Consider the following 57,397-nt stretch of genomic DNA (forward strand, 5'->3'; position numbering starts at 1 on the left):
GGCTGTAAGTAAAGAGAACCGTCTCTTGTATAACGAATATTGCCGCCGACATTGACCTGCATATACTGAGACGGCGCTCCAAATGCAACATCAAGATCACGACCTGTTTCTTTAATCGAGCCTTGCAGCGAGTTAATGGACGCATTCACCATCGTACCTGTACCAAGCCTTAGCCCATCAGGTGTCAGACGACTGTTTGCCACCTGCGCATTTTTTTCATCCACCTGGTTGAACTGTTGTCTGATCAGCTCTGAGAAACGGGTATTTTTCGCACGGTACCCTGTTGTTTCACTGTTCGCGATGTTATTACTGATAATATCAAGCTGCTTTTGTACTTCGTTCATTGATACAGCTGCATTGATCATCGTTCTAAGCATGAGAATCCTCCTTTCTTTTTCATGTCTTGATTAGTACACTCTGCCGATTTCATTCACTGCTTTTTCTAAGCTTTTATCATACGCCTGAACCACTTTTTGGTTTGTTTCAAATGCTCGATAGGCGGTTGTCATTTCTGTATATGATTTCGTCACATCCACGTTCGACAGCTCCGATACACCTTGACTTAACGTATAGGACATTTGACCGTTATTGACTGCGCTTGGCAGGGGCTGGTTATCAGCTGTACGGTATAAATCATTTCCTTCTCTCGCTAAGTTCCTTGTATCCATCGCAACACGCACATCAATTTGCCCGAGATTTTGTCCATTTTCACTCACAGTTCCATCTGCATTCACTTTGAAATTCTCACTCTGAACCGTAATTGGCTGACCTGTTACAGAAAGAAGGGCACGTCCATTGATAGTCAACTGATTTTGTGCGTTCATTGTAATTGAGCTGCTTTTCGTATAACGAACGCCTTCTGGTGTATTGACGGCATAAAAAAGCGCTGATTTCTGATTGGTCTCCGGGTTGATCGGCACATTATTTTCGACTAGTGCGACATCCGTTGTTTGATCTGTTGTTTTTAAAGTTCCTTGTGTAAATTGAGGAATCAGTTCCTGCATATATGTCCCCGTATTAATGCCGCCAATCGGCGTTTGCTGTGGAACACTAAAACCTTTGCCTGAGGAAGTTTGGAAACGTCCTGACTCCATTCGGCTTAGCAGCATTTCTGGAAATGCCCGCATGGTCCCCTCATCCGCTTTATATCCTGGCGTATTCGCATTTGCGATATTATTTGAAAGCATTTCTGTCCGCCGCTCTTGAGCGATCATGGCAGATGTTGCGGTATATAGTCCTTTTAACACGTGCTCACCTCATTAAAATTCTTTCACATGACCTAAACACAATCTTCTATGAAATATATCGGCATATTTGCAGGGTTCTTTAATAAAAATCCCCCATTCTTTCGAAAAAGAATGAGGGACATCATTAGCTGAGTTTACGCTTTGGCAGCTTGTCCATATTATCAAGCATGACGCCAGTACCAACAGCTACACAATCCATCGGATTCTCAGCCACGAAAACTGGTACTTTCAGCTCTTCTGCAAGCAATTGATCAAGCCCGTTTAGAAGAGCTCCGCCACCTGTAATGATGACGCCGCGATCAATAATATCAGCTGATAATTCAGGCGGTGTTCTCTCAAGAACTTGCTTCGCAGCCTGAACAATCGCAGATACAGATTCACGCAATGCTTCTTCTACTTCTTTGCTTGTGACGGTAATCGTTCTTGGTAATCCTGTCACCATGTCTCGTCCACGAATTGAAATCTCTTCATGACGTGCGTCTGGGAATACCGTTGCAACTTGGATCTTAATATCCTCAGCCGTGCGTTCACCGATCAACAGCTTGTACTCTTTTTTAATGTAGTTGAGAATTTCCAGATCAAATTTATCTCCAGCCATTTTAATAGAAGAGGCGGTTACAATGTCACCCATTGAGATGACAGCGATATCTGTCGTTCCGCCTCCAATATCTACGACCATGTTTCCACTTGGCTGAAAAATATCCATACCAGCACCAATAGCTGCTACTTTCGGCTCTTCTTCAAGAAATACATGCTTACCGCCGCTTTTTTCAGCAGCTTCTTTGATCGCCTTCTGCTCAACAGATGTAATGTTTGTTGGGCAGCAGATGAGCATACGCGGCTTTGAGAATAGCCCTTTCACATTTAATGAGTTAATAAAATGCTTGAGCATCGCTTCAGTTACTTCAAAATCAGCAATTACGCCATCTTTTAATGGACGAATCGCAACAATATTCCCAGGCGTACGTCCAACCATACGTCTAGCCTCTTCTCCAACAGCCAAAACTTTCCCGCTGTTTTTGTCAAGAGCTACAACAGATGGTTCATTTAACACAATTCCTTTTCCTTTGACATGAATCAGTACATTGGCAGTACCAAGATCAATTCCAATATCCCTAGCAAACATCTATATATATCCTCCTTGAAAATCTGTTTCCATAGCAAATACCACATTCTGCCCTAATTATATATTCTATCATAATTTGCAGAAAAAAAGATATTTCTTTACAAAAGTCTTTACAAAATTTGTGGTTAGAAACTACCGATATGAGGAAGATATATATATCATGTTTAAGAACAAAGAACTAATCTTATTGTTTCACAGGCTCGCCTTCTAAAATTTCTTCTTTTTTATACTTTAATTTAGTGGCTTCTCCCCCTCGCAAGTGGCGGATTGATTTATGATAATCCAGTATCTCCTTCACTTCATTAGCCAGATCTGGATTAATTTCTGGCAGTCTTTCTGTTAGATCCTTGTGTACAGTACTTTTAGAGACTCCAAATTCTTTCGCAATTACACGAACGGTTTTCTTTGTCTCCACGATATACTTTCCTATCTTGATTGTTCGCTCTTTGATGTAATCGTGCACACCACTCGACCTCCCTAAAATGGATGTGAGAAGTGTGAAATGAGATCCGTATCAATATTGTCCATTTTCAGCGGCGCTTGTTCGTCTTAATTCCTCATCCATTAGGTAGTAAATGCCAAACACGATCCCTCACCTCAAACACTCTCTTTGTCAGGTTTGTAACAGTGTATTAGCATTGCATAGGGAATATGCTAAAAATGAAGATGGGACAAGGGATTTATCAGAAAATGCAATCATTTCGAGTGGCGAAAATTTTCACTTTACAAGAATGGGTCGAGCACGTAAAATAGAAAAGGTGATTTTATTTACCTAGCTAAATATTGAATAAAGGTGATCATATGGATACGTTAAATAGAGAGTGTTTACATCAAATACACCAAAGCGCCAGGTTGCTGTCTAAAAAGGCGAACGAAGCGCTTGCTGCTTATGACTTGTACATGTCCCAATGGACTGTACTTTTTTGTTTGGATACATTCGGCCCGAAAACCCAAAAAGACATTTGGACATATTTGAACGTCGAAGCCCCAACCATTACCCGAACCGTAACCCGTCTAGAAGCAAATGGCTGGGTGAAACGTGTACAAGGAAAAGACAAACGTGAAAATCTGATCGTGATGACAGATGATGCTAAGGCCCGATTTGAAGAAATCAAACGTACGATGGAACAATTTGAAGAAGAATGTCTTTCAAATTTCACCCACGAAGAAAAACAACTCCTCCATACACTTTTACACAAATTATCAACTGAATAGGAAGTGACATACATCATGAACGAACGCATTTGGACGAGAGACTTTATCATGATTGTCCTGGTGAATTTATTTACGTTCACCTCTTTTTATGCACTTTTGACATTACTGCCCATTTACACAATGGATGAACTAAATGGAACAGAATCACAGGGCGGTCTCCTTGTGACGGTCTTCTTATTGTCTGCCATTGTGACAAGACCGTTTTCAGGAGCGATTATTGAGAAATTCGGTAAAAAACAGATGGCGATTTTCTCATCAACGGCTTTTGCCTTACTCACTTACTTATACATCCCAATTGATCAATTCCAAACGCTTCTCATGCTGCGTTTCGTGCAGGGCATCTTTTTTAGCATTTTGACGACAGTAACCAGTGCCATTGCGGCAGATATGATTCCAAAACATAAACGCGGGGAAGGACTCGGCTACTTTGTCATGTCCATGAACCTCGCTGTGGTTATCGGTCCATTTATCGCACTGAATCAAGTAGGAAAAGTAGGATTCCATTCCTTATTCCTTCTTTTTTCCATTATTGTTACCATTGGTGCCGCTTTTACGATGCTGATCAGACAGCCAGAGCTTGAAGATGGGGGTAGTGTCGTCTTCCGATTTACTTTTTCTCATCTGTTTGAAAAAGGTGCATTAAAAACAGCGGCAGTCGGCATCATTATTTCCTTCTGTTATTCGCCGATCATTTCATTTATTTCAGTCTATGCCAATTCCCTTCACTTGATGGGGGCAAGCAGTTATTTCTTTATTGTGTTTGCGGCAGCGATGCTTGGATCACGTCCATTTACAGGCAGACTTTTTGACCGAGTAGGACCTCACATTGTGATCTATCCTTCGATTGCTCTTTTTGCGATTGGTTTATGGATGCTGACAGCTACACATTCAGCTACAATGCTTCTTCTATCAGGTGGTGTCATTGGACTTGGCTATGGATCGCTAGTACCATGTTTACAAACACTTGCCATTCAGCACTCACCAGCTCACCGTACAGGCTATGCGACGGCTACTTTCTTCACTTTATATGATACGGGTATTGCTGCTGGCTCATTTGTATTTGGTCTTCTTGTCAGCTTCACAGACTTTTCAAACGTATATCTCATTGCAGGTATTGTTGTCTTGCTCAGTATGTTTGTTTTTTATTGGAGTGAACGAAAGCCCCAAGAAGCAAAAGCACAGAAGGTCTCCCTATCAGAATAGGATTCTATTTTAAACTTCAACGGAAACATGCTAAAATATAGGATGTTTCAAATAGACGATTATTTGAAAAATAGTTGGCATTAAGCGAAGGTATAGGTGATGTTTTGAATTACGAATTGTTTAAAGTGATACACGGGATGGCTCATCATTCTGAGTTTTTAGATCAGGCCATGATTTTCATTACGAAAAAGGCCATTCTTGTGTACGCCCTTGTCTTATTGATTTGCTGGTTTTTAGGTAATCACAAATTTAAGAAGCATGTCTTCTTTTCCGGTGTAACGGGTATCGCGGCACTTATCGTCAATTTTGCGATTACACTGTTTCATTATGAGGAGCGGCCGTTTGTGGCGCATAAAGTCGACACACTCATTCCGCACTCAGCAGATGCTTCCTTCCCAAGTGACCATACAACAGGTGCACTGGCTCTTTCACTTGCCATTCGATCTCGTAATAAAAAGCTTGGCAACATCTTGCTCGTCTTTGGATTACTCACAGGATTCTCCCGCATCTGGGTCGGTCACCATTATCCATTAGATGTTTTAGGCAGCTTGGTCGTATCGATTGTGGTCGTCTTTATCATGAATAAATTATGGAAATTCTTTGACTCTCCAATTGATCGCATCGTTACTTTCTATGAGACAATTGTAGGGAAAATATTTAGAAGGAAGCAAAAGGATCAGGGCTCTGACCTGTCTAACTCTTAAGCGGCTTGCGATAACGTGATGAAGAATCTTCTTCCACTTATCGCGCCGCTTTTTTTATTGACTGTCCTCCTCTGACCTTGTTCGAAAAATAAAGACTGACACCGATGCCGATAAGGGAAATCATGATCAACGTCCAGCCTAACTGCTCAAAATGAGGACCAGCAATTTCATCACCAAACAGCATACCGAGAACAGCAGATGACAGAATGGAACCAAGGTAGCGACATGTTTGAAAAAGCCCAGAGGACGTGCCAATCATATGCTGAGGGCTTGCCTTGAGCATCGCAGCTTGCAGCGCAACATTTCCAATCCCGTAACTAAGTCCAAGCAGCGCTAGAACAAGCCCTTTTCCCCATAATGGTGCCGGAATAAAAAAGAAGGTCATCGCAGACGCCCCAGCCAGCATCAATACCGCACTGGCTAATACCGGATGGCGTTCATCCCCGCGGTCCACCCACTTACCCGTCAGCGGAGAGACAATGATGCTCACCCCAGACATGCAAAGCATAAAAAGACCCGTCATTTCCACACGCCAGCCTAATTCATCTTGGAAATAGCTCGGCAAACCAAAGAAAAGACAATAGAAAAAGATATTTAAAATGATAAATTGCACATACACGAGTGAAAGTCGCTGCTCCTGTCTGAACATCCGAATTTGAATAAACGGTTCATCCACCTGATACTCCCACCAAATAAAAGCGCCTGCACTCAAGAGACAAAGAATCCCCTGTACATATTGAATGCCATGACCTAGTGATAATAAAAACGAAAGCAGAAGGACAATACAAACTGTAAAAAGCAGCATCCCTGGCAGATCGAGCTTCCGTACCGTTTCACCTATACGCAGCTTTCTCTTTTTCTGCTCCTTTGGAAACAAAGATAGTCCAAGAAAGAAGCTGATTAAAATAAAAGGCAGATTCACTAAAAAGATAGCCGGCCAGCCGCCGATTGTCATTAAAAAGCCGCCAAGTGTCGGTCCAAGCGCCGTCATCGCTGAAGCAAAAATGGACAATACCGCTAACGCCGATGCCTGCTTGTCTTGAATATGATCCCGAATGAGTCCGACACCGGAAGGATAAATGGCACTGCTCCCAATTGCCTGCAATAGCCGGATCACAATCAGCACCGCAAACGTCGGGGCAAACGGCGCACAGATGGCTGAGACCGCGACAAGACCCAGTCCGAATAAAAATAATGTTCTCCGGCTCATCACATGATCCCCAACCCGGCCGCTCACCGGCTGCGTCACCGCACTAGCTAAATAAAAAGACGAAATAAGCCAAGATACAGTCGTAAATGACAAACCGAATTCATGCTGGATTTGATGCAAGGCCAAAGAAATCATTGAGGAATTCAACGGATTTAACATGGTCCCAAAGGCAATCGCAGTTAAAAAGACTTTTCGGTTGTCCCTCCACTTCTTCATACACCGACCCCCTCTTTGTGTTCTGACATGTTTCCTTCCGTTATTATGAGATTCATTTCCCTTTTTTACCCTGATCAATTCAAGTTCTCTCTTGGAAAAGCAAGACATACATTTTAAAAAAGGCGAGTGTTGGAAAAACACATATAAAATTGAGAATATGAGGAACAAATGGTAAGATGCTACACATATTTAAAAGCCTACTTTCTCCTTATATGGAGAAAGGCTGAAAAGGAGGAGAAGCTTATTATTAAGAAAAGACGGTTTTGGGTCCCAGCCCTTTTCTCGGTTGCAGTATTACTTCTGTCTTCGTGTGGTGCAAATGAAACAAATGGGAACGGAGATAAACGTAATTCTACAGCGAAAGGGTCGCCAATTTTGGAGGATGGAAAATTTATATTTGCAGCATCAGGTGAATTTCACCCGTTCAGTTACATGGATGGAAATCAGATGTCAGGCTTTGATATCGATGTAGGCAATGCGATTAGTGACAAACTAGGCCTCGAGCCTATACAGAAGAAATATAAATTCGCAGGCATCGTTGAAGGTGTGAAATCAGGAAAATTTGATGCGGCAGTTGCAAGTCATACCATCAATGAGGAACGAAAAAAACACGTCCTTCTTTCTAAGCCATACTACTACTCTGGTCCGCAAATTTTCACAAGACCTGGAGCAGACATTCAACATGCTGATGATTTAAAAGGCAAAGAAATTGCTGTATCTAAAGGCTCGTCCTACGCTGATATTGCAAAGGAACATAGCGGGCAGGAACCAAAATATTACGACAGTGATGTAGTCGCTTTAGAAGCACTAGCCAACGGAAAACACGATGCAGTCGTGACGGATTTCGCGACAGGTGCAGAAGCCATGAAGAAAAAATTAAAGATCGAAACGCAGGAAAGACTCGGACAAAGTGAGCAGGCAATTGCTGTATCTAAAGAAAATGAACAGCTCATAAAAGAGATCAACGATGCGATTGACGCATTAAAAAAGGATGGAACATTAAAACAAATTAGCGAGAAATACTTTGATGAAGACATCACAGTCAAACAAAATTAAAACCACGATTGTGCGCCTTTTTTAGGCGCACTTTCTTCAAATGGAGATGATTGTTTTGCCTACCCTATCACATTTTTTTCAGACGCTGATTGATTCAAGAGGTATTTTTTTAGAAGGAATGCTGCTCACCTTACAGCTCACTGTGATCAGCATCTTCATCGGCATGTTCATCGGGCTTTTCTTTGCTTTATTGAAAATATCACGCGTGGCTGTCTTCGGTTATATCGCCAACGCCTATATCTTCCTTGTACGCGGCACACCACTGATTGTTCAAATTTTCATCCTATATTTTGGACTGACAGAATTAAATATCCCCGACTTCTGGGCCGCTTCCATTGCGCTCGCCTTTCATAATGGAGCGTATATAGCAGAAATATTCAGAGGTGCCATCCAATCAATCGATCAAGGGCAAAAAGAGGCTGGACGCTCTCTTGGCATGGGGCGTTTTCTAACAATGAGACGCATTATTCTCCCGCAAGCGATGCGGCGTGCCCTCCCTCCTCTTGGCAACCAGTTCATTATTGGCTTAAAAGATTCATCACTCGCCGCCTTTATTAGCGTCAATGAACTATTTAACGTCGCCACGACCCAAGGCTCAAACAGCTTTGACAATATGACCTATTTACTTGTTGTAGCCGTCTATTACTTAGTTCTTGTCCTGCTGTTAACATTCGCTGTCCAAACCTTTGAGAAGAAACTATCAGTCAGTGACCATTAGGAGGAGAAACATGACAGAATCAAAGGAACTCATTCGTGTTGAAAAACTCAATAAACACTTCGGAGAACTGCATGTTTTAAAGGATATCGACCTCACTGTTTATGAAAATGATGTGGTCGTCTTAATTGGAGCCAGTGGCTCTGGAAAAAGCACCTTGCTCCGCTGTATGAACTTTTTAGAAATCAAAAATGATGGAGAAATCGTCATTGATGGCAGCCATGTTCACCCAAAACGCGATCAATTAAACGAGATGCGGCAAAAAATAGGCATGGTGTTTCAGCATTTTAACCTCTTTCCGCATAAAACTGTGCTTGAAAACATCATCGAAGCGCCTGTTATGGTGAAAAAAACAAAAAAGGCTCAAGCTGTATCAGAAGCCAATGTCCTGTTAGAAAAGGTCGGACTTGCGGATAAAGCCAACGTATATCCTTCTAAGCTATCAGGCGGTCAAAAGCAGCGTGTGGCTATTGCAAGAGCTCTCGCCATGAAACCAGATGTCATGTTATTTGACGAACCTACGTCTGCCCTCGATCCAGAGCTTGTAGGCGAGGTGCTGCAAACAATGAAAAGTCTCGCAAAAGAAGGCATGACGATGGTCATCGTCACACATGAAATGGGCTTTGCGAAAGAAGTCGCCGATCGTGTCGTCTATATGCACGAAGGCCGTATCGTCGAAGAAGGCACGCCATCAAAATTGTTCGATTCTCCTCAAGAGGAACGAACCAAGCTGTTTCTCAGCTCCATTTTATAGGTCAAACGCCCTTTATTTTTCGTGCTCAATGCACGTTTTTTCTCATATTTCACGAACTTTTCATCCATTTATATTGAATATAACTAAAAACCATGTAAGATTACCTTACATGAATATGTCATATATGACTTTTCTCTCTATAATGAAGAATTAAGAAATCAATTAATTCTGAATGATTCAGGGGGAATGCAGCATGCAAATGGGTGATACAGTATTTATGTTCTTCTGCGCACTACTCGTGTGGTTAATGACACCGGGTTTAGCCTTATTCTACGGAGGACTCGTGAGAAGTAAAAACGTCTTAAGTACAACCATGCACAGCTTAACTTCACTAGCGATCGTCTCTATCGTATGGATCATGTTTGGCTATTCCTTGGCTTTTGCGCCAGGCAATGCATGGATTGGAGGCTTAGACTGGATTGGATTAAAAGGCGTTGGCTTTGAACCTGGTCCCTACAGTGAGACCATCCCACATTCATTGTTCATGATGTTCCAAATGACCTTTGCCGTCTTAACAACAGCCATCATCTCAGGTGCCTTTGCTGAACGAATTCGTTACTCAGCGGTCGTTGTGTTTACACTCCTTTGGGTCACATTTGTATACGCGCCAGTCGCACACTGGGTATGGGGCGGCGGTTGGATTGGCGAAATGGGTGCGCTCGACTTCGCTGGAGGAAACGTGGTTCACATTTCATCAGGTGTTGCAGGTCTAGTCGTAGCGATTGTGCTTGGGAAGCGTAAAGAAGCAGCAAGCTCTTCTCCTCACAATTTGATTTATACTCTTCTTGGCGGAGCTGTCATTTGGTTTGGATGGTTTGGCTTTAACGTTGGAAGTGCTCTTACCTTAGACAGTGTCGCAATGTATGCCTTTATTAACACCAATACAGCTGCTGCTGCGGGAATCATCGGCTGGCTGTTAGTCGAGTGGATGATCAACAAAAAACCGACCATGCTCGGCGCGATTTCTGGAGCCATCGCAGGTCTTGTGGCAATTACACCTGCCGCCGGTTTTGTCACACCTTTTGCTTCTATCATCATCGGAATTATTGGCGGGATTGTATGTTTCTGGGGAGTCTTCTCACTCAAAGCCAAATTTGGCTATGATGATGCACTAGATGCATTCGGGCTTCACGGAATTGGCGGGACTTGGGGAGGAATTGCAACAGGGCTTTTCGCAACAACCTCTGTCAATGACGGCGGAGCCAATGGCTTATTTTACGGAGATCCCAGCTTACTTTGGAAGCAAGTTGTTGCTATTGTAGCCACCTATGCCTTTGTAGCTGTTGTGACATACGTGATCATCAAAGTGGTCAATCTCTTCTTTAAAATTCGCGCAACTGAAGAAGAAGAATCAGTGGGTCTTGATTTAACCATGCATGGGGAAAAAGCTTATCAAGATTAATGAAAAAGGGGTGTCTCTATGAGCAAAATGTATAAAGTGGAAATTGTCACACGTCCAGCCAATTTTGAAACATTAAAGGTGGAGCTTGGAAAGATTGGTGTCACTTCCATTACCTTTTCGAATGTACACGGCTGCGGTTTACAAAAGGGACATACAGAGCTATACCGCGGCGTCAAAAAGGAAAGTAATGTGTACGAACGATTAAAGATTGAAATCGTCCTAAGCGAAGTACCTGTCGAACAGGTCGTTGAAACAGCTCAAAAGGTACTTCGTACAGGCGAACCAGGGGATGGGAAAATTTTTATATATGAGATAGAAAATACAATCAACATTCGGACAGGTGAAGAAGGACCTGCCGCACTCTAAACCATCCTCCGCCGAGTGCGGGGGATTTTTTAAAGACAGAAAAAAACCTCTGCATGATTCATATACAGAGGTTTCAAGACTTAAGATTGTTTTGTTTCTTCAGATTGACTGCTGTCTTTAGAGGAATCAGAAGACTTTTCTTGATCAGAGGATTTCCCCTTCTCATCAGACTTTTCTTCAGATTTTTCTCCAGCAGGCTCTTTGGCCTTATCTTCAGCAGCAGGTTCCTTCGTTTTTTCATCAGCTTTTGGCTGAGCAGGTTCTTTTGCTTCTTCCGTCACTTCTTGCGCGGCCTTTTCAATAGTCGAAACAGGCTTGTCAATGAAGCTAAGTGGATTAAGCGCTAAACCTTCCATACGAATTTCAAAATGCACATGGTTGCCGCTTTCAGCACCATAAAGATTTTTACCAGAAGCACCGATGACATCATTCTGCTTCACTTCATCGCCTTCTTTAACACTCACTTGTGACAACGATTGATAAACAGTCGATAATCCATCTTCATGTTCAATTTCAACGACGTGACCGAGAACTGGATCTTTTTTCGCTTGAACCACTGTTCCACTAAGAGCAGCTGTGACATCAAACACTTTGCCATCTTTATCTGCAAGATCAATACCTTTGCTCAAGGTATAGGTGTTATTATAGTTTACAAGTGCTGCTTCTTTTTCTTTTTGATCAGCATCTGCTTCATAGAACTTTTTCACGACAGAAACATTATCAGAATTCTGGACTGGCATGGCAACATTTTCAATTGGCTTTCCAACTTCAACGGCATCATCACGCTGTTCTTGCCCTGTTTGATTTCCATCAGATAGTTGGTCTTTCACATCTTTTGATACAGCTTGATACCAAAGAACGGCTGTTAACACGACCGCTGCGCTGACCAAGTAAATTGCAGGGAATACCCAGCGCTTACGGAAAAATTGCTGAACTTTTGTGATTTTGGAAGTACGTTTCTTTTCTTCCTCTCTCATTTTTCATCACCTCAGCAACATTCTGAACACTTTTCAAAAAATATATACACACGAAATCATTTTTCTTTTTATTTTGCGCAATCGCATCAATAATATGTATGATGAATGAAAAAAAGATGGGGGACTTTAATGTGAAAACTTTCAACCGTATAGCAACAGAAGCTGACCTCAAAGCAATCGTTGATATTTACAATTCAACTATTGCTTCAAGAGAAGTAACCGCCGATACAGAACCAGTTTCAGTTGAAGACCGCCAGCAATGGTTTTTGAATCATTCAGAGAAAAGACCTCTCTATGTGAAAACAGATGAGGATGGACATATTTACGGCTGGCTCAGCTTTGAAACGTTTTATGGAAGACCTGCATACAATGGGACCGTTGAAATGAGTATTTACTTAAACCAAGACTATCGAGGGAAAGGCTTAGGGTCACTTTTTTTACAAGAGGCCCTTGAGTTGGCACCTTCACTAGGCATTCGAACATTACTCGCCTTTATTTTCGGGCACAACGAAGCCAGCATTCGATTATTTAAAAAGCACGGCTTTGAAACATGGGGTCACCTGCCACGCATCGCAGAAATGGACGGCAGCAGGTACGATTTAGACATTCTAGGAAAAGAATTATAAAATGAGCGCCTCTCCAACAAAGAGACGCTTCAGATTGTTGATAAAGGGCTAAAATGATCTTGATTTTAGCCCTTTGTCTTCTTTTCAGCTTGATAGAAAACCTTTGCAGCCCTAGGAAGGACGAGTACTGGCGCGGAGCGAATTTGACATTCGTGAGCACCAGCACGCAGGACTGACAACGAATGCGAGGGTTTGTCTACATGCTGGAGCGTCTCTCCAACAAAGAGACGCTTTTTTATGATGCGTGTAACAACTGTTCAAACTGTTTCGCATTTTGAACAGATTTTCTTTGCAGGATGATGCCATGTTCATCTATCAGAATCGCTTGCGGAACAACAGTTACCCCATACAGCTCCATGATTTGCGAAGAGCGCACATACACAGCATGATCTGGCAGCAATTGAAGGAGCAATCCATCATCTCCTTGTTCATCTCCATTGATGAAAATGAATTGAGTATCATCGCTAGAGATGTGCTGATGCATATCAGACAAAATGCTTTTGCATGTCATACAAGTGGTATTTACAAATAACAGCATCACGGCTCTTCCGTTCTGTAAATACTCCTTTAAAATGACCTTATTCCCTGAATGTGTATAGCTACGAAATAACGGCGCAGTATCACCAACATCCGCTTCCTTTAATTCAATCCCATCAAAGGATTTAATTTTACTCATAAATTTTCCGATAAAGCGAGCAAGCAAAAACACAACTGCCAGCTGAGCAATGACAATGAGTAACACAATAATTAGTAGAATATCAGTCATTTCACTTAGTCTCCTTCTATAAACGATTCAAATTGATTCATCCATTTTCTTTTGAACATCATGATTGTTTTCCCAACCGCTATAATCAAACAGACAGCCACTGCAATCAAAAAACAAATAATATGAAGTGGCCACGGAATTGTTTCTACATAGGGATGTACATAAAACAACCCAATCACAAGAGCCAGCATCGACACATTACGAATCACAATTCCCCAGTGAAGATGGTCATTTTCAAGCAAACCTCCACAGCCGCATGAAATGTTACGATGTCCTCTCAATAAATTGAAGGTGACCGCTCCAGTATAGATACATAAAAGTGCTGTAAGACCAATCGCAGGTACAAGAGACATGTTCCACACGAACAATAAACCCGTACAAGCCAATTCAACAGTCAAAAACAAATAAAACATGGGCGCCGTGAGCGCAGGAGGCAGCAGGCGATAAGCATCCATCTGCTGAATATGCGCCGTTTGTTTTCTCACTTTATCAAGCCATGCACCTGCAAAGATGATTCCTAATAAATAGACACCTATAAAATAAAAGACACTCACCTTACGCCATCTCCTTTTGTTGAAATAGTTGGGATTGTGCCTCGTAAAGCCTTTTGTACTCTCCATCTAGCGCCATTAGCTCTTCATGGTTCCCCTCTTCAACGAAAGCACCATCTTTCATCACGATAATCCGGTCTGCTAAGCGGGCCGCTCCCATACGATGTGTGATAAACAAGACCCCTTGATCCTGCGTATGATCGAATAGCTTTCGAATGAGTGAAATCTCCGATAGCGGATCGAGAGCAGAAGTCGGTTCATCTAAAATGATAAAATCACTTTCTCTAAAAAAGGTTCTCGCCATCGCAAGCTTTTGCCATTGTCCGCCAGACAGTTCATGACCTTCTTCAAAAAACCGGCCAAGCTGCGCATCGTATGTTTCTTCCATTTGATGAATTCTTTTCTCTATGCCTGCTTGCCGTGCAGCTGAGATCATGCGCTCTTCATCATCTATTTCGTCAATACGGCCAAATCCAATGTTTTCTTTCACAGTGAATTCGTACTTCATAAAATCTTGAAAAAGGACGGCCATTCTCGCATGATATGATTTTTTATAAATGGTCGAAATCGATTCACCATTGACCTTTTGCATATTCGGCTTGTCTGGATCATATAAACCGGTCAAGCATTTAATCAAGGTCGTCTTACCTGATCCGTTATCCCCCACCAATGCAATGCGTTCACCTTTATCGATATGAAAATGTATATGTTCAATAGCAGGCGTTTTCATATTCGGATAGGTAAAAGAGAGATTTTCTAGCGTAATGGACTGAATACATTCAATCCTCCGAAGCGATGCCGCTTCCTCTGTCTGCTCATCAATTTCTTCTTCTCTCTTTTGAAAAGCTCTCATTTCATCAATATAGAGACTCGTTTCATATAAACTAGAACATTCCCTCGTCAAATCCTGAAAACCACTTTGAATATTTTGCACAGCTTGGAGCACAGCGACAAACGTACCCGCAGCTAATTTCTTTTGAAAGATAAGAAAGACAATAAAAAGACCACAGCACACATAGGCAAATGTCATAAGCAATCCGCCTGCCATCTCCCAGCGAACCTGACGTTTTAGTAATTTATATTTTTCATCTGCACTTTTTACATAATGACCTTTCCATTTTTGAAGAAGGTAATTTCCTATTCCATATAAACGGATTTCCTTCAATGAATCTCGCTGCGCAACAAGATCAGACACATACATTTCTCTTCGATCATTTGCCGTTAACATGCGGTTTAATTGATACCGTGCGCCTCCAAAGAAAAGCTCAATCCACAAGACAGGCAGAGTACATAAGATCAGAATGATTGCCAAGCCCCAATGGATACCAATCATATAAATGAGAAGTGATACAACAGTAATCAATGCGCTCATGATTGTAAAAATACTTCTAACCATACTCAGAACATGCTGATGACTGTTCATCACACGTTGACTTTCATTATAAAAAGACGGGTGTTCAAATGTAATATATGGAAGCTTGATCGCCTTTTGAAGCAATTCACCCTTCAAATGCAAACCAATCAGATTTGTCGCTTTCTGCTGACTAAGCTGAAGAATGAATTGAAGCCCATATCCTAAAATCACAATGACCATTTGCAACCCAAATAACCTTAAGACCTTTTGAATATCCCCTGAAGAAGTCATGAATAAAATAATTTCATTAATCAATGTTTGAATAATCCAGACGCTAGCCAAAGGCATAAAGCCAACGATCACTTGGATGAATAGAGTTAACAGAAGATATGATCGACTTCTTTTCCAAGTATAGGAGATTGCATATAAACAATGGTTCACTGTACTCATCAAACGCTCCACCTTACACCATTTAGTATAATTGACATATTTTTGATATTTATATTATGATAGCTCTGCGTAACTTCACTCTGAGAGGACGATATACGATGACTTCAATCTTACTTTTACAGCTAACTCTTATTCTTTGCAGCCTTTTATTGACGATCGGAATCATTATCTATTTAAAACACCAGATGGAATTAATCATCTTACCAATCCAGCATGTGGGGCAAAAACTTGTTCATCCGCTACTCGAAAAACCATCACCTATTCAAATGAATGATTTACTACAAAAAAATCACAAGCAACAGTTGCTTATATTCACTGACACAGCATGTCCGCACTGCATCCCATCGCTGGAACAATTCTTAGAAACGAAAAAGCAGCGTGAACTAGACATTTCTTTTAGTATTTTGCTAAAGAATGGGAAAGAAGAGGATCAAGAATTATATCGTGATAACCAAACCAACATGCGAATTATCTCAGTAGATGAACAAATGATAGGCGCCTTTCATATTGAAGAGTTTCCATATTACATCATGGTAGAAGAAGATGAAACAATCTCATATGCAGCTCCTTTTCCGGATGGTCTTTATTCAAGGTTTTCTGCAAAATAAACATAAATGAGGCATGTGAAGATAACAAACACACGCCTCATTTTTTTATTGGTTTGGATCTGCCTGAACATCCTGATCCTTTTCCCTTGCGGCGATTTCACTCGCTTCACTTGAAGCTGTGGCTTGTTCCTCAGCTTGTTCAAACTCACTGCGAGCCTCATTTGAAATATCTACTTGGTCACCATGCTGATTCACAGTAACGGACGAAGAAGACGATTCTTTTTGAACCTCTTTCTCTAGTTCCTTTAATTTAGACACATGAAGCTCTAAATCTTTTCCTTGCTGAACTAGAGTCAGTTGTTGAAATAATGCCTTTCTCTCTTCTGGAGAATGGTCGCCTTGAACAATTTTCGCTGCTTGGTTTAAAAAAGAATTGGATGTTTGACTCGCTTGACGACTGTTTGACGTCTGCATAGCATTTGTTAAGAATGAAATTGAAGATATGCTCATGCGTTCACATCCTATTAAATAAAATCCTTGAATTTAGCAGCCACATCTAATGCGTTCTTGGCTAGTACAAATCTCACCTGTATCACGATCCACGTAGTAACGGAAAGTTCCAACACCTTGAAGGAAACAAGTTGGCGCCGATTTGCATGAAGTGACTAATTTTTGCAAAATACATCTTGAAGCTGCAGGTTGAACATTGGTCATTTTGTTTAAGAAACGATCTAACATATGAATTCCACCTTCCAATTTTTATGGTAATACAACACAATAATAACCAATTACAAGACAACTAACAACATATTTTGATAATTTTACTAATTATTTTTAACTAATAATCTTATTTATGACATAAATTGTCGTTAAAATTCATAGTAAATGTTACTTTTTTCTTATTCGAAGATAATTTATTTATCCATAAATAGTAAAGTGAAGATAGAAATTTTTAAAAATTGTTCTACATTCACTCTTCCTAAAGTACTACCTGCTCAAGTATGATAAAGAGTGAATACATAAAGGAGTGAACACCATTGCAACAAACTGAGAAAATCATTCAATCTCTTCATTCGATTACAAAGTGGGGAAAAGTTGGTAGTATATTTCTCTATATTTCAGGCGGCCTAGCTATTCTCGTTGGCTTTTGGCTTGTTCTTCCTGCTGCCCTTGGCGTCTTCCTCATTATGATGGGAATCCATGTACAAAAATCTGTAAACGCAGCTGAACAATTAATTCAAGCTCCTGATACTTCTTATGAAGAGTTATTAGAACAATATGCAAAGATGATGAAAATGCAGACGCTATTTGCCATATCAAGTATTGTCGCAGCCATTCTCTCATTCATCGCCATTATCCTGATGCTGATATTAGGCGGTCTAGCATTTCTTCAAGAAATTCCTAGTGACATTCAGCAATATGAAGGTGAATACGAGGAAGAGCTTGGTGACTTTTATTAATCGAGAGGGGTATCAATGAACATTCGATACCCCTTTTGTTTGATATTTGGCATCGTTTTACCCTTCTAAGCTTGACATTCTATCTTGATCATTTTAAAATACAAATCGTAACTATTACGAATTAAAGGGGGTTCCTATTACCGATGCGTGTAAAAATTACCTTAGCCTGTACGGAAACTGGTGACAGAAACTATATCACAACAAAGAATAAAAGAACGAATCCGGATCGACTGGAGTTAAAAAAATATTCTCCTCGGTTAAAGAAATATACCCTTCATAGAGAAACAAAATAATTTTTTAGACTACAAATCGTAATCATTACTTTTTAAGAGAGGCGGAAATGAACATGAGCATTGGCAAAGGGACAGAAGGAAATGAATAAGCGAATACCCGTTACAGTATTAAGTGGTTTTTTAGGAGCTGGAAAAACAACGATATTAAATCATGTACTACAAAATCGTAAAGGGTTAAAAGTAGCTGTTATTGTTAATGACATGAGCGAAATTAATATTGATGCAGAACTAATCAAACAAGGCGGTGAGCTCTCTCGATCAGATGAGAAGCTAGTTGAATTATCTAATGGTTGTATTTGCTGCACATTAAGAGAAGATTTGTTAATCGAAGTAGAGCGCCTATGTAAGACTGGTCATATTGATTATATTGTCATTGAGTCAACAGGTATTAGTGAACCTATTCCAGTCGCGCAAACTTTCTCTTATATTGATGAAGAAATGGGGATAGATTTGACGCGCTTTTGCCGGCTAGACACGATGGTCACTGTTGTAGATGCGAACCGTTTCTGGACCGACTTCCAGTCAGGAGAAAGTCTATTAGACCGTAAACAAGCCGTTTCCGATGATGACGAACGAGAAATTTCCGATTTACTGATTGATCAAATTGAATTTTGCGATGTGTTGATTATCAATAAGTGTGATCTAGTATCAAACTCAGAATTAGACCGACTTGAGCACGTGCAACCCACACTTCAACCAGAAGCATCTATCATCAGAACCTCAAAAGGGCAAGTAAAGCCAAGTGACATTTTAAATACTGGTTTATTCGATTTTGAAAAGTCCAGTGCTTCTGCTGGCTGGATTAAAGAAATCAACGCTGGGCATTCTCAGCATACGCCAGAAACAGAAGAATACCAAATCTCCTCCTTTGTTTATGAAAGAAGACTTCCCTTCCATACTGGCAGGTTAAATAATTGGTTAGATCAGATGCCAAAGCAAATAGTTCGCGCTAAAGGATTTACATGGCTTGCCACACATCATGATTTAACCATTTTAATTTCACAGGCTGGAAAATCTGTTGCGATTGAACCAATTGCCTACTGGATTGCTGCCTTGCCTGAGCAAGAAAAAGCACAGATATTAAAGCAAGAACCAGAGCTTCTTGATGAGTGGGACGCAGAATTTGGTGACAGGCATACAAAACTTGTGTTTATTGGCGTAGATTTACCTAAAGCAGATATCATTCGCTCACTTGATCAATGCTTACTCACACCTGAGGAATTTGATCAAGAATGGACTACGTTTGAAGACCCCTTTCAATGGAAAATCCAACATTAAGCCAGGAGGGTTTTAAGTGGCAAAGAAATCTAAAATTGCTAAAGAAAAAAAGCGGCAGCAGCTTGTATTGAAATATACAGAATTAAGAAAAGAGTTGAAAGAAAAAGGTGAATATGAAGCTTTAAGGAAATTACCTAGAGACTCTTCCCCTACTCGCTTAAAAAACCGCTGTGAGTTAACCGGTCGTCCTAGAGGTTACTTACGAAAATTTAAAATGTCTAGAATTGCTTTTCGTGAGCTTGCCTATAAGGGCCAAATTCCAGGAGTGAAAAAATCGAGCTGGTAAAGATTGAGTTGATCTTATCACAGCTCCCATAAAAGTAAAGCAGTAAAAAATGTTGAAAAATCTATTTTCTAAGCATATCTCAACCTTTTTGAGCCACAAAATAACATTTTAAAAACCAGCAGAGTTTCTGCTGGTTTTTAATCGTGACGGGATTCTAAGATGAATAGACCCTTTTTCTATAAAAGGATTTTCAACAATGATTATGACATTTTCTCTACTTTTCAAAAAATCATGATCATGATACTTTGTTGTCACTACCCACCGATGTATGACATTTCAACTTTTTTCTGATCTTTCTTCTGCTCTCTCTCAGCTGAATATTGATCATCTCTATTCGACCATAGTTCCTTCAATATGTTCTTTATATCTTCATTATCTTTTGTTGAGCGAATCACCCGCTTCAGATCAAAACCCGATGATGCAAAAAGACATGTAAACAATTCACCGCGAGCAGAAAGTCTCGCTCTATTACATGTTCCACAAAAAGCATCTGAAACAGAAGAAATAATGCCTATCTCTCCTGAACCATCTTGGTAAAAGAATCGGTTGGCTACTTCACCTGGATATTGAGGAGGTTCTGGTTTGATGGGAAATGTTGAATCAATTAGACCAATGATCTCTTTCTTTGTCATGACATGCTCTAGAATCCATTTATTCGTATTTCCGACATCCATGAACTCGATAAATCTGAGAACATGTCCTTCTTTTTTAAAGTAAGCTGCCATTGGTAAGACATCCTGATCATTCACACCTTTTTGAACAACCATATTGATCTTGATAGCAAGTCCAGCTTTTTTTGCAGCCTCAATCCCATCAAACACTTTTTGGATAGAAATATTCCTTCCGTTCATTTGCTTGAAACGGTCAGGGTTTAATGAATCCAAACTAATGGTGACTCTTTGAAGACCTGCTTTCTTTAACTTTTCAGCATATACAGGTAAAAGCGTTCCATTGGTTGTCATCGCAATATCTTCGATTCCTGGAATTTTTGAGAGCTTTTCTATTAAGATAGGCAAATCTTTTCGCATTAAGGGTTCACCACCCGTGATGCGTATTTTCACCACACCTAGGTCCTTTGCAAAAAGAGTAGCAAGCTGTTCAATTTCTTCGAAACTAAGCAGTTCTTCTTTATTCAAAAAAGGATAATCTGGTCCAAAAATTTCAGCAGGCATACAGTACGTACATCTAAAGTTACAGCGATCTGTTACTGATATTCTTAAATCGCGCAATGGTCGATGTCTCCTATCCAATATACTGTCCATACTTTGCCTCCTATTCTGTTATACGCTGATGGTGAGTGTATATATTAAAAGATTCTCCTCTGACAAATCCAACTGTCGTGATATTTAATTCTTCTGCCATATTAAGCGCCAGCTCAGTTGGTGCTGATTTTGAGATGACGATCGACACTCCTAGTTTTGCTGCCTTCAATAGAACTTCTGACGATATCCGGCCGCTAAACACAAGAATTTTATCTCTAAGTGGAATTTGATGAAGTAAACAGTATCCATAGATTTTATCTAATGCATTATGTCTTCCTATATCAGTTCTAGTGATGAATAGCTTTTCTGTATCACACAGTCCAGCATTATGCACACCACCAGTATGTTGAAACAATTGACTTTCTTCTTGTAAACATTTCATTAGACGTATACAAGTTTCGGCAGAAATGTTGATTCGATCAATGGCTGTTTTTGCTGTTTTCACATCTTGGAGAAAATAAAAGTGTCTCCCTTTCCCACAGCAAGAACCAATCACCCGTTTTGTAAAATCTGATGACTGAAATCGGCTTGAGTGAACTAAATCAACATAGGCAAAGCCCATACTTTCATCTATTGTAAACCTTTTAATCTCATTTTCAAATCGAATGACTCCTTCTGAAGCTAAAAAACCGATCACCAATTCTTTCAAATGATCTGGTGAACAAACAAGTGTTACAAATTCCTCTCCATTCACGATCACAGTTAAAGGAAATTCTTCTACAACTTCATCTGTTTTGCAAGTAAATTGACCTTCACGATATTGGTGTATGACTCGTTTCTTTTTGACAGAAGGATTCATTGTATGACCTTCCTTTCAGCACAAATTTAGTTATATGAACCAATCAAATTGTGATATTATTTTAAAAAGTCATAAAAATGTAACATATTTCTATCTTATCAAACTTTTTGATTGCTTTATATGGGGGGAACAAAATGAACAAATCGAAAAATCGCTGGCTCATCGCAACAAGTGCTGTGGGAATTCATTTATCTATTGGGTCTGTTTATGCTTGGAGTGTTTTTACGAATCCTTTACATCAGGCCTTTCAGTGGTCACTCACAGAAATAAGCCTGACCTTCAGTATTGCTATTTTATTTTTAGGTTTATCTGCTGCTTTCATGGGGCATTTCGTTGAAAGATATGGTCCAAGGGCATCAGGGCTCTTCTCAGCCATTTTCTTCGGCATCGGGATGACAGGGTCAGGATTCGCTGTACACATGTCCTCACTCCCTCTCCTCTATTTATTTTATGGTGTACTCGCTGGGATAGGATTAGGGGTAGGCTACATTGCACCTGTATCAACTTTAGTGAAATGGTTTCCGGACCGAAGAGGACTTGCAACCGGCTTAGCTATTATGGGTTTTGGATTTGCGTCTCTTATTTGCAGCCCAATTATCCAATATCTCATTGAAAAAGTAGATATTGCAAATACCTTTTACATTCTTGGAATTTCCTATTTTATGATCATGGTGATTTCATCTCTTTATTTATCACCACCAACACCTGATGACGTCAAACAATTTGATGTGTTAAAAACAAATCAAAGAAAAATCCCTCAGGATTTATCACAGCTTACAGCAAATGAAGCGATCAAAACACGACGTTTTTATTATTTGTGGCTCATGCTCTTTATTAATATCACATGCGGAATTGCCATTATTTCAGTAGCATCGCCTCTTGCTCAAGAAAGTGTTGGGTTCACTGCTGGTGCTGCCGCTACCCTTGTTGGCATTTTAGGTGCTTTTAATGGTTTAGGACGGATTGGCTGGGCTTCCTTCTCAGATTATATCGGAAGGCCGAATACATATACAATCTTCTTTAGTATCCAGCTCATTGCCTTTCCTTTACTTCCCTACTTAAAAGAACCGCTCGTCTTTTCAATCGTGATGGCGATCATTTATACGTGCTATGGAGGAGGGTTTGCCTCAATTCCAGCCTATATTGGGGATTTATTTGGCACGAAACAACTTGGTGCCATACACGGTTATATTTTGACAGCCTGGGCAGCTGCTGGTTTAGCAGGACCTTTATTTTCATCCTTTATCCGGGATATAACAGGTAACTACACGCAGAGTCTGATGGTGTTCTCTGGCTTATTTTTCATCGCTTTTATCATATCTCTTCTCATACGGAAGGATATTCAGCAGCTTAGAGAAACAAACCTTACTGCTGCTGCTTCTGTCTCATCCCGACCTTAATTTGAATTTGACAGAATCACAATCTAAAGGTAATTTTTAGATATGAAAACGCTTTATAAAGTAATAGGAGGGTGATGATATCATGGGGAAAACAAAACATAAGGGGCCTATTAAGCTTAATAAAAAACCCTCACCAAAGCTATGGGCCTCTTTTGCGCCTATGGGACTTGGAAAAGTAAAGCCGAAACACATTCGAGATACGATGAAAGTGGCTTGGGAGAACAAGGATAATCTCCCCTATGCATATCGCATTTTAACGCAAGGCGTGTGTGACGGCTGTGCCCTTGGTGTTTCAGGGCTATATGACCAAACGCTCGCAGGACCTCATATATGCACCACAAGACTAAATGTACTTCGTCTTAATACAATGCCAGCTATTGATCCAAAATGGTTTGAAGACATTCAACAGCTCAAACAAATGGACAGCACTACTCTCCGCAAACTTGGCCGTATCCCTTATCCACTGATTCGAAAAAAAGGTGACAATGCCTTTACACGTATTTCCTGGGATGATGCATTAGATCAAATCGCAGCTAAAATCAAATCAATTGATAAACGACAGCTCGCTTTCTATTTAACAGCTAGAGGAATTACAAATGAAGTCTATTATACCGCTGCGAAGGCAGCTCGCTTTATCGGGACAAATCATATTGATAATGCGTCTCGCATTTGTCATTCACCGAGCAAAACCGCTCTTAAGCGATCCCTTGGGATAGGAGCCTCCAGCTGTAATTACAACGATTGGATCGGAACAGATGTCTTAATTTTTTGGGGATCTGTCGCAGCAAACAATCAGCCCGTTTCCACTAAATATATGTATGCGGCGAAAAAGAAAGGAACCAAAATTATTGTCATCAATCCGTACAAAGAGCCTGCCATGGAAAAGTACTGGGTTCCCTCTATTCCAGAAAGTGCTTTATTCGGCACAAAAATCGCGGATGATTTCTATCAAGTCAATATAGGCGGCGATATTGCGTTTATGAATGGTGTCATCAAACATTGGTTTGACATGGAGCAGCACGCGCCCCATTCCGCTCTTGATCATGAATTTATTCAAGCCCATACTACCGGCATACAGGATTTACAGCAGCATGTCGCACAGTTGAAATGGGAAGACCTTGAAGCATCATCAGGCTTATCAAAAGAAAGAATGAAGGAATTTGCGATCCTTCTTGCCAATGCCAATTCAGGCGTTTTCATTTGGAGCATGGGTCTTACTCAGCACCGCTTTGCAACTGATAATATATCACAGGTTGCCAACCTTGCTATGTTACGTGGGTTTATTGGCAGGAAACATTGTGGTGTCATGCCAATTCGCGGGCATAGCGGTGTTCAAGGTTCTGGTGAAATGGGTGCTGACCCGTTTGTTTTGCCGGGCAGTGATTTTGATGAAGAGAATATTGAAAGAATCGAAAAGATTTGGGGGTTTGACATTCCGAAATGGCATGGTGACACCATTGGGCAATCCTTTGAGAAAATGGCTCTCCCAAAAGAACATCCGCAAAAACTCAAAATGCTGTTTACGAGCGGCGGGAACTTTTTAGAAACGATGCCAAATCCAGATGCGATCGAAAAAGCATTATCTGAGCTTGAACTCCGTGTCCATCAAGATATCATTTTGAATACCTCTACGCTAGTAGAGGCAGAAGAGACGGTAATTATTCTCCCTGCTATGACAAGATATGAGCAGCCAGGCGGCGGTACTTCCACTAGTACGGAACGCATGGTATATTTCAGTCCAGAAATTGAAGGACCTCGGATTGAGGAAGCCAGAGCAGAATGGGATATTTATATGGATCTTGCAAAAAGAGTACGTCCACAAGATGCTGAGCTGATTCATTTCGAAACGGCTGAAGACATTCGCCGTGAGATTGCGATCGCAAATCGAAACTACGATGGCATCCAGCATTTACGTCATAAAGGAGACGTTTTCCAATGGGGAGGTGCCTGGCTATGTGAAGACGGAGAGTGTCCAACACCGGATGGCAAAGGACATCTTCTTCCTGCCCAGCTGCCTCAATACCGAAAAACCGAGGGACATTTTAATATTACGACAAGAAGAGGAAAGCAATTCAACTCTATGATCTATAGTGAAAAGGATGCCTTTAATGGTGGGAAGCGTCATTCCATCTTGATGAATGAAGAAGATGCTAAAGAGCTTTATGTCAAAGAAGGTGATCCAGTTGTTTTGTTTAATCAGTATGGATCCTACCAAGGAGTCGCTCAATTTGGGGAGTTGAAACGTGGCAATATCGCTGTTTACTGGCCTGAAGGGAACGTTTTAATTCCAAAGGGTGTGTATGAGAGCTACTCACAGATTCCCGAATATAATACGGCGGCCATATTAGAAAAAGCCGAAACCTTTCATGCAAGAAAAGACCAGCACTACGTGGAGAAACGAATTGATGAATTAGAAACCACCTTGAATTGATCTTCAACTAAAAAACAGCTGGGGAAAACAATCCCCAGCTCCCATTCATATCCTACTGACTAAAAGTGCTCGCTGCATTTTGTAGAATGTAATTCAATTCTTCGGCATTTGCAGCCGGTTGATATTGTCCACCGCCTGCTTTTGCAACAGACTTTAGACTTCTGGCTTCTTTTTCATTCACGTCAAAGCCAATGATATTAACAATGGTGTCAATTCCGCCTTCATGTAATTCCTTTGCTGCTTGTGAAGGGCTTCCTCCACAAGTTTCTTGACCATCGCTGACGACGTAGACAATATTTTTCCCTTCAGCCTGGTGATCTTCAAAATCTTGCTTCGTATCTGTTAATGCTTTTGCAAGTGGTGTCCATCCGGTTGGCTTATACACATTCAGCGCTTGCTGAAATGTTGATGACTCATATGATCCAAATCCAAAAACGGCTTCAGAGCTTTCACAAGAAATTGCTTTTCCAGCATTTTTATTGGTTCCTTCATGACCAAACACACGAAGAAGAACTTGTGTATCATCTGATAAAATACTTGCGAAGCTTTGAATAGAACGTTTGGCGATATCGATTTTCTTTTCGCCTTCAACTGATTGCGCCATGCTGCCGCTTAGATCGAGTAATATCACCACATGAGCCGGCTCCTGTTTTTTTGTCACAGCATGAGCTGGTGAAGAAAGAAGCAGGACAAGACTAGCCAAAATGGTTAATACAATATTGCGTTTCATTCATAAAAACCTCCCTTTTTACATTTGTACAGAAAAAGAGAAACGAAAGCATACATCAATCGTTTCCCTTTTGTTCAGCAAGTTATTCGTGTAGTTTTAATGATTCTGCTGACAGGATAGAACCCATTTCTTTACCAGTGCTTGCTTGGTAGTAATGGCCTTTACCAGCTTTGGCTACTTGCTTTAATTGACCTTCATAGCCATCGTTAAAGTCTAATCCAATGACATTAACAACAGTCGAGCCTTTTGAGTTATGCAATTCTTTTGCTACTTTTACTGGATCCCCGCCACAAGTTTCTTCGCCATCAGTGATGAGGTACACAATATGTTTTGTTCCATTATTAAGCTGTTCATCCGCTTGCTTTGCATGTTCAAGAGCACGAGCAATCGGTGTCCAGCCATTTGGTCCAAGTCCGTTTAAAGAGTTTTCAAAGCTTTCTTTTTCGTAAGGCTGTACGCCATAAACGCCTCTAATGACTTCACATGATTGAGCTTTACCTGAATTTTTGTTGTTTCCTTCAGAGCCAAACAAGCTCATACGAATTTTAGCGTCTTTTGGAAGTGACTGAGCAAATTTAAATACCTCTTGTTTTGCGAGGTCAAATTTGCGTTCTCCCTCTACTTTTCTTGCCATGCTTCCACTTGCATCAAGTAAGATGGTGACTCTTACATCTTTGTTATGTTTTTTGACTGTAGATGCTTTTGCAAATACTGGTGAAGAGATTGACATAGATAATGTCAATACAGCTAAGGTTACGAGTGTAAATACTTTTTTCAACATCATTTTTTCCTTCCTCCCTATGTATTAAATTGAAACATCTTAATCGTAAAATATTCTGCCTTGGAATGGTATAGGACTCGGTCCCTTTTTCTCTTTCATCAAAATCACTAAAAATCTGTCAGTTGTCTAGATACATTCACCCAACACATCATTTTTTCTTTTGATTTCTCCTTCTTTCGAGGGGCTTTGTATCGGCCATCGGTTCTTGTCGGGACGTAAATGTTTAAGATTTCCTGAGGTGCGTCTTAAGTCGCAAATTGACACATTCTGTTCAAACCTCTTGGAACACACAAAAAAGATGCCCCCATTTTGAGGCACCTTTGCTTTATTTTTTAGCCATATACGTGTTAAGAAAACGATCAGCTGATTCAATTTGAATCCCTTTATAATAATGTTTCACGATAGCATCTACTTTTTTGCCTGACTGTGCCATATAATGCGCACCGTACTGACTCATTCCAACACCATGGCCATACCCCTTTGTCGTGATGATAATTTGCTGGCCCTGTCGTTCCCATGTAAAGTCCGCTGAGTGAAGCCCTAATGACTCTCGAATGTCTCTGCCTGTCAGTGTTTTACCGTTTATTACGGCTTTCGCCACTTGATTTCCAGGTGTCCTTTCTACTATCTGTCCTACCTGAGCCTGCTGAGTGAGCGTCACACCTAATTTTTGCTGAAATTCACTAACTGGGATGGTTTTCTTGTTTTGAAATTTTGGCGATTTTTCGTCCCATTTACTTGAAACACTTTTCAAATATGGAATTTCATTTTTCCAATAAGCTTCGGCATTTTCCGTTTTCCCATTACTTGTTGAAAAGAATGAGGCATCAATTGGTTTCTCGTCATAAGTGAGCACTTTTCCTTGTGTGCTGGCGACAGCTTCTGTGACTTTTTTTAACTTCCAATTGTACGCTTTTCCCCAAATTTTCTTGAGTTCCTGCTTGTTTTTATACACTTGGAACATTTGGGTATCATCTACAAGAGAGCCCTTTGGTGATTTGACGGTCTTATCGATGATCATTTGTCTGACGATATACGTTCTTGCGGCGAGTGCCTGTGCCTTAAGTGCTTCCATCTCAAAATCAGCTGGCATTTCAGATGCTACGACACCAATCACATACTCTTCTAAGGGGATGTTTTCTACCTGCTGATGAGCTGAACGATAGACGGGGATAGCGACGGGTGATTGCTTCAATTTGACTGTACCCTTTACTTCTTTTTTAACTGATGGCTCCGCTGATACATGCTGGCTTGCCTCCGGTTTCCCTTGAAACGTCGGCAACACAAGTAAAGTTGGAATCATTAAAATAATGATGCATATTCCTGCGATTGTCCATATCATTGGTTTCATATTTGGCTGCCCCCATTTGTCATTGAATCTCTTTTATCCTATGGGCGGGGACAAGCTAATATGACAGCTTCTTTCATTCAGTGGACAAGTCTTTTGATGAAGATAAGAGGCTCTTTATCAACTGATTTTACTGTTCGTCTTTATGAATAAAATTTAAGATGGTTGGATACACTAGTGATAAGCTTTTAAAATAAAGCATTCTATGATTCTAAAAAAAAATCAGCATGCCCAATGGACACACTGATTTCTTTATGATTACGCGTTCAGATCTGATACAACTTGTTCTTGTGTCACATCTGCTGTTTCATCATTTACTCTTTCAATATCTGCACCGATTGCTGCAAGCTTCTGGTGGAAGTTCACATAACCACGATCGATATGCTTCAACTCAGTGACACGTGTATGACCTTCTGCTACTAATCCAGCAAGTACAAGTGCTGCTCCTGCTCTTAAATCAGTCGCTGACACTTCAGCACCTTGAAGTTGAACCGGCCCGTTGATAATGACAGAGCGACCCTCAATTTTAATATCACCATTCATACGGCGGAATTCTTCTGCATGCATAAAGCGGTTTTCAAATACCGTTTCTGTGATCATGCTTGTTCCGTTCGCACGAAGCAATAGCGCCATCATCTGAGATTGCATATCCGTTGGGAAACCAGGATGTGGCATTGTTTTTAGATCGATTGGCTTGAGCTCAGATGGTCCAATGACTCTTAAACCTTCTTCTTCTTCAATGATCTGAATACCCATTTCTTCCATTTTTGCTACAAGTGATGTCATGTGCTCCGGCACTGCGCCTTTCACAAGAACATTTCCTTCTGTAATGGCTGCTGCCACCATGAAAGTACCTGCTTCAATTCTGTCAGGGATGATGTTGTGTTTTGCACCGTGAAGTGTTTCCACACCTTCGATTTTGATTGTACCAGTACCAGCTCCGCGAACCTTACCGCCCATGGCATTGATGTAGTTTGCCAAATCAACAATTTCAGGTTCTTTTGCTACGTTTTCTAAAATCGTTGTTCCTTCAGCTAATGCTGCTGCCATAATGATGTTTTCAGTTGCGCCAACACTTGGGAAATCCAAATAGATTTTCGCACCTTTTAAACGGCCTTGAACTTCAGCCTCGATGAAACCATTTCCTACTTGAATTTTAGCTCCCATTGCTTCAAAGCCTTTTAAATGCTGGTCAATTGGTCTTGAACCAATCGCACAGCCTCCAGGTAATGCAACTCTTGCATGACCTGTTCTTGCTAAAAGTGGTCCCATGACGAGCACAGACGCTCGCATTTTACGGACATACTCAAACGGAGCCTCAGTTTCTAGTGCATGAGATGCATCCACTGATACTTCGTTATTTTCAAAATGTACTTCTGCTCCTAAATGACGTAACACTTCATTGATTGTATATACATCGGAGAGCGTAGGTACATCACAAATTACGCTTTTTTCTGTACTTGCTAACAAAGATGCAGCGATAACTGGTAAAACGGCATTTTTTGCTCCTTCTACTTTAACTGTGCCGTTTAACTTTTGACCGCCGCGGACGATGATTTTTTCCAAGGTCTTCCCCTCCGCGTCCCAAATTCTCTATATTAATATTCAGTCGTTACGATTGGTGTGCCAACCGTAATCGTATGATTTTCGTTCATTTCCGAACTTCTGATGGCAATTTGAACATTCATTTTATCATTTGAAGTCATAATGAACTGTTCCCACTTATCTGTGTAAGCGGAAAGCGACACAAAATTAGACTCAACGAGATACTCAACTGGTTTTGCTTGAAATTCATTTGCTAACATTTCAGCCTTTTTTTGCAAAACAACATCCATCATACCATTTACATGACCATCGAGACAAGTAAAAATTACAAATTTCTCTTGTAATATGCTTTTTGCATGACGTACGAACTGATCATATGTATGCTTCCAGGTATTCAGTGGGCGAGCACCTTTTTGCTCATATAATAAATACGACTTTTGATTGGATTTTGTGTCGGTCTTCACGAGTAAAATTTTCGATAATGTATCATTTTTTTCATCTTTGTAAATTCCTGTGACTTTGGTGACATGTTTTTCTTCTTTTTCGGTCCACTCATACTGTCGTAGTTCGTCTCTCAAACGTTTCACTTTTTTTGAAAATTGTTCGGATGAAATGTCTACATTTGTTTTGGCGTGAAGAGTCCATCCATCTACTTCAATTTGCTGGTTTTTTAGACCTTCTGCTATTTGGACGAGCGGAGAAGATTCTTCCGCACGAACACCTTGAATCATCAGAACAAAAAAAAGAATAAACGCAAATAATGGCCAACCTTTTACATACTTTCTCACTTGTCATTCCCCCTTGCTACAAGTGTTGCCGCAAGGAGGTCTATGCATACGTGGAAAAGTCATCAAAGGCCATACTTTTGACACTTCTTTTTACGTTCCCGCATAAGACAGTGACCAAACCTTTTATGTTAGAACATATAAGGTATTTGTTTGGAGAAATTTAAGTAATCAAGGAAGAAATTGCTGACTGCAGATGCAATAGCAATGGTAATGAGCATCATCAGCAATCTTGCCTGAATGATTTTCCCTTTTTTAATCAGTGGGTCAATATTAACGGCAAGCAATGCCCACCATGTAATCGCAATAAAAAACAGGTGGATCACAATACTAACAATTGCTTGTTGTCCTACGTCTTCCATACAGTTGAATCCTCCTTATATTTATTTCTGTAAAGGAAAACTCCCTTTCATTATATCCTCGAAAATCGGAAAGATGAATCATTTGGAAAAAAGAGCTACATTTAGAGTAAATCCCCTCTTATCCTGGTGCCAAGGAGATGATATACTGCGTGTGGAAGGAGCTGAACATATTGAAAGATTCTTTTCCTGACTTTGTTGATTTGTACGGAGAACTGGTTCCCTCATTTGATCATGAATGGGAGGCCATTGCTTTCTACTTTGATTATAGACAGACACAGCTAGAAGAATTGGCGCAATTGTGTCATTTTCATAACATTTCTTTGGATTATTCTGAGGAGAGCCTGTATCAGTTAGAAACACTTTACTTTGATGCATTTACCAAGCAGTTGTTTGCTGAGTGGAAAATGCCAATAGATGCATTAGAAGCGATGATGAGTGTATATATGGGAGAGGTTGTCCTCCGTCATCATTCTGATGCTGACTGGGTGGTACGTCCTTATATGGACTCTCCGCATCAATATACGCTGGGTTTGCGCCGGCACAATAAAACGTGGCATAGTACGCAGTTTTGCGAGCACTTATATCTTGAAAAACAGGATTCTCACCCGTATGTGTCAATGTACCAATCCCTCATGTCATTCTAAAAAAAATCCTTCTTATCATTGTGATAAGAAGGATTTTCTGTTTTATTTCCCTGCTACATTTAAACGGTTTAATGCCCGTTTTAATGCGAGTTCCGCCCGGCGTACATCACTTTCATTCGGGTGGTTCAAATGCTCTTCAGCACGCTGTTTCGCTGATTTCGCACGATCGACATCAACTTTTTCTGATGTTTCAGCGGCCTGAGCAAGAATGGTTACTTGTTCAGGGCGGACTTCAACAAATCCGCCACTGACTGCAACCAATTCAGTTGATCCACTATGTTTTAAGCGAACTGCACCGATTTTTAGCGGAGCAACCATTGGAACGTGGCCAGCTAAAATACCAAGCTCACCGCTTTCTGCTCTGACACTGACCATTTCCACATCCGCTTGATACACTGGGCCGTCGGGAGTAACGATATTGACTTGAACGGTCTTCATGCTTTTACCCTCCTAAGGACCAGATTAGGCCTCTACACCCATCTCTTTGGCTTTTTCAACCACTTCTTCAATGCGTCCAACTAAGCGGAATGCATCTTCTGGAAGGTGATCGTATTTACCAGATAAGATTTCCTTGAAGCCTTTAACAGTTTCTTTCAATGGCACGTAAGAACCTTTTTGGCCAGTGAACTGCTCTGCTACGTGGAAGTTTTGAGATAGGAAGAATTGAACACGACGCGCTCTGTGTACCACAAGCTTATCGTCCTCTGATAATTCATCCATACCTAAAATGGCAATGATATCTTGTAGTTCTTTATAACGCTGCAATGTTTGCTGCACTTCACGCGCAATGGCATAGTGCTCTTCGCCAACGATCTCAGGTGCAAGTGCACGAGATGTTGAAGCAAGAGGATCAACCGCTGGGTAAATACCCATTTCAGTCAGCTTACGCTCAAGGTTTGTCGTTGCATCAAGGTGAGCGAACGTTGTTGCTGGAGCTGGATCCGTGTAGTCATCCGCAGGTACATAGATCGCTTGAATCGATGTAACCGATCCTACGTTTGTAGACGTGATACGCTCTTGCAGCTGACCCATTTCTGTTGCAAGTGTCGGCTGATAACCTACCGCTGAAGGCATACGTCCAAGAAGGGCTGATACTTCAGAACCTGCTTGTGTAAAGCGATAGATGTTATCGATGAAGAACAATACGTCTTGACCTAGTTCATCACGGAAATGCTCTGCCATTGTCAAACCAGTTAGGGCAACACGCATACGTGCACCTGGTGGCTCGTTCATTTGACCGAAGACCATGGCTGTTTTTTCGATAACGCCAGAATCTTTCATTTCGTAGTAAAGGTCGTTTCCTTCACGTGTACGCTCTCCAACACCAGCGAATACAGAAATACCGCCGTGTTCTTGTGCGATGTTGTTGATCAATTCTTGAATCAGAACGGTTTTACCTACACCGGCTCCACCGAATAGACCGATCTTTCCGCCCTTGATGTAAGGAGCTAGAAGGTCAACAACTTTAATACCCGTTTCAAGAATTTCAACTTCTGTAGAAAGTTGATCAAAAGAAGGCGCTTGTCTGTGGATTGGATCTCTTTGAGCTTCCACACCAAGTGGCTCATCTAAGTCAATATTATCTCCCAGTACGTTGAATACGCGTCCAAGTGTTACGTTACCAACTGGTACTGAAATTGGTTTTCCAAGGTCTACAGCTTCCATACCGCGCTTCACACCATCTGTTGATGCCATTGCGATGGTTCTGACTGTATTATCACCTAAATGTAGTGCTACTTCTAAAGTTAAGTCGATCGTAACTTCACTTTCACTTTCCGCTTTATGCGAAACTCTGATCGCATTATAAATCTCAGGCAAGTGACCGTCTTCAAAATGAACGTCTACGACTGGTCCCATGATCTGACTGATGCGTCCTGTTTTCATTGCATTCCCTCCTGACAATTATTTCTATTCTAAGGCAGCTGCTCCGCCGACAATTTCTGTAATCTCTTGTGTAATCGCTGCTTGACGAGCACGGTTGTAAGAGAGTGTCAGGCCGTCGATCAATTCTTTCGCGTTGTCTGTTGCACTCTTCATTGCTGTCATTCTTGCAGCATGTTCACTTGCTTTGCTGTCAAGAAGCGCACCGAAAATCAAACTCTCTGCATATTGAGGAAGGAGAACTTCAAGAATTTCTTCTTCAGAAGGCTCAAACTCATAAGATGCGGAACGTTTATTGGGTGTCGCTGCGGCCGAAATGTCCGTTAGCGGCAATAATTTCTTCTCTGTTACTTCTTGTGAAATGGCACTGACAAAGTGGTTGTAGAACATGTAAAGTTCGTCAAACGCTTCATCAGAGAACATTTGAACTGTACTGCTTGCTAATTCTTTAATATCAGCAAACGCTACTTCGTCTCCCAGCCCTGTGACTTCAGAAATAACTGGAATACCGCGCTTTTTGAAGAAGTCGCGTCCGATTTTACCAATCACAATCACCGCATATTCATCAGCGGATTGATGACGAGATTGAATGGTTTGGTAAGCGGCACGCAAAATCGAGCTGTTAAAAGGTCCTGCAAGTCCTCGATCAGATGTAATGACGAGATACCCTGTTTTCTTGACAGGTCTTGAAAGAAGCATTGGGTGCTTAGCACTTGTTCCAGTTGCGATTGCAGCAACGACTTCCTGGATTTTTTCCATGTAGGGAACAAAAGACTTCGCATTGTTTTCAGCACGATTCAGTTTCGCAGCTGATACCATTTGCATCGCTTTTGTGATCTGACTCGATTTTTTCGTTGACGTGATCCTTGACTTTATATCGCGTAATGAGGCCAAAGATTTCACCACCTTTTTTCAGGAATCCGTGTTCATTTACGTGAAAAGAGAGAAAAAGAGAATCTTTTTCTCTCGGAAAGATTACTAATTAGTTGCTTGGTGCAAACGTACGTTTAAAGCCTTCGATTGCTGTATTCCACTCTTCATCAGCAGGCATGTTTCCTGTTTGAGAGATCGTGTCAAACAAGCCTTTATGGTTTTCTTCAATGTACATGAATAACTCAGCTTCGAAACGTTTGACATCAGCAATCGCGACATCGTCTAAGTATCCTCTTGTAAGTGCATAAAGAATCGCTACTTGTTTTTCAACTTTAAGCGGTTTGTTCAAGTCTTGTTTTAAGACTTCAACTGTTCTAGCACCACGGTTTAATTTTGCTTGAGTCGCTTGGTCTAGATCAGATCCAAATTGAGCGAATGCTTCAAGCTCACGATAAGAAGCAAGATCCAGACGAAGTGTACCTGCTACCTTTTTCATCGCTTTGATTTGTGCAGAACCACCTACACGGGATACAGACAATCCTGCGTTTACTGCTGGACGTACGCCTGAGAAGAAGAGGTCAGATTGTAAGAAAATCTGTCCATCTGTGATTGAAATAACGTTTGTTGGGATATATGCAGAGATATCGCCAGCTTGCGTTTCTACGAAAGGCAATGCTGTGATAGAACCGCCACCCTTTTCGTCACTAAGCTTCGCTGCACGCTCTAATAAACGAGAGTGAAGATAGAAAACATCACCAGGGAATGCCTCACGACCTGGAGGACGACGAAGCAATAATGAAAGCTCACGGTAAGCTGCCGCTTGTTTAGAAAGGTCATCATATACAACAAGTACGTGCTTGCCGTTATACATGAATTCCTCACCCATCGTTACACCTGCATAAGGAGCAAGGTAAAGAAGTGGGGCTGGCTGTGATGCAGAAGCTGTGACTACAATTGTGTAATCAAGCGCACCATGCTTACGAAGTGTTTCAACAACACCACGAACCGTTGATTCCTTTTGTCCGATTGCTACATAAATACAGATCATGTCTTGATCTTTTTGGTTTAGGATCGTATCAATTGCAACAGATGTTTTACCTGTTTGACGGTCACCAATGATCAATTCACGCTGTCCGCGTCCGATTGGAATCAAGGCATCAATTGCTTTAATCCCTGTTTGAAGCGGCTCATGAACAGATTTACGATCCATAACGCCTGGTGCTTCACTTTCGATTGGACGAGTTTTGCTTGTTAAAATTGGACCTAGTCCATCAACAGGCTGACCAAGTGGGTTCACAATACGTCCGATTAACTCTTCACCAACTGGAACCTCCATGATACGACCTGTACGTTTTACATCGTCACCTTCGCGGATATCTTTGTAAGGTCCTAAAATAACGATACCTACGTTAGACTCCTCAAGGTTTTGAGCCATACCCATTACACCGTTAGAGAACTCAACCAGCTCTCCTGCCATAATGTTGTCAAGGCCATGTACACGCGCGATACCGTCCCCTACTTGGATGACTGTACCGACATCTTTTACTTCAATTTCAGATTGATAGTTTTGGATTTGCTGCTTTATCAGCGCGCTAATCTCTTCAGCTTTGATACTCACTAAGGTTTCACCCCTTCTAACGATTTTCGCCTGCAAGCTGACGTTCAATGCGGGAAAGCTTTCCGCTGACACTGCCGTCATAAATGCGGTTTCCGATACGGATTTTCACTCCGCCTATTAGATCCTTGTCAATCACATTTTCAACACGCAGTGATGTGACTCCGGCTTTTTTGGCAAATACTTCAGATAAAGATTGAATTTCAGCACCGCTCAGCGGTTTCACTGAATACACGATCGCATCGTCTATTTGTTTCGTGCGGTTTGCCAGTTTCACAAACTCAGACGTCATTTCAGAGAAAATATTCGTGCGTCCGCGGTCAATCAATAAATACATTGTGTGCAATACATGTGTCGAAACACCTTTGAAAGCTTCTGCAATCAAATGTTTCTTTTTGTCTGCCGTAATCTTTGGATGAACAAGAAAGTCATTCAATTCTTGGTCAACCTTTAGAACTTTTTTGATCTCATTCAGCTCTTTTTCAGTTTCGTCTACTGCCGAAGAAGCAAGAACGATGTCAAAAAGAGCAGAAGCGTAACGCTTAGAGACAATAGTCACGCTCATCGGCTTTCGCCTGCCTCTTTAAGATACTCTTGAATCAATTTCTCTTGTGCTTGCTCATCAAGTTCTCTTTCAATCACTTTAGATGCAATAAGTACAGATAGTGATGCAACCTGCTCGCGCAGTGCAGCCACAGCTTGTTCTTTTTCTTTCACGATTTCAGTTCTAGCAGACTCTTTCAAGCGCTCTGACTCTTGACGTGCTGCTTGAATGATCTCTTCTTTTTGTTTCTCACCAATCTTTTTCGCATTTTCGATGAGTGTATGTGATTCTTCGCGTGCTTCTTTCAATAAGACACGTTGTTCTTCAAGAAGCTTTTCAGCTTGAACGTGCTTTTGTTCAGCACTTGAAATTTCATTTCCTATATAATCTTCACGCTGTTTCATAATCCCTAATAAAGGCTTAAGCGCAAATTTCTTTAAAAGTGCAAGCAAGATGAGCATAGCGATCAGCTGGAATATCATATCCCCGGCGTTGAAACTTAAGCCACCTGCTCCTAAAACCACTGGTAACTGAGACATTTAGTACGGCAACTCCCTTCTTTAAATAATATGTTAAGAAACAAAACATAAAGGAATGGCGAAGTTTCGAACTAATCTGATCTTCGCCATTAAAATTCATATTAGAACGCTTCTCACATATTAACCAAAGAATGCCAAGAATGCGATAACGACAGCGATAATTGGAAGTGCCTCAACTAAAGCTACCCCGATGAACATAAGAGTTCTTAGTTCTCTACCAGCTTCTGGCTGACGAGCGATTCCTTCAACTGTTTTAGATACGATTAGACCGTTACCAATACCTGCTCCTAGTGCTCCCAAACCGATTGCAATTGCTGCTGCTATTAAATTCATTAAAAAGCTCCTCCTTTAAAATAACGTCCTTTTTGGACTCTCAATTTTTTAGTGTTCGTCGCTGACTTTATGAGAAATGTACACCATTGTCAGCATGGTGAAGATAAATGCTTGGATTGTTCCGACAAACAAACTGAATGCCTGCCATACAATCATCGGCACGATGGCACCTAATGTACCAACGATACCAAGCGCAATGTTTTGCGTGTAGAAATTGGTCGCAAGTCCTGCAAGCAAACCAAGAAGAATCTCTCCAGCAAAAATGTTTCCATAAAGACGCAAACCAAGTGTTAGCGTGTTTGCAAATTCTTCAATAAGTTTCAATGGTACTAAAAGCGGAATTGGTCTAAAGTAGTCTTTCGTATATTCCTTGACTCCTTTTGCCTTGACACCGTAGTAATGTGTCAATCCCATGACCATAATCGCTAGTGTCATTGTAATTGCAGGGTCTGCTGTTGGTGATTTCCACCACAAGTTGTGATCGACCGTAATCGAAAATGGCAGTCCAAGCATGTTTGAAACAAATATGTACATGAGTAATGTAACGCCAAGCGCTAGAAATGGGGCTCCTGTTTTCATGTCCATCGAACTACCTATGATATTTCGAACAAAATCAACAATCCATTCCATGAAGTTCTGCGCCTTTGTCGGACGAATAGACAGAACACGAGTAGTCAGCACCGCTATGAGAAGAACGATGATACTAGCAATCGTAATCATGAGAACATTGGATAAGTTGAACGTTAACCCTAAAAATTCTGTCGTTTTTGAACTGTGACCCAAAGAGTATTCACCTCTCTTCCATAGTAGAACGTTTAAGTTGAATGAAGGAATCTATCATAATGACAGGATATATTGTCATTAATCCTATAACAACACCTGCCAGATGAACTTCATTAGGGTAACGCCAAGCAATCGCTACTGCGAGAATTGCGTTGGCCCACCTGGCTGTACTTCCCATTGAACGAATGGATTTTCCTTTTTTAACCGCTCGATCAAAAGCGTGCATTCTCCGTATAAGTAGGAATAAATTAAAGAAAGCAAAAATTGTGCCGATAATCAAACCAAGAAACAGTGGTTTAAAACCAGGCATGGCATAGCCAAACACAAAAATTGCCAATAGATAGAACATGTATTTACTCTGTCTGCGGAAAATCGCGTTTGGATCGTTCATTCATCTGACTCCCGATGAAAAATATTGTAAAAAAGGTAATAAATGGTGATGAAAACTGCGTAGAAGACGCTTATGATAAGCAGTCCTGTTCGAAAAAAATCAATCACCCATCGGTCTAATTGCACAATCAGACTTGAAATCTAAAGATCTATGGGATGTTGCTTCATTCGCTGATACAAACCCTGATAATTAAAGGGTTCACAATGAGGATTAGTAGAGTGCTATAGGCTATGAAAACCTTACCATAATACCCTCGTTTAGCATACAATAGCGTCTATGATGTGTCAATCCGTTGAAAGTTAAAAAACTTTTCTATAATGATAGAGCACACAAAATGTTCACAATTTCATCAAACTTTAGGAGACACGTGACATTCATTGAAAAAAACAGCTAATGTTCAGTATACATTGATTTTTCTAAGAACGACATCAACCGTTTGTCATATATTTCAAAAAGCCCACATGCACGTTTGCATGTGGGCTTTTATTAAAACATGTTATTTCGTTCCATACATACGGTCACCAGCATCACCAAGACCTGGGATAATGTAGCCTTTTTCGTTCAATTTCTCATCTAATGCTGCAATGTAGATATCAACGTCAGGATGGTGCTTTTGCATTTCTTCTACACCTTCAGGAGCAGCAATCAGACACATGAAGCGAATGTTTTTCGCTCCGCGTTTTTTCAAGCTGTTCAATGCTTCGACTGCTGAACCGCCAGTTGCAAGCATTGGATCTACTACGATAAATTCACGCTCTTCCACATCAGATGGAAGCTTCACATAATATTCAACAGGCTTTAATGTTTTCGGATCACGGTATAAACCGACATGTCCCACTTTAGCAGCTGGAATGAGTTTCAAAATCCCGTCCACCATACCAAGACCTGCTCTTAAAATTGGCACAACACCGAGTTTCTTCCCTGAGATCACGTTTGATTTCGCTACTTGTACAGGTGTTTCTACATCTACCTCTTCAAGCGGTAAGTCTCTTGTGATTTCAAATGCCATTAATGTTGCGACTTCATCCACTAGCTCTCTAAATTCTTTTGTTCCTGTATGAACGTCACGAATATATGTAAGTTTGTGTTGAATAAGCGGGTGATCAAATACATAAACCTTTGCCATTGCTTGCTACAACTCCTTTTCTGTCATCTTCCGGTGAACTTTGCACACTTCCTACAATTCTACATAAAAAGACATCATCTTTCAATATGATTCGCAAATCCTACAAAAAAAAACCCACATGCCAAAAATAGGCAAATGGGTCTGCTTTTTAATAATCTAATTCGTTATATAAAGGGAAGCGGGCAGTCAGATCAGATACACGCTTTTTCGCTTCTTCTAATTTCGCTTCATCTTCATGATGTTTTAGAGCAAGCGCAATAATGGAACCGACTTCTTTCATTGCCTCTTGATCGAAACCGCGGCTTGTCACTGCTGCTGTGCCAACACGTACACCACTTGTGACAAAAGGTTTTTCTGGATCATAAGGAATCGCATTTTTGTTCACTGTAATACCGATTTCATCAAGAACATTTTCTGCAATTTTTCCTGTGATACCAAGAGAACGCAAGTCGATGAGAACAAGATGGTTATCCGTTCCACCGGATACAAGCTGAATATCTTCAGATAAAAGGGTTTCAGCTAGCTGCTTTGCATTGTCAATGACGTTTTGTGCATATGTTTTGAAATCTCCGTTCAATACTTCACCGAAAGAAACAGCTTTTGCAGAGATGACATGCATCAGTGGTCCACCTTGAATACCAGGGAAGATCGATTTGTCGATCTTTTTACCAAACTCTTCACGGCATAGAATCATTCCGCCGCGAGGTCCACGCAATGTTTTGTGAGTCGTCGTTGTCACAAAATCTGCATAAGGAACTGGATTTGGATGAAGACCTACTGCAACAAGACCTGCAATGTGAGCCATGTCGACCATAAAGTAAGCACCGACTTCATCCGCAATCTCACGGAACTTTTTGAAATCAATTTGACGTGGGTATGCACTTGCACCCGCAACAATTAGCTTTGGCTTATGTTCACGTGCTTTTTCAAGTACATCTTGATAGTCGATATGCTGCGTTTCTTTATCAACACCATATTCTACAAAGTTGTACTGTACACCACTAAAGTTAACAGGGCTTCCGTGTGTTAAATGCCCGCCATGTGATAAGTTCATACCTAGCACTGTATCGCCATGCTCAAGAATGGTAAAGTATACGGCCATGTTCGCTTGAGCACCTGAGTGAGGCTGTACGTTCACATACTCAGCGCCAAAAATTTCTTTTGCGCGGTCACGTGCGATATCTTCTACAACGTCTACATGTTCACAACCGCCATAGTAGCGTTTACCAGGGTAGCCCTCTGCATATTTGTTTGTTAATACAGAGCCCTGCGCTTCCATGACTGCTTCGCTTACAAAGTTTTCTGATGCAATTAATTCAATTTTGTCTTGCTGGCGTTTCCGCTCTAGTTGAATTGCCTTGAATACTTGTGCGTCTTGCTCAGGTAAATGTTTCATCAGCGAAATCCTCTCCAATCTATTTCCATTCGATGTTTTCACCATCTCATTGTACACGGTTTTTGAGTGAAATGTAAAAGTTTTTTTGGAAAATCGACTTCTTTTTTTACGAAAAACCGAATATTCAAGTGGTGAAGAGCCTTCATCATTCAACATTATATTAGAAATATATCTTAGCTAAGATTTTGTATAAACCGCTCGTTCTCCGCCAATCAGCTTCGGACGCGTTTTCGCAAACGTCACATGTGCATGTCCTAATTGATGACGACTAAGGCGAACAGGTACAGCGACTCTCTTTAGATGCATCCCAATGAATGTATCACCGATATCGATCCCAGCATGCGCCTCGATGGATTCAACTAACACAGGATGTTCCATGTGCTGATACGCATGAGCCGCCATCGAACCACCCGCCTTTCGGACAGGTACTGCCGCCACAATCTCTAGATTAAGCCGGAAAGCCACTTCTTCCTCCACAACAAGAGCACGATTCAAATGCTCACAGCACTGGAAAGCGACCTCAATGCCGGTCTCTCGTCTTAGCTGATCCAATTCTTGATAAATGGACGCAGCTATTTGCTCACTTCCTGCTGTCCCAATATGCTCACCAGCCACTTCTGATGTACTGCAGCCGATCACTAAGATTTGCCCAGCACGCAGTTCGACCATTTGATGAAACTCTTTTAACATTTCAAGCCAATCTTGACCAATGTTCATGTTAAGCGCTCCTTATAGGTGCTTTTCTTCGTAATCAGCGATCTTACCAATCCGTACAGCATGTCGTCCTGCCGTAAATTCTGTTGTCAGCCAAATGTGTGCAATCTCACGTGCTAATCCAGGTCCAATGACTCGTTCTCCCATTGCAAGGACGTTTGTATCATTATGTTCTCTAGTCGCTTTCGCACTAAATGTATCATGTGCCAGCGCGCAGCGAATTCCTTTTACTTTGTTTGCTGAGATACTCATACCGATGCCTGTCCCGCAAATTAAAATGCCGCGGTCCACTTCTCCGTTTGCCACCATGTTAGCTACAGGAAAAGCATAATCTGGGTAGTCTACAGAACCTGATCCACATTCACAACCCATATCAATGTATTCAATCTTCAATTCATCCATCAGTTGTTTGATTTCTTCACGAATATTCGTTCCGCCGTGATCGGATGCAATAGCTACTTTCATCGGGCAATTCCTCCTAAGGTTGAGTTGATCTGTTATGCCTTACATTTATTCTTTATTTACAGTTATATTTTAACCTCTGCTTAGTCATTTGCAAACAAAAGCAGAAAAACCGTTGATGCAACGGTTTTACAGGTTGTCCATTACGAGGACGTCTAATCCTTTTTCAATTTCTCAGCCAGCTGCTGGAGCAATGCTTCAAGTTCATCACGTGTTTCCTGATAAACAGACAGGCTTCCTCCAAATGGATCGGAAACATCGCCTTCTGTCCCTGTCGCGAATTCCTTTAGAGTGAAGATCTTGTCTTTTGCATGTGCATATTGCTCCACAATCAACTGTTTATGCTGCATGGTCATGGTGAAGACGTAATCAGCTTCTCGCAGAAGATCCTCTGTCAGTTTTGCTGAAGAGTGATTCAGTGGAATGCTTTTCTCAAATAGTGCTTCGACCGCTTGAGGAGAAGCCTTCCCAGCATCTGAGGCAAAAATGCCCGCTGATTTAACAGTGACCTCTAAACCTTTCTCTTGTGCAATTGAAGCAAAAAGGGCTTGAGCCATCGGACTTCTGCATGTATTTCCCGTACAAACAAATAAGATTTTCATCTTTCGCCCTCCTTTTCTTCTATTATATAGCATTTCATTCTACATGTTATGTAAGGAGACTGACTAGAGCGGAAATAATAATTTGATACCAAAGGCTAGTAAAATGATTCCGCCAAGCGCTCCGCTATATGATCCCACCCATGAACGGACCTGTTTACCGAGTAATAATCCAAGCCATGTGAGGATCATACTAAAAAAACCAAACAATAAAATGGTCATCCATACGTGAGAACCGTAAATTCCGAGACTTAAACCAACGGAAAAACTATCTAAGCTGACACTTGTTGCAAAAAGAACAAGACCAGCGCCAACAGGTGCGATAAATGGTTTATCTTCTTTCCGAATAGACGCAATGATCATTTGCAGCCCGAGCACCAAAAGCAGCGCCCCGCCGATATAGGTGGCAAGGAGACCGAGCCAGCCTGATAGGAGCTGACCTGTTAGCATACCAAAAAGCGGCATAAACATATGAAATATCCCAATGACAAGTCCAATATAAATGATCTGGCAAAACCTCAGTTGAATCATTCCCATGCCAAGTCCAACCGAAAAAGCATCCATACCCAGTGCAAAAGCCATGATGCTGAGCGTCAGCAATTCGCCAGCTAGTTCGTACATGTAAATCCCCCTTGGACACGCATTCTCCTTTAACCTATGTTTGTCCAAGAAGGGTTAGAACTATTTGAATGAAGAGAGAGTGCGCCCTCCTGCCGCTTTTTGCAGACGGTTCATAATTGCTGAACCAACCCCCTGCTCTGAAAAGGCTTCTGAAATAATGACATCTACATCTGTCTCATCAAATTGTCTTAGTACACGATATAAGTTTGCCGCTATCGTTTCAGGTTTTTCTCTCCACCCACAGCTGAAAACAACATCTGCCGCAAACAACGATTTCTTTTCTTCTGTTGTCAGCACGCCAACTTTGAAACCTTCCGCCTGGTATGTTTGAATGTGACGCTGCATCTCTTCATCACTTCCAAAAAAGAGATACATCTTAGCTTCAGGGGCGTAGTGTGTGTATTTCATCCCTGGCGATACAGGCGCTTCGTCCTTTTTTGTCAGCCCTGGGTCAATACTAACCGTTCCTACTACCTCTTCTAAAGCTTCTTTTGTAATCCCGCCCGGCCTTAGGATGACTGGAATCTCGTCGACACAGGATACAACCGTTGACTCAACGCCAATACCAGTTGAACCACCATCGACAATTCCAGCGATTCTTCCATCGAGATCACTCGCTACATGGTCAGCTTGTGTTGGTGATGGTTTGCCTGAACGGTTGGCACTTGGTGCGGCAATCGGCAGGCCAGCCGTTCGGATGAGCTCAAGCGCAATCGGATGGTCAGGCATTCTCACACCGACCGTGGATAAACCTGCCGTGACCTGCTTTGATAAAGTGCCCGGCTTACACGGAAGAACAATGGTTAATGCACCCGGCCAAAAGGCATCCATCAACGCCTTTGCTTTTTCGCTTTCTATTTGCGCAAATTCATGAAGCTGCTCAATTTCCGCAATGTGGACAATCAATGGATTATCACTTGGACGCCCTTTCGCTTCATATATTTTCATGACAGCTTCTGTCTCTTTCGCATTAGCCCCTAGTCCATACACCGTCTCTGTCGGAAAAGCGACCACTTCGTTTTGCTGCAATAACAACGCTGCCTGTTCAATTTGTGGATAGTATGTGGATAAATTCTTTTCTAAATCCACAGACCACCTTCTTGTATTTAACATCATACAAACTCCTTTTAAAAAAGATAAAACTGTTGATATATCTCAATTATCCTTTTGAAAGTATAAAAGATGATGATCAATAAAACAAGCGTTGTCCACAATTTGTGGATAACGCTTGTTTAACGGTGGATAAGTATGTGTATAAGTTCAATATATTGTGATTAACTGGCTTTTTTTTGAAGAACCACTGCCTGTTCTTTCGCTAAGATCTCTTTTGCATGTGCAGATACCCACATGCTTTCTGGAATATCCTCTAAAGCCGTGAAGCCCATCAATGCCAAAAAGTCATGTGAGGAGGAGTGGTTGGCGACGACATAAAACGTATCCACACCTATTTTCCCTCCGAGCGTTTGAACACTTTGGAACAAAGATACGATGTGTCCCTGACCTAGTTTATCTGATATGACAAGAGACCGCAGCAGGCCCTCTTGTTCACTAAGCTGTTCAAGACCTAAACACCCTGCCAGCTGACCTTCTGCATCTTCCATGACAACAAATGTCGTACGCTCTGCAAGCGTGACGCCGCCTTTCGCTTGTCCTTTTTCAAGAAAAGCATTGATCGCTGGGGCATCTTCTTCTGTGGCTATTCTTAATTGATAAAACATGCTTTCACCTCTTTTTGATCTCTTACTTCAACTCTATGAGGCAAAAACAGATTTATACCTTTTTTAGGAGAAAAGACTAGAGACCCATTCGAATAAAAAGAATTTCACTTCACCCGTCTCTTCTTTCTCTTCTTTGACCACTTCATTCACAGACTCATCTGTTTGCTGTGCTGTCACTTCGTTATCCTCATCCCCCTCTGGCGATGCGATAGCTTCTCCATTTGAAAAATCGATAAAGCAGAGCGGCGGGAATAACACACACCACCAATTGGCTCCATCCCCTTCTCCAAGCGTAATTAAAATGGCTTCATATTTCCCAGCAGGATAAACGAAATTTCCATAAAGCTTTGTTGGAAATGAGGCTTTTTGGAAGCTGACTGATACGGATTGATCAATGTGCTGCTCCTTCAATTTCGCTTTGGCAATACGATTGATTTCTGGAAGCTTGGACCGAATCACACGTCTTGCTTCTTCAATGGATGTAAGGTCTTTGACCCATTCTGTCATATTAGCATTGACTTCGTCTCGAATGCTTCTTTTCACATCCTGATCTGCTGAACGATCACTATTTGCTAAAATGCGTAATCGAATGGCTTCGTCTGGTATCACAACAGGCTGATTTGCAGAAGCAGCCGCTGTCTCCTCTCTGCCAAGGTTTGCAAAAGCACCGCATAATAATAGAAACATATAAAGACAAATCATCATTTTACTTTTAAGCATGATGTGTTCCCCCCACTTTTTCTCTTCGCTACAAACATTGTGTCCAGGAAACCCATCTCATAAACAGGAAAAATGATTTTTTTAATAGATTATGAGTCAAATGAAAAAAAACCGCTCCATTAAGAACGGCTTTGAAGTGAGGATTGGTAATCGGAAGGGTACAGTCTTCCATCCCAATCTCGGCTGATTTTTAACCCTGCATCTGTTTTGATGACAGTCATTGCTCCTTTTTTCTTGATTTCTTTTTTGACTTTTCCGTTTTGATTAATAAATTGAATCATCATTTCATAGTTAAATTCAATTCTGTCATCGCTTTCATCTGAAGGCGTAAACGTAATTTTCTTCAGCTTAATTTGACAATCTTGATCCTTTGCTGCTTCTAGCACGCTCGGGAACATGCTGTCTTGTGTATATTCTTGATATTCATGCTCGGTTAAATAAGACTTCAGCTTCTCCTTCATGTCAGTTAGGTCATCTGTTCGATTCACTGTGTATTGTGCTTTTTTATAGCTTTCTCCAAATGCTGCTGCTTCTTTTTTAAAGCTCGGTTTGCCACAAGCACTCACAATCAATAGTACACTGACGATGACCAACACCATCGCATACCTTCTGTTCACACCATTCGCTCCTTCAAAACAAATTTATGTAAAAAAATCATGATCAGAATGTTCATTCTTCTATATATACGTTTCTCTTTTACCATAAGTTTCATCTTTACATAATAAAATAGTCCGACTTTATTCAGCCGGACTTTCCGTTTTGAATGTGTGCGCAAACAGCTCGGTCTTTCCCGTTAATATCCTTGACGATGCGGACATCTGCCGCGGGAAATGACTGCAAGAAAAGTGCTTTTACATCTTGCCCTTGCGTATGTCCAATTTCAAAGACAACGACCGCCTGCTTATGAAGTACATGGTGAAGATCACGAATGAGACGCTTATAAAACCACAGACCATCACGACCATCTGTCAGCGCATTTACTGGCTCATGCTTCGTAACCACCTCTGACAAGCTGTCCATTTCTTCTGCCGCAATATAAGGTGGATTGGAAATAAACAGATCCACTTTGATGCCGTGATCCTTGATAGGTTCGAGTAAGTCCCCTTGTAAAAAATGGACGTCTGCACCTAGCGCTTGCTGATTCCGCTTTGCTACCGCAAGTGCTTCATGTGAAATATCCGTTGCTGTGACAGATAGTGTTTCTTTTTCAAGAGCGAGCGTAATCGCAATTGCCCCGCTTCCGGTGCCAACGTCTACTGCTTGAAGCGGCTGATCGTGCGGGAAGATGTCACTCATCAAATTCAGTGCCGCCAAAACGACCTCTTCCGTTTCAGGGCGAGGAATGAGAACATGTTTGTTCACCTCGAAGGGACGGCCGTAAAAAAATTCAATACCTGTTAGATGCTGAACAGGCACGCCTTTCTTGTGCTGCGTGACAAACTCGCTGAATAACCGATCTTGCTCCTCTGGCAGCTGATCATGAAAACGTGCAAGAAGTTCACTTCTGCTTAAGTCCAGTACATGCATCAAAAGGAGCTCTGCTGCGTTTTGGTCTCTACCGGCTTCCGTTAACAAAGAAGAAGCCCATTTAAGGGCTTCAAAGTTGGTACGCTGATTATTTTGCATTTTGAAGCTTTCTTGCTTGGTCTTCCATAATTAATGCATCTATGACCTCGTCAAGTTTTCCTTCTAAAATTTGATCAAGCTTTTGAATCGTTAATCCGATGCGGTGGTCTGTTACACGGTTTTGTGGGAAGTTGTACGTACGGATACGCTCTGAACGATCCCCTGTTCCAACAGCAGATTTACGCGTTTGATCATATTCAGCCTGTGCTTCACGCTGGAATTTATCATAAATTCTCGCACGTAATACTTTCATGGCTTTTTCTTTGTTTTTGATTTGTGATTTCTCATCCTGACAGGAAACAACCACGCCTGTTGGAAGGTGAGTTAATCGAACAGCAGACATGGTTGTGTTAACACTTTGTCCGCCAGGCCCGCTTGATGTGAAAGTATCTACACGGATGTCTTTTTCGTGGATATCAATTTCAACTTCTTCAGCCTCGGGCAACACAGCAACTGTCGCTGTTGATGTATGAATCCGTCCGCCTGATTCCGTTTCCGGAACACGCTGCACGCGGTGTGCACCGTTTTCAAACTTTAGTCTGGAATATGCGCCTTTCCCGCTAATCATAAAGATAATCTCTTTATAACCGCCAGTTCCAGTCACATTCGCTTCCATTACTTCTGTTTTCCAGCCCTGCATTTCAGCATAACGGCTGTACATACGGTAAAGGTTTCCAGCAAAAAGCGCGGCCTCTTCTCCTCCTGCTGCACCACGAACCTCCACAATAACGTTTTTGTTGTCATTCGGATCTTTCGGGATCAGCAAGATTTTCAGCTCGTCTTCTAAACGTTCCGTTTCCTCTGTGAGCTCTGAAATTTCTTCTTTGACCATGTCGCGCATCTCGGCATCTAGCTTTTCTTCCAGCATTGCTTTCGCTTCGCTCAACTGGTCGTATGCCGCACGATATTGTCTATATACCTCAACAGTTTCTTGAATATCAGATTGTTCCTTCGAATATTCACGAAGCTTCTTAGGGTCGTTCACCACTTCAGGGTCACTTAAATATTCATTTAGCTTTTCATAGCGTTCTTCAATTGATTTTAAACGGTCTAACATGGTCTTCACCTCTGTTTTGTGCGTAACAGTCTAATTATAGTATAGCGGGGTATGACAGTCAAAAAAATTTCCAAAACAATTGATTTTCTGCAATTTTCCGCTAGAAAACACGATCTTTGGCGATTGGTTACTTGTTTTGTCTAACGTGAAGGAACAGTTCCTCCTTGAAGAGAATGGTACTTATAATTGAAAAAAGGGAGGGCATTTGGTTTGAATACAAATGAGGTTGCAAAAGAAATTGGCGTTTCTTCAAAAACGATTCAGCGTTGGGTTAAACAGCTCAACATCCCTGTCGCCCGGAATGAACTTGGACATTATGAATTTCATGAAGATATTGTACAGCTTCTCAAAGAAGTCAAACACCAAATGAGTGAAGGTGTGATCCTTCAAGACATTCGACTGCCAATCCACACGGAAACCGTTCAACAGTTATCGCCTGCTGCAGAAACTGCTGCCTCCACAAAGCGGATCGAAGCATTGGAAAAGCAGGTGAATCAGCTCATTCAGCAGCAATTGCACAGCACTGATGTAGAAAAACGACTGCAAGAACTCGAACGGAAACTGGCTAAAAAAGCAGATGAAGGTGTATCCTATCAGCTGCTCCAGCACCGTAGAGAAATTGAAGATCTCACCACTAAACTTGAGCGTCTTGCTGCGAGCTTGAAACAACCCTCTCAAATAGAAGAAAAAAAGGAAATCACGCACACTGACATCAAAAAAAAGCGTGCGCTCTTCCCTCTGTTTCATTCATTTCGCTAAGAAAGGCTGCCTCATGAGGCAGCCTTTCTACTTTATTATGAGGTAAGTGCAATAATGATCGGTAATGAAATTAATGACATGATTGCACTGATCACAAATGCGGATGCAGTTTCTGCTTCTTGTTTTTCAAATCGGGTTGCGATCATGGCTGCAACAGCTGAACCTGGGAAGGCAACAAGTAATACAGCTTTTGTAATTTCATCAGCCGAAAGACCCATGAAAATGGCGATAAAATACATAAGCAATGGTTGTACAGCTACTTTTAGCAATGCGATACTGAATGCTGGTAGGCTTAATTTAATTTTACGGATACCAACAGTGACACCGACTGCAAATAGCGCAACCCCTGACGTAACACTTCCAATTTCCTCTAACATTTCATGTCCAATTTCAGGAAGTTTAAATCCTAAAAGAACAAGAATGATACTTGCTAGTGGTGCAAGTGCAAGCGGCTCTGATAAACCGTGCAAAATAGCTTTCGTCGTCATTTTAAGGAAACTTTCGCCGTCTTTGGCTTTTCCTTTTGTTTTTTCACCGACAGTTGACACAATAATCGCAATTGGATCAAGCATTGCATTTACAACTATTCCGGTAATTGCAATCGGAATTGCAACTTCTTGAGCCCCAAATAAACTGCCTAGGACTGGAATCCCCATAAATGCAAAGGTCGGTTGAGCTGAGTTTAACGAGAAAATAGATGAATTTGTTAAATCGTATTTAAAAGCAAATTTCGTAACAAGAAGGATAATGATATAAAAACCTACGATTCCTAAAATCAATGCAACGAAAAATGGAATTTGACTATAGAATTTATCTTTTGGTGTTGACAGAATGCTGGCGATAAAGTGCGCTGGCAAAGCATACTTTGTCACAAGTGTACTTACACCTTTTGCAGATTTAGCGTCATAGCTACCGAAGTGTCCTGCGAACCAACCCAGCGCGATAACGAAAAAAATCGGTGCTAGGAGGATCAAAATATTTAAAAAGTCCACCTTACTCTTCCTCCTTAAATCCTTACAAGTTTCTATTTATTGCGGCATTGTTTAAATTACCCTAAACAATGCCGCGTTACACAATTTATTATGCTCTTACAATTTTTTTATATTCAGGAATCCACATTGCATCTTTCACAGCTTGTTCGATGTCGTCAGGCGTTCTTCTTGCGACACCATCTTTAATTGCCGCTTTTGCCACTTCAATGGCCACTTTGATAGAAACTTCTTGCAATTTATCAATGCTTGGAAGAAGACCAGCACCTGGTTTATCATGATCAACCATTTCAGCAATCGCATCTGCAGAAGCAACGAACATGCCTTTTGTGATGATTTTTGATTCCGTTACGATTGAGCCAAGACCAAGTCCAGGGAAAACGAACGCATTGTTTGATTGTCCAATTTCATGTTCAATTCCGTTATACTCAACGTTTTCGAACGGGCTTCCTGTTGCAACAAGTGCACGGCCGTCTGTCCATTTGAATAGATCTTCTGGAACAGCTTCCGCAAGTGGTGTTGGGTTAGACATTGGCATGATCACTGGACGCTCTGTATGTGCTGCGATTTCTTTAATGATTTCTTCAGTGAATGCACCGCCTTGACCTGATGTACCAATTAGAATCGTTGGCTTCACCCTGCGAACAGTTTCAGCAAATGAGATTTGCCCTTTTTCATCACGTGCCCAGCCTTCTACTTCATCAGAAGAACGAAGGTAAGGTTTTTGGAAATCAAACACTTCATCTTCGAATTGATCTGTCAGTAATCCTCTGTAGTCTAATGTCCAGAAAGCATTGTTTGCTTCTTCTTCACTTAGACCTTCAAGAACCATTGTGTCACGCATTTGATCTGCGATTCCGATTCCAGCTGATCCAGCTCCGAAGATCATCACACGGTGATCTTTCAATTGAGTACCAGTTTTCTTGACAGCTGCAAGAACACCCGCTAAAGTAATGGCACCAGTACCTTGAATATCATCATTGAATGTTAAGATGTTATCATTGTATTTTTTCATGATGTTACGCGCGTTTTTGTTTCCAAGGTCTTCCCAGTGAAGCAATGCTTTCGGGAAGAATTTAAGCGCTGCTTTTACATATGCATCAATGAATTCTTCGTATTTTTCACCTTGTACACGTTTGTGATGGTTTCCGATGTATAATGGATCATTCAATAATTTTTCATTGTTTGTTCCAACATCTAATACGACTGGAATCACGCGGCTTGGATCAATACCTGCAGCAGCCGTGTAGACAGCTAATTTACCAATTGCGATGTTGATACCACCAACACCCCAGTCACCAATTCCAAGAATGCTCTCAGAGTCAGTTGCTACGATAAGGTCGATATCTCCTGCTGTTGCATGTAAGTTTTCAAATGCTTTCTCAATGCCGTCAATGTTCTCGATTGAAAGATAGACACCATGAGGTCTTCTGTATTCATGGCTGTATTCTTGAATCGCTTCACCAACAGTTGGTGTGTACACAACAGGAAGCATTTCACGAAGCTTGTCTGATATAAGCTTATAGAACAATACTTCGTTACGGTTTTGCAAATCACTTAAGTATACGTTTTGACGAAGACGATCTGGCTGTGCTAGGAATTGCTTGTACGCTCTCTCCGCTTGTTGTTCTAAAGTGAGAACAGTTGGAGGAAGTAAGCCTTCTAGTCCAAGCTCTTGTCTTTCTTCTTCAGAAAAAGCAACGCCTTTGTTCAACGTTGGAATCGATAATACATCTTTACCTGTCAAAGTGGTTTCGAGGTACCCTTCTTTTGTTTTCTTCACGTTGTTCATCAAAAACTACCCTCTTTCTAAAATATAAATAAAGTGAACTATTAATTCAAAGAACGATTAAGGAGAATAATCCTTAATCAAAAAAATTATGACAAGAAATCGAACTTTTCGTTAAAATGCTTTACACTACAGTTAGTCATTTTATGCCTGCTTATACTAAAACGCAAGCGTTGAAAATTAGATAATTTTTTCGTAGCGTTATTTAATTTATTTAAGTACAAATGATGGGTGTTCAGCCAAAATCTCAAAAAACGAAACACAGCGGCATTTGCTATTTTTTTAATTGTCAAGTGTTGTACCAACGTCAAGTCTTGGTACTTCATGGTGATGTCTGCATCGTGCTTCGTATGATTCCTGCGCACCTACTAAAATAATGGGATCATCATAGGATGCGGGTTTACCGTCGATCAAGCGTTGTGTTCTACTCGCTGGGGAGCCGCATACCGAACAAACTGCTTGAAGTTTTGTTACAAGCTCTGCACATGCCATTAAATGCGGAACAACACCAAATGGCTCTCCTCTGAAGTCTTGATCAAGGCCTGCAACAATGACTCGGTAACCTTTATCAGCCAATTGAGTGACAATGTCAATGATTGTCTCATCAAAAAATTGCACCTCATCTATGCCAATGACATCGGTTCTTTCTGATATGTGCGTTATTATGTCTTTTGGTGAGGCTACTGCAATCCCATCGACCGATGAACCGTTATGTGAAACAACTGAGCTTGTACTATATCGGTTATCAATCGCTGGTTTGAATATTTTTACTTCTTGTTTGGCAAAGGTGGCCCTTTTGGCTCTCCGAATCAATTCTTCCGACTTTCCAGAAAACATACTTCCGCAGATGACTTCAAGCCAACCGCTTTGTTTCATCACATACATAAGGTCTTCTCCCCCGTTTTAAAGTTCCATCAATCCACGTAAAAAAACAGGCAAGAACGGATTCCTGCCTGTTTATTGTATCTATTATTACTTAAGACCGTATTTTTTGTTAAAGCGGTCAACACGTCCATCAGCAGAAGCGAATTTTTGACGGCCTGTATAGAAAGGATGGCACTCAGAGCAAATCTCGATGCGTACCTCTTCTTTTACTGATCCAGTTTCAAACTCATTTCCACAAGCGCATTTGACTGTAGCTTTTTTGTAGTTAGGATGAATTCCTGTTTTCATCTACTGTCATCTCCTTCCGCCCTGAATCCAATTCGGAAACAGAGTTAATATCTCAGAATAAATTCTGAAACGCACATGATGAAATTATAACAGTGTGAGTCTATGATTGCAAATGTATTTTTTCAACAAGCTATCTTCTTGATGCAGACATGTTCGCTTGTTTCCATTCTTGCGTTAAAATATCGAAAAATTCTTGGTTTGTCTTTGTTTTTCTCATTTTGCGCATGAACTTCTCAGCAAAGTCAGGTGTATCTGACATCGATTTTCTCATCGCCCATAAACGATCAAGATGCTCTTTTGGTACAAGCAGTTCTTCTTTTCTCGTACCAGAACGACGAATGTCGATTGCTGGGAAAATTCTTCTTTCTGCAAGAGAGCGGTCCAAATGAAGCTCCATGTTCCCCGTTCCCTTAAATTCCTCATAAATCACATCATCCATACGTGATCCCGTATCAACGAGCGCAGTGGCTAAAATCGTCAAGCTTCCGCCTTCTTCAATGTTACGCGCAGCACCAAAGAAGCGTTTTGGACGGTGGAAAGCCGCTGGATCAATACCGCCGGAAAGCGTTCGGCCGCTTGGCGGGATGACAAGGTTGTACGCACGAGCAAGCCTTGTGATGCTGTCCATTAAGATGATGACATCTTTCTTATGTTCGACAAGACGCATGGCACGCTCTAATACAAGCTCTGCTACTTTAATGTGGTTTTCCGGTACTTCGTCAAAGGTTGAACTAACAACATCCCCTGCAACAGAACGTTCGATATCTGTTACTTCCTCTGGGCGTTCGTCAATTAAAAGGACAATCAGCTCTGACTCTGGATGATTTTCAGAAATGCTGTTGGCAATTTCTTTGAGCAAAATGGTTTTCCCAGCCTTAGGCGGTGCAACAATTAAACCACGCTGCCCAAACCCAACTGGCGCCATCATATCCATAATTCTAGTAGACAGGTGATTAGGCTGTGTTTCAAGAATCATTTGACGATCAGGGAATAGCGGCGTGAGTGCAGGAAAGTGAACACGTTCCTTAGCTGATTCTGGGTCGTCCCCATTTACCGCTTCGACATGAAGGAGGCCATAGTAGCGTTCATTCTCTTTTGGAGGTCGTACCTTTCCAGACACCTTATCTCCGTTTCGTAAATCAAAGCGTCTGATTTGTGAAGCTGAAATATAAATGTCTTCAGAACTTGGGGAGTAGTTAATTGGTCTTAAGAAACCAAATCCCTCAGACTGAATAATTTCAAGAACCCCTTCCATAAATAAGAGATCCTCTTGCTCAGCGTTCGCCTTTAAAATGGCAAAGATTAATTCTTTTTTTGTTAGTTTGCTGTAATAAGAGATTTTGTACTTTTTTGCTAGCTCATACAGCTCTTTTAATTTCATATTTTCCAAAGATGAAATCGAAACATCTTTCAATATGGACACCACACTTTTCTAGTCAATGTATTTCATTACAAATGCATGACCATTGTATTTGATTAGCTTTTAATTCCGTTTTTGATGGAATGACCTCGCTCTCATGGTAACGCTCCCACTCGTTTTATCGTAAAGATAGGAACAATGTGAACTCGAGCTTTGTCAACATAGAGAAGGATAATGAGTATATCGTCATGATGCGGCAGTATTTAAACTTGTTGAAGCTTAAAAGAAGTAAATTCGCAGAAAATTTCGCAGCACTCTTTAGTTTTACCTCATTTGCAGAGAATATTCAACTTTAAAAAGAAAATGATATACATTTGACACCTATATGAAAAGCGGGTAATGAATACCCGCTTTCAGATTACGGACGAATGACAAGATTCGGTTTTTTCTTTAAGCTATGTCTGCCGTCTACGAAACGAACTGTACCTGATTTCGCACGCATAACAACGCTATGTGTTGTTCCAACAGAGCCTTTGAATTGAACACCTTTTAATAGCTCACCGTCTGTTACACCAGTCGCTGCAAAAATGGCGTCGTCGCCTTTCACGAGGTCTTCCATTCTTAGGACTTTGCCAACATCTAGCCCCATTTTCTCACAGCGTCTTAGTTCTTCTTCACTTTGAGGAAGAAGCCTTCCGTGGATTTCACCACCAAGTGCCTTTAACGCAACAGCAGAAAGGACACCTTCGGGCGCTCCGCCTGAACCAAATAGAATATCAACACCTGTATGATCAAATGCTGTATTAATGGCTCCTGCAACGTCACCATCATCGATCAGTTTGATTCTTGCTCCTGCTTCTCTCAGTTCAGCAATGATTTTCTCATGTCGATCTCTGTTTAAAATCGTTGCAACCACATCTTCAATATCTTTGTTTTTTGCTTTTGCTACAGCGCGAAGATTGTCAATGACAGGCGCTTCAATGTCGATGCAGCCTACCGCTTCTGGACCTACTGCGATCTTATCCATGTACATATCAGGTGCATTCAGCAAGTTGCCATGATCTGCAACTGCAATAACAGCTAAGGCATTCCAGCCGCCACTTGCCACAATATTTGTTCCTTCTAATGGATCAACAGCTACATCCACGCGAGGTCCGTATCCGTTCCCAAGCTTTTCCCCAATATAAAGCATTGGTGCTTCGTCCATTTCCCCCTCGCCAATGACCACTGTTCCTTTCATCGGAATGGTATCAAATACATCACGCATTGCACTTGTTGCAGCATCATCCGCTTCGTCTTTTAATCCTCTTCCCATCCAACGAGCAGATTTTAATGCGGCTGCTTCTGTCACCCGTACTAGTTCCATCGATAAACTTCTTTCCATTTTTGTCCAAATCTCCTCTCACAGTCAAAGCCTTATGAATTTTGAAGTTCTTCTATTTCTTGGTCACTCAGCTTTTCACGCCAGATGGTTGCACCCAAGCCTTCAAGCTTCTTCTCAAGCAAACTATATCCTCTGTCTATATGTTCAAGCCCTGTGATTTCGGTCACACCGTCTGCCATTAGCCCTGCAACAACGAGACAAGCACCTGCACGCAGGTCACTTGCTTTCACCTTTGCTCCTTGAAGCTGCGTTTGTCCAGTGATAATGGCAGATCTTCCTTCGACCTTCATGTTTGCACCCATTCGACGCAATTCGTCAATGTGCTTAAAGCGGGCTGAGTAGATCGTATCTGTGACCACACTCGTGCCTTTCGCCTTTGTTAACAGCGCCGTCATCGGCTGCTGAAGGTCCGTCGGAAAGCCCGGATACACAAGGGTTTTGATATCGACTGGCTTGAGTCCTTCGTTTCTGCCAACGATCAGCATTTGATCGTTGCTCGTTTCAATGGTGAACCCCATCTCTCTAAGTTTCGCCGTAATTGATTCTAAATGAGTTGGGATCACATTATCAAGTACAACTTCATCTCCCATCGCAGCACCAGCAATTAAAAATGTGCCTGCTTCTATACGGTCAGGGATGATGGAATGCTTACAGCCATGAAGAGATTCTACACCTTCGATTCGAATCACATCAGTACCCGCACCTTTGATTTTGGCTCCCATGCTTGCAAGCAGTGTCGCTACATCAATAATTTCGGGTTCTTTTGCGGCATTTTCAATGACCGTTTTTCCTTCAGCCAGTACGGCTGCCAGCATGATATTGATGGTCGCACCTACACTGACCACATCAAGGTAAATACGGGCTCCGACTAATTTTTCAGCGCGCAAATAAATGGCACCCTGCTCGTTTGTCACCTCGGCTCCGAGTGCTTCAAAGCCTTTGATATGCTGATCGATCGGCCTAGGTCCTAAGTGGCACCCTCCTGGCAGCCCAATGACAGCCTGCTTGAATCTTCCCAGCATAGCGCCCATTAAATAATAAGACGCACGCAGTTT

64 protein-coding genes (2 of these 64 cut by a window edge) are annotated in these 57,397 nt (G+C 41.3%); 18 read left to right on the top strand and 46 right to left on the bottom strand.

What is annotated here, in order from left to right; translation table 11 throughout:
* The 4 genes from MHH54_RS16685 to spoIIID all read right to left on the bottom strand — a co-directional run.
* On the bottom strand, positions 1-377 hold the start of the coding sequence (locus MHH54_RS16685) for a flagellar hook-basal body protein (RefSeq protein ID WP_003215031.1). It extends 442 nt beyond the left edge of the window; 377 of the gene's 819 nt are visible here — the first part of the coding sequence; its start codon is at positions 375-377; its stop codon lies off the left edge, out of view.
* Between the two features lie 30 nt (positions 378-407).
* Positions 408-1,247: a flagellar hook-basal body protein gene (locus tag MHH54_RS16690; RefSeq protein ID WP_003215293.1), complete on the bottom strand. Its 840-nt coding sequence runs from the start codon at positions 1,245-1,247 to the stop codon at positions 408-410.
* Positions 1,248-1,371: 124 nt separating this feature from the next.
* Positions 1,372-2,373, bottom strand: a complete 1,002-nt coding sequence (mbl, locus tag MHH54_RS16695; RefSeq protein WP_012011515.1) for a cell shape-determining protein Mbl — start codon at positions 2,371-2,373, stop codon at positions 1,372-1,374.
* A 184-nt stretch (positions 2,374-2,557) separates the two neighbouring features.
* A complete protein-coding gene (spoIIID, locus tag MHH54_RS16700) occupies positions 2,558-2,836 on the bottom strand; it encodes a sporulation transcriptional regulator SpoIIID (protein ID WP_008343327.1) in 279 nt (92 codons plus the stop codon).
* Positions 2,837-3,174: 338 nt separating this feature from the next.
* Here spoIIID and MHH54_RS16705 point away from each other — a divergent pair, with 338 nt between their 5' ends.
* From MHH54_RS16705 to MHH54_RS16715, 3 genes are all read left to right on the top strand, one after another.
* Positions 3,175-3,588, top strand: a complete 414-nt coding sequence (locus MHH54_RS16705) for a MarR family transcriptional regulator (RefSeq protein ID WP_003214738.1) — start codon at positions 3,175-3,177, stop codon at positions 3,586-3,588.
* Positions 3,589-3,603: 15 nt separating this feature from the next.
* A complete protein-coding gene (locus MHH54_RS16710; RefSeq protein ID WP_106035687.1) occupies positions 3,604-4,791 on the top strand; it encodes an MFS transporter in 1,188 nt (395 codons plus the stop codon).
* A 104-nt stretch (positions 4,792-4,895) separates the two neighbouring features.
* Complete coding sequence (locus MHH54_RS16715) at positions 4,896-5,495, top strand: undecaprenyl-diphosphatase (protein WP_034660243.1); 600 nt, start codon at positions 4,896-4,898, stop codon at positions 5,493-5,495.
* A gap of 37 nt (positions 5,496-5,532) precedes the next feature.
* On the opposite strand, the gene MHH54_RS16720 is transcribed toward MHH54_RS16715, so the two are convergent.
* Positions 5,533-6,921, bottom strand: a complete 1,389-nt coding sequence (locus tag MHH54_RS16720) for an MFS transporter (RefSeq protein ID WP_106032126.1) — start codon at positions 6,919-6,921, stop codon at positions 5,533-5,535.
* A gap of 168 nt (positions 6,922-7,089) precedes the next feature.
* Between MHH54_RS16720 and MHH54_RS16725 the strand changes: the two genes are divergently transcribed.
* The 5 genes from MHH54_RS16725 to MHH54_RS16745 all read left to right on the top strand — a co-directional run bounded on the left by MHH54_RS16725 (position 7,090) and on the right by MHH54_RS16745 (position 11,214).
* Complete coding sequence (locus MHH54_RS16725; protein WP_342500454.1) at positions 7,090-7,977, top strand: transporter substrate-binding domain-containing protein; 888 nt, start codon at positions 7,090-7,092, stop codon at positions 7,975-7,977.
* Positions 7,978-8,017: 40 nt separating this feature from the next.
* Positions 8,018-8,695 (top strand): amino acid ABC transporter permease, encoded by a 678-nt coding sequence (locus MHH54_RS16730; protein WP_078061638.1) that lies wholly within the window; start codon positions 8,018-8,020, stop codon positions 8,693-8,695.
* Positions 8,696-8,705: 10 nt separating this feature from the next.
* A complete protein-coding gene (locus MHH54_RS16735; RefSeq protein WP_106029552.1) occupies positions 8,706-9,446 on the top strand; it encodes an amino acid ABC transporter ATP-binding protein in 741 nt (246 codons plus the stop codon).
* 193 nt (positions 9,447-9,639) lie between these two features.
* A complete protein-coding gene (locus MHH54_RS16740; protein WP_003215412.1) occupies positions 9,640-10,848 on the top strand; it encodes an ammonium transporter in 1,209 nt (402 codons plus the stop codon).
* 18 nt (positions 10,849-10,866) lie between these two features.
* On the top strand, positions 10,867-11,214 hold the full coding sequence (locus MHH54_RS16745) for a P-II family nitrogen regulator (RefSeq protein ID WP_003214763.1): 348 nt from the start codon (positions 10,867-10,869) through the stop codon (positions 11,212-11,214).
* A gap of 80 nt (positions 11,215-11,294) precedes the next feature.
* Here the strand turns inward: MHH54_RS16745 and MHH54_RS16750 are convergent, their stop codons facing one another.
* The gene (locus tag MHH54_RS16750) at positions 11,295-12,191 is read right to left on the bottom strand and encodes a peptidoglycan DD-metalloendopeptidase family protein (RefSeq protein ID WP_003214850.1); all 897 of its coding nucleotides are present in this window, start codon (positions 12,189-12,191) and stop codon (positions 11,295-11,297) included.
* Positions 12,192-12,307: 116 nt separating this feature from the next.
* On the opposite strand from MHH54_RS16750, the gene MHH54_RS16755 reads away from it, so the two are divergent.
* Positions 12,308-12,817 (top strand): N-acetyltransferase family protein, encoded by a 510-nt coding sequence (locus MHH54_RS16755; protein WP_342500455.1) that lies wholly within the window; start codon positions 12,308-12,310, stop codon positions 12,815-12,817.
* 235 nt (positions 12,818-13,052) lie between these two features.
* Here MHH54_RS16755 and MHH54_RS16760 read toward each other — a convergent pair whose 3' ends face one another.
* Genes MHH54_RS16760 through MHH54_RS16770 form a run of 3 tightly spaced genes read right to left on the bottom strand, consistent with a single transcriptional unit; the run spans position 13,053 to position 15,938 of the window.
* A complete protein-coding gene (locus MHH54_RS16760; protein WP_342500456.1) occupies positions 13,053-13,583 on the bottom strand; it encodes a redoxin domain-containing protein in 531 nt (176 codons plus the stop codon).
* Positions 13,584-13,588: 5 nt separating this feature from the next.
* Positions 13,589-14,137 carry a MauE/DoxX family redox-associated membrane protein gene (locus MHH54_RS16765; protein ID WP_106035689.1) on the bottom strand — a complete coding sequence of 183 codons (549 nt, stop codon included), beginning with the start codon at positions 14,135-14,137 and terminating at the stop codon, positions 13,589-13,591.
* Position 14,138: 1 nt separating this feature from the next.
* The gene (locus tag MHH54_RS16770) at positions 14,139-15,938 is read right to left on the bottom strand and encodes an ABC transporter ATP-binding protein (protein ID WP_106029546.1); all 1,800 of its coding nucleotides are present in this window, start codon (positions 15,936-15,938) and stop codon (positions 14,139-14,141) included.
* A 98-nt stretch (positions 15,939-16,036) separates the two neighbouring features.
* On the opposite strand from MHH54_RS16770, the gene MHH54_RS16775 reads away from it, so the two are divergent.
* On the top strand, positions 16,037-16,546 hold the full coding sequence (locus MHH54_RS16775) for a thiol:disulfide interchange protein (RefSeq protein WP_342500457.1): 510 nt from the start codon (positions 16,037-16,039) through the stop codon (positions 16,544-16,546).
* Positions 16,547-16,591: 45 nt separating this feature from the next.
* Here the strand turns inward: MHH54_RS16775 and MHH54_RS16780 are convergent, their stop codons facing one another.
* Positions 16,592-16,996 carry a hypothetical protein gene (locus tag MHH54_RS16780; RefSeq protein ID WP_137054288.1) on the bottom strand — a complete coding sequence of 135 codons (405 nt, stop codon included), beginning with the start codon at positions 16,994-16,996 and terminating at the stop codon, positions 16,592-16,594.
* Between the two features lie 527 nt (positions 16,997-17,523).
* Between MHH54_RS16780 and MHH54_RS16785 the strand changes: the two genes are divergently transcribed.
* The 4 genes from MHH54_RS16785 (at position 17,524) to rpsN (ending at position 19,803) form a co-directional block, all read left to right on the top strand.
* The gene (locus MHH54_RS16785; protein ID WP_144520422.1) at positions 17,524-17,946 is read left to right on the top strand and encodes a DUF5362 family protein; all 423 of its coding nucleotides are present in this window, start codon (positions 17,524-17,526) and stop codon (positions 17,944-17,946) included.
* 143 nt (positions 17,947-18,089) lie between these two features.
* Positions 18,090-18,239, top strand: a complete 150-nt coding sequence (gene rpmG, locus MHH54_RS16790; RefSeq protein WP_003214771.1) for a 50S ribosomal protein L33 — start codon at positions 18,090-18,092, stop codon at positions 18,237-18,239.
* An 81-nt stretch (positions 18,240-18,320) separates the two neighbouring features.
* Positions 18,321-19,517 (top strand): GTP-binding protein, encoded by a 1,197-nt coding sequence (locus MHH54_RS16795; protein ID WP_342500458.1) that lies wholly within the window; start codon positions 18,321-18,323, stop codon positions 19,515-19,517.
* A gap of 16 nt (positions 19,518-19,533) precedes the next feature.
* The gene (gene rpsN / locus MHH54_RS16800) at positions 19,534-19,803 is read left to right on the top strand and encodes a 30S ribosomal protein S14 (protein WP_342500459.1); all 270 of its coding nucleotides are present in this window, start codon (positions 19,534-19,536) and stop codon (positions 19,801-19,803) included.
* A gap of 254 nt (positions 19,804-20,057) precedes the next feature.
* Here the strand turns inward: rpsN and moaA are convergent, their stop codons facing one another.
* Together moaA and fdhD are read right to left on the bottom strand one after the other, a co-directional pair.
* Positions 20,058-21,065 (bottom strand): GTP 3',8-cyclase MoaA, encoded by a 1,008-nt coding sequence (gene moaA, locus MHH54_RS16805; protein WP_342500460.1) that lies wholly within the window; start codon positions 21,063-21,065, stop codon positions 20,058-20,060.
* A gap of 10 nt (positions 21,066-21,075) precedes the next feature.
* Positions 21,076-21,864 carry a formate dehydrogenase accessory sulfurtransferase FdhD gene (gene fdhD / locus MHH54_RS16810; RefSeq protein ID WP_342500461.1) on the bottom strand — a complete coding sequence of 263 codons (789 nt, stop codon included), beginning with the start codon at positions 21,862-21,864 and terminating at the stop codon, positions 21,076-21,078.
* Positions 21,865-21,998: 134 nt separating this feature from the next.
* Between fdhD and MHH54_RS16815 the strand changes: the two genes are divergently transcribed.
* Both MHH54_RS16815 and MHH54_RS16820 read left to right on the top strand, forming a co-directional pair.
* Positions 21,999-23,264, top strand: a complete 1,266-nt coding sequence (locus MHH54_RS16815) for an OFA family MFS transporter (RefSeq protein WP_137054284.1) — start codon at positions 21,999-22,001, stop codon at positions 23,262-23,264.
* Between the two features lie 82 nt (positions 23,265-23,346).
* Entirely contained in the window at positions 23,347-25,695 is a 2,349-nt protein-coding gene (locus tag MHH54_RS16820; protein WP_003215255.1) for an FdhF/YdeP family oxidoreductase, read from the top strand.
* Between the two features lie 52 nt (positions 25,696-25,747).
* On the opposite strand, the gene MHH54_RS16825 is transcribed toward MHH54_RS16820, so the two are convergent.
* The 6 genes from MHH54_RS16825 to MHH54_RS16850 all read right to left on the bottom strand — a co-directional run bounded on the left by MHH54_RS16825 (position 25,748) and on the right by MHH54_RS16850 (position 31,246).
* Positions 25,748-26,425 carry a VWA domain-containing protein gene (locus MHH54_RS16825; protein ID WP_003214574.1) on the bottom strand — a complete coding sequence of 226 codons (678 nt, stop codon included), beginning with the start codon at positions 26,423-26,425 and terminating at the stop codon, positions 25,748-25,750.
* A gap of 82 nt (positions 26,426-26,507) precedes the next feature.
* On the bottom strand, positions 26,508-27,206 hold the full coding sequence (locus MHH54_RS16830; RefSeq protein ID WP_080984771.1) for a VWA domain-containing protein: 699 nt from the start codon (positions 27,204-27,206) through the stop codon (positions 26,508-26,510).
* A gap of 325 nt (positions 27,207-27,531) precedes the next feature.
* Positions 27,532-28,557 carry a stage II sporulation protein D gene (gene spoIID / locus MHH54_RS16835; RefSeq protein ID WP_044140138.1) on the bottom strand — a complete coding sequence of 342 codons (1,026 nt, stop codon included), beginning with the start codon at positions 28,555-28,557 and terminating at the stop codon, positions 27,532-27,534.
* A gap of 255 nt (positions 28,558-28,812) precedes the next feature.
* Positions 28,813-30,120, bottom strand: coding sequence for a UDP-N-acetylglucosamine 1-carboxyvinyltransferase (gene murA, locus MHH54_RS16840; RefSeq protein ID WP_003214862.1), 1,308 nt, complete (start codon positions 30,118-30,120; stop codon positions 28,813-28,815).
* 32 nt (positions 30,121-30,152) lie between these two features.
* Positions 30,153-30,887: a YwmB family TATA-box binding protein gene (locus MHH54_RS16845; RefSeq protein ID WP_106029540.1), complete on the bottom strand. Its 735-nt coding sequence runs from the start codon at positions 30,885-30,887 to the stop codon at positions 30,153-30,155.
* 128 nt (positions 30,888-31,015) lie between these two features.
* Positions 31,016-31,246 carry a DUF1146 family protein gene (locus MHH54_RS16850; RefSeq protein ID WP_003214947.1) on the bottom strand — a complete coding sequence of 77 codons (231 nt, stop codon included), beginning with the start codon at positions 31,244-31,246 and terminating at the stop codon, positions 31,016-31,018.
* Positions 31,247-31,416: 170 nt separating this feature from the next.
* On the opposite strand from MHH54_RS16850, the gene MHH54_RS16855 reads away from it, so the two are divergent.
* Positions 31,417-31,890, top strand: a complete 474-nt coding sequence (locus MHH54_RS16855; protein WP_034620330.1) for a hypothetical protein — start codon at positions 31,417-31,419, stop codon at positions 31,888-31,890.
* A 42-nt stretch (positions 31,891-31,932) separates the two neighbouring features.
* Here the strand turns inward: MHH54_RS16855 and MHH54_RS16860 are convergent, their stop codons facing one another.
* From MHH54_RS16860 to prfA, 21 genes are all read right to left on the bottom strand, one after another.
* On the bottom strand, positions 31,933-32,328 hold the full coding sequence (locus MHH54_RS16860) for a F0F1 ATP synthase subunit epsilon (RefSeq protein WP_050944437.1): 396 nt from the start codon (positions 32,326-32,328) through the stop codon (positions 31,933-31,935).
* A 24-nt stretch (positions 32,329-32,352) separates the two neighbouring features.
* Positions 32,353-33,774 carry a F0F1 ATP synthase subunit beta gene (atpD, locus tag MHH54_RS16865; RefSeq protein WP_034660283.1) on the bottom strand — a complete coding sequence of 474 codons (1,422 nt, stop codon included), beginning with the start codon at positions 33,772-33,774 and terminating at the stop codon, positions 32,353-32,355.
* Positions 33,775-33,798: 24 nt separating this feature from the next.
* Entirely contained in the window at positions 33,799-34,665 is an 867-nt protein-coding gene (locus MHH54_RS16870; RefSeq protein WP_003214656.1) for a F0F1 ATP synthase subunit gamma, read from the bottom strand.
* A gap of 88 nt (positions 34,666-34,753) precedes the next feature.
* A complete protein-coding gene (gene atpA, locus MHH54_RS16875) occupies positions 34,754-36,262 on the bottom strand; it encodes a F0F1 ATP synthase subunit alpha (RefSeq protein WP_003214775.1) in 1,509 nt (502 codons plus the stop codon).
* Positions 36,263-36,278: 16 nt separating this feature from the next.
* Entirely contained in the window at positions 36,279-36,824 is a 546-nt protein-coding gene (locus MHH54_RS16880; protein WP_106029539.1) for a F0F1 ATP synthase subunit delta, read from the bottom strand.
* On the bottom strand, positions 36,821-37,342 hold the full coding sequence (gene atpF / locus MHH54_RS16885; RefSeq protein ID WP_003214532.1) for a F0F1 ATP synthase subunit B: 522 nt from the start codon (positions 37,340-37,342) through the stop codon (positions 36,821-36,823). The genes MHH54_RS16880 and atpF overlap by 4 nt, the downstream gene beginning before the upstream one ends.
* Before the next feature lie 120 nt (positions 37,343-37,462).
* A complete protein-coding gene (gene atpE, locus MHH54_RS16890) occupies positions 37,463-37,675 on the bottom strand; it encodes a F0F1 ATP synthase subunit C (RefSeq protein WP_003214968.1) in 213 nt (70 codons plus the stop codon).
* Between the two features lie 48 nt (positions 37,676-37,723).
* Positions 37,724-38,458: a F0F1 ATP synthase subunit A gene (atpB, locus tag MHH54_RS16895; protein ID WP_003215198.1), complete on the bottom strand. Its 735-nt coding sequence runs from the start codon at positions 38,456-38,458 to the stop codon at positions 37,724-37,726.
* 7 nt (positions 38,459-38,465) lie between these two features.
* A complete protein-coding gene (locus MHH54_RS16900) occupies positions 38,466-38,849 on the bottom strand; it encodes an ATP synthase subunit I (RefSeq protein ID WP_003215321.1) in 384 nt (127 codons plus the stop codon).
* 496 nt (positions 38,850-39,345) lie between these two features.
* Positions 39,346-39,975 carry a uracil phosphoribosyltransferase gene (gene upp / locus MHH54_RS16905; protein WP_003214553.1) on the bottom strand — a complete coding sequence of 210 codons (630 nt, stop codon included), beginning with the start codon at positions 39,973-39,975 and terminating at the stop codon, positions 39,346-39,348.
* A 148-nt stretch (positions 39,976-40,123) separates the two neighbouring features.
* Positions 40,124-41,371, bottom strand: a complete 1,248-nt coding sequence (gene glyA, locus MHH54_RS16910) for a serine hydroxymethyltransferase (RefSeq protein ID WP_012011552.1) — start codon at positions 41,369-41,371, stop codon at positions 40,124-40,126.
* 177 nt (positions 41,372-41,548) lie between these two features.
* The gene (locus tag MHH54_RS16915; protein ID WP_003214786.1) at positions 41,549-42,088 is read right to left on the bottom strand and encodes a TIGR01440 family protein; all 540 of its coding nucleotides are present in this window, start codon (positions 42,086-42,088) and stop codon (positions 41,549-41,551) included.
* 12 nt (positions 42,089-42,100) lie between these two features.
* A complete protein-coding gene (rpiB, locus tag MHH54_RS16920) occupies positions 42,101-42,550 on the bottom strand; it encodes a ribose 5-phosphate isomerase B (protein WP_003214714.1) in 450 nt (149 codons plus the stop codon).
* A gap of 152 nt (positions 42,551-42,702) precedes the next feature.
* The gene (locus MHH54_RS16925; protein ID WP_106029538.1) at positions 42,703-43,149 is read right to left on the bottom strand and encodes a low molecular weight protein arginine phosphatase; all 447 of its coding nucleotides are present in this window, start codon (positions 43,147-43,149) and stop codon (positions 42,703-42,705) included.
* Between the two features lie 63 nt (positions 43,150-43,212).
* Positions 43,213-43,767 (bottom strand): manganese efflux pump MntP family protein, encoded by a 555-nt coding sequence (locus MHH54_RS16930; protein ID WP_003214826.1) that lies wholly within the window; start codon positions 43,765-43,767, stop codon positions 43,213-43,215.
* Between the two features lie 60 nt (positions 43,768-43,827).
* Positions 43,828-44,880: an L-threonylcarbamoyladenylate synthase gene (locus tag MHH54_RS16935; RefSeq protein ID WP_003214759.1), complete on the bottom strand. Its 1,053-nt coding sequence runs from the start codon at positions 44,878-44,880 to the stop codon at positions 43,828-43,830.
* A gap of 161 nt (positions 44,881-45,041) precedes the next feature.
* Entirely contained in the window at positions 45,042-45,485 is a 444-nt protein-coding gene (locus MHH54_RS16940; RefSeq protein WP_003215151.1) for a hypothetical protein, read from the bottom strand.
* Positions 45,486-45,548: 63 nt separating this feature from the next.
* Positions 45,549-46,205 carry a stage II sporulation protein R gene (spoIIR, locus tag MHH54_RS16945; RefSeq protein ID WP_003214937.1) on the bottom strand — a complete coding sequence of 219 codons (657 nt, stop codon included), beginning with the start codon at positions 46,203-46,205 and terminating at the stop codon, positions 45,549-45,551.
* A gap of 119 nt (positions 46,206-46,324) precedes the next feature.
* On the bottom strand, positions 46,325-46,804 hold the full coding sequence (locus MHH54_RS16950) for a hypothetical protein (RefSeq protein ID WP_003214608.1): 480 nt from the start codon (positions 46,802-46,804) through the stop codon (positions 46,325-46,327).
* Positions 46,805-46,946: 142 nt separating this feature from the next.
* On the bottom strand, positions 46,947-47,831 hold the full coding sequence (gene prmC, locus MHH54_RS16955) for a peptide chain release factor N(5)-glutamine methyltransferase (RefSeq protein ID WP_106032114.1): 885 nt from the start codon (positions 47,829-47,831) through the stop codon (positions 46,947-46,949).
* Positions 47,821-48,888: a peptide chain release factor 1 gene (prfA, locus tag MHH54_RS16960; RefSeq protein WP_003215125.1), complete on the bottom strand. Its 1,068-nt coding sequence runs from the start codon at positions 48,886-48,888 to the stop codon at positions 47,821-47,823. The genes prmC and prfA overlap by 11 nt, the downstream gene beginning before the upstream one ends.
* Positions 48,889-49,098: 210 nt before the next feature.
* On the opposite strand from prfA, the gene racA reads away from it, so the two are divergent.
* Positions 49,099-49,647: a chromosome-anchoring protein RacA gene (racA, locus tag MHH54_RS16965; RefSeq protein WP_003214587.1), complete on the top strand. Its 549-nt coding sequence runs from the start codon at positions 49,099-49,101 to the stop codon at positions 49,645-49,647.
* Positions 49,648-49,682: 35 nt separating this feature from the next.
* Here racA and MHH54_RS16970 read toward each other — a convergent pair whose 3' ends face one another.
* The 7 genes from MHH54_RS16970 to MHH54_RS17000 form a co-directional block, all read right to left on the bottom strand.
* Entirely contained in the window at positions 49,683-50,639 is a 957-nt protein-coding gene (locus tag MHH54_RS16970; protein WP_003214757.1) for an AEC family transporter, read from the bottom strand.
* 88 nt (positions 50,640-50,727) lie between these two features.
* Complete coding sequence (gene malS / locus MHH54_RS16975) at positions 50,728-52,428, bottom strand: oxaloacetate-decarboxylating malate dehydrogenase (RefSeq protein WP_003215037.1); 1,701 nt, start codon at positions 52,426-52,428, stop codon at positions 50,728-50,730.
* A gap of 279 nt (positions 52,429-52,707) precedes the next feature.
* Positions 52,708-53,310, bottom strand: a complete 603-nt coding sequence (locus MHH54_RS16980; RefSeq protein WP_003214626.1) for a thymidine kinase — start codon at positions 53,308-53,310, stop codon at positions 52,708-52,710.
* 87 nt (positions 53,311-53,397) lie between these two features.
* The gene (rpmE, locus tag MHH54_RS16985; protein WP_003215407.1) at positions 53,398-53,598 is read right to left on the bottom strand and encodes a 50S ribosomal protein L31; all 201 of its coding nucleotides are present in this window, start codon (positions 53,596-53,598) and stop codon (positions 53,398-53,400) included.
* Between the two features lie 130 nt (positions 53,599-53,728).
* Entirely contained in the window at positions 53,729-55,012 is a 1,284-nt protein-coding gene (rho, locus tag MHH54_RS16990) for a transcription termination factor Rho (protein WP_003215202.1), read from the bottom strand.
* Positions 55,013-55,376: 364 nt separating this feature from the next.
* On the bottom strand, positions 55,377-56,342 hold the full coding sequence (gene glpX / locus MHH54_RS16995; protein ID WP_003214904.1) for a class II fructose-bisphosphatase: 966 nt from the start codon (positions 56,340-56,342) through the stop codon (positions 55,377-55,379).
* Positions 56,343-56,374: 32 nt separating this feature from the next.
* Positions 56,375-57,397: the 3' portion of a UDP-N-acetylglucosamine 1-carboxyvinyltransferase gene (locus tag MHH54_RS17000; RefSeq protein WP_003214820.1), read on the bottom strand. Its footprint extends 267 nt past the window's final position; the window shows 1,023 of its 1,290 coding nt (coding positions 268-1,290); the start codon falls outside the window, past its right edge; the stop codon is at positions 56,375-56,377.

This window comes from Bacillus sp. FSL K6-4563, assembly GCF_038630405.1.
GTDB classification, from domain to species: domain Bacteria; phylum Bacillota; class Bacilli; order Bacillales; family Bacillaceae; genus Bacillus; species Bacillus pumilus.

What these genes read in the sequence shown, in the direction of transcription:
- MHH54_RS16980 (WP_003214626.1), bottom strand. Translation starts at nt 53,310, where the DNA reads ATGTATGTGATGAAACAAAGCGGTTGGCTTGAAGTCATCTGCGGAAGT.
- MHH54_RS16860 (WP_050944437.1), bottom strand. Translation starts at nt 32,328, where the DNA reads ATGAAGACCGTTCAAGTCAATATCGTTACTCCCGACGGCCCAGTGTAT.
- rpmE (WP_003215407.1), bottom strand. Translation starts at nt 53,598, where the DNA reads ATGAAAACAGGAATTCATCCTAACTACAAAAAAGCTACAGTCAAATGC.
- atpD (WP_034660283.1), bottom strand. Translation starts at nt 33,774, where the DNA reads ATGAAAACAGGACGCATCAGTCAGATCATGGGACCAGTCGTAGACGTT.
- MHH54_RS16815 (WP_137054284.1), top strand. Translation starts at nt 21,999, where the DNA reads ATGAACAAATCGAAAAATCGCTGGCTCATCGCAACAAGTGCTGTGGGA.
- MHH54_RS16760 (WP_342500456.1), bottom strand. Translation starts at nt 13,583, where the DNA reads ATGACTGATATTCTACTAATTATTGTGTTACTCATTGTCATTGCTCAG.
- rpiB (WP_003214714.1), bottom strand. Translation starts at nt 42,550, where the DNA reads ATGAAAGTAGCTATTGCATCCGATCACGGCGGAACGAATATTCGTGAA.
- mbl (WP_012011515.1), bottom strand. Translation starts at nt 2,373, where the DNA reads ATGTTTGCTAGGGATATTGGAATTGATCTTGGTACTGCCAATGTACTG.
- MHH54_RS16830 (WP_080984771.1), bottom strand. Translation starts at nt 27,206, where the DNA reads ATGTTGAAAAAAGTATTTACACTCGTAACCTTAGCTGTATTGACATTA.
- atpF (WP_003214532.1), bottom strand. Translation starts at nt 37,342, where the DNA reads ATGTCTCAGTTACCAGTGGTTTTAGGAGCAGGTGGCTTAAGTTTCAAC.
- MHH54_RS16725 (WP_342500454.1), top strand. Translation starts at nt 7,090, where the DNA reads ATGGTAAGATGCTACACATATTTAAAAGCCTACTTTCTCCTTATATGG.
- MHH54_RS16795 (WP_342500458.1), top strand. Translation starts at nt 18,321, where the DNA reads ATGAATAAGCGAATACCCGTTACAGTATTAAGTGGTTTTTTAGGAGCT.
- MHH54_RS16825 (WP_003214574.1), bottom strand. Translation starts at nt 26,425, where the DNA reads ATGAAACGCAATATTGTATTAACCATTTTGGCTAGTCTTGTCCTGCTT.
- rpmG (WP_003214771.1), top strand. Translation starts at nt 18,090, where the DNA reads ATGCGTGTAAAAATTACCTTAGCCTGTACGGAAACTGGTGACAGAAAC.
- fdhD (WP_342500461.1), bottom strand. Translation starts at nt 21,864, where the DNA reads ATGAATCCTTCTGTCAAAAAGAAACGAGTCATACACCAATATCGTGAA.
- MHH54_RS16775 (WP_342500457.1), top strand. Translation starts at nt 16,037, where the DNA reads ATGACTTCAATCTTACTTTTACAGCTAACTCTTATTCTTTGCAGCCTT.
- malS (WP_003215037.1), bottom strand. Translation starts at nt 52,428, where the DNA reads ATGAACAACGTGAAGAAAACAAAAGAAGGGTACCTCGAAACCACTTTG.
- MHH54_RS16930 (WP_003214826.1), bottom strand. Translation starts at nt 43,767, where the DNA reads ATGTACGAACTAGCTGGCGAATTGCTGACGCTCAGCATCATGGCTTTT.
- glpX (WP_003214904.1), bottom strand. Translation starts at nt 56,342, where the DNA reads ATGGAAAGAAGTTTATCGATGGAACTAGTACGGGTGACAGAAGCAGCC.
- spoIIR (WP_003214937.1), bottom strand. Translation starts at nt 46,205, where the DNA reads ATGCTTAAAAGTAAAATGATGATTTGTCTTTATATGTTTCTATTATTA.
- glyA (WP_012011552.1), bottom strand. Translation starts at nt 41,371, where the DNA reads ATGAAACATTTACCTGAGCAAGACGCACAAGTATTCAAGGCAATTCAA.
- MHH54_RS16710 (WP_106035687.1), top strand. Translation starts at nt 3,604, where the DNA reads ATGAACGAACGCATTTGGACGAGAGACTTTATCATGATTGTCCTGGTG.
- MHH54_RS16820 (WP_003215255.1), top strand. Translation starts at nt 23,347, where the DNA reads ATGGGGAAAACAAAACATAAGGGGCCTATTAAGCTTAATAAAAAACCC.
- MHH54_RS16915 (WP_003214786.1), bottom strand. Translation starts at nt 42,088, where the DNA reads ATGAACATTGGTCAAGATTGGCTTGAAATGTTAAAAGAGTTTCATCAA.
- MHH54_RS16900 (WP_003215321.1), bottom strand. Translation starts at nt 38,849, where the DNA reads ATGAACGATCCAAACGCGATTTTCCGCAGACAGAGTAAATACATGTTC.
- MHH54_RS16935 (WP_003214759.1), bottom strand. Translation starts at nt 44,880, where the DNA reads ATGTTAAATACAAGAAGGTGGTCTGTGGATTTAGAAAAGAATTTATCC.
- MHH54_RS16755 (WP_342500455.1), top strand. Translation starts at nt 12,308, where the DNA reads ATGGGGGACTTTAATGTGAAAACTTTCAACCGTATAGCAACAGAAGCT.
- MHH54_RS16850 (WP_003214947.1), bottom strand. Translation starts at nt 31,246, where the DNA reads ATGGAAGACGTAGGACAACAAGCAATTGTTAGTATTGTGATCCACCTG.
- MHH54_RS16770 (WP_106029546.1), bottom strand. Translation starts at nt 15,938, where the DNA reads ATGAGTACAGTGAACCATTGTTTATATGCAATCTCCTATACTTGGAAA.
- MHH54_RS16705 (WP_003214738.1), top strand. Translation starts at nt 3,175, where the DNA reads ATGGATACGTTAAATAGAGAGTGTTTACATCAAATACACCAAAGCGCC.
- MHH54_RS16950 (WP_003214608.1), bottom strand. Translation starts at nt 46,804, where the DNA reads ATGGTGTTGGTCATCGTCAGTGTACTATTGATTGTGAGTGCTTGTGGC.
- atpE (WP_003214968.1), bottom strand. Translation starts at nt 37,675, where the DNA reads ATGAATTTAATAGCAGCAGCAATTGCAATCGGTTTGGGAGCACTAGGA.
- MHH54_RS16740 (WP_003215412.1), top strand. Translation starts at nt 9,640, where the DNA reads ATGCAAATGGGTGATACAGTATTTATGTTCTTCTGCGCACTACTCGTG.
- MHH54_RS16780 (WP_137054288.1), bottom strand. Translation starts at nt 16,996, where the DNA reads ATGAGCATATCTTCAATTTCATTCTTAACAAATGCTATGCAGACGTCA.
- prfA (WP_003215125.1), bottom strand. Translation starts at nt 48,888, where the DNA reads ATGTTAGACCGTTTAAAATCAATTGAAGAACGCTATGAAAAGCTAAAT.
- MHH54_RS16750 (WP_003214850.1), bottom strand. Translation starts at nt 12,191, where the DNA reads ATGAGAGAGGAAGAAAAGAAACGTACTTCCAAAATCACAAAAGTTCAG.
- MHH54_RS16745 (WP_003214763.1), top strand. Translation starts at nt 10,867, where the DNA reads ATGAGCAAAATGTATAAAGTGGAAATTGTCACACGTCCAGCCAATTTT.
- moaA (WP_342500460.1), bottom strand. Translation starts at nt 21,065, where the DNA reads ATGGACAGTATATTGGATAGGAGACATCGACCATTGCGCGATTTAAGA.
- prmC (WP_106032114.1), bottom strand. Translation starts at nt 47,831, where the DNA reads ATGCAAAATAATCAGCGTACCAACTTTGAAGCCCTTAAATGGGCTTCT.
- MHH54_RS16940 (WP_003215151.1), bottom strand. Translation starts at nt 45,485, where the DNA reads ATGTTTTATCAATTAAGAATAGCCACAGAAGAAGATGCCCCAGCGATC.
- MHH54_RS16735 (WP_106029552.1), top strand. Translation starts at nt 8,706, where the DNA reads ATGACAGAATCAAAGGAACTCATTCGTGTTGAAAAACTCAATAAACAC.
- MHH54_RS16730 (WP_078061638.1), top strand. Translation starts at nt 8,018, where the DNA reads ATGGAGATGATTGTTTTGCCTACCCTATCACATTTTTTTCAGACGCTG.
- upp (WP_003214553.1), bottom strand. Translation starts at nt 39,975, where the DNA reads ATGGCAAAGGTTTATGTATTTGATCACCCGCTTATTCAACACAAACTT.
- spoIID (WP_044140138.1), bottom strand. Translation starts at nt 28,557, where the DNA reads ATGAAACCAATGATATGGACAATCGCAGGAATATGCATCATTATTTTA.
- MHH54_RS16925 (WP_106029538.1), bottom strand. Translation starts at nt 43,149, where the DNA reads ATGAAAATCTTATTTGTTTGTACGGGAAATACATGCAGAAGTCCGATG.
- MHH54_RS16720 (WP_106032126.1), bottom strand. Translation starts at nt 6,921, where the DNA reads ATGAAGAAGTGGAGGGACAACCGAAAAGTCTTTTTAACTGCGATTGCC.
- MHH54_RS16880 (WP_106029539.1), bottom strand. Translation starts at nt 36,824, where the DNA reads ATGAGCGTGACTATTGTCTCTAAGCGTTACGCTTCTGCTCTTTTTGAC.